Annotated in this window: 46 protein-coding genes, 1 tRNA gene and 3 pseudogenes (2 of these 50 cut by a window edge); 27 read left to right on the top strand and 23 right to left on the bottom strand. The window is 71.2% G+C overall.

What is annotated here, in order from left to right:
* Positions 1-791 carry the 3' portion of an LCP family protein gene (locus tag ACGFR7_RS14735; RefSeq protein WP_393318067.1) on the top strand. 382 nt of this gene lie to the left of the window's left edge, so only the last 791 of its 1173 coding nucleotides appear in the window; its start codon lies beyond the left edge, outside the window; the stop codon is at positions 789-791.
* Between the two features lie 87 nt (positions 792-878).
* Here ACGFR7_RS14735 and ACGFR7_RS14730 read toward each other — a convergent pair whose 3' ends face one another.
* Positions 879-1328 carry a DoxX family membrane protein gene (locus tag ACGFR7_RS14730; RefSeq protein ID WP_393318064.1) on the bottom strand — a complete coding sequence of 150 codons (450 nt, stop codon included), beginning with the start codon at positions 1326-1328 and terminating at the stop codon, positions 879-881.
* Between the two features lie 189 nt (positions 1329-1517).
* On the opposite strand from ACGFR7_RS14730, the gene ACGFR7_RS14725 reads away from it, so the two are divergent.
* On the top strand, positions 1518-2735 hold the full coding sequence (locus ACGFR7_RS14725; protein WP_393318061.1) for an amidohydrolase family protein: 1218 nt from the start codon (positions 1518-1520) through the stop codon (positions 2733-2735).
* 19 nt (positions 2736-2754) lie between these two features.
* On the opposite strand, the gene ACGFR7_RS14720 is transcribed toward ACGFR7_RS14725, so the two are convergent.
* The 5 genes from ACGFR7_RS14720 to ACGFR7_RS14700 form a co-directional block, all read right to left on the bottom strand.
* Positions 2755-3543, bottom strand: coding sequence for a GntR family transcriptional regulator (locus ACGFR7_RS14720; RefSeq protein WP_393318058.1), 789 nt, complete (start codon positions 3541-3543; stop codon positions 2755-2757).
* Between the two features lie 448 nt (positions 3544-3991).
* Positions 3992-7990, bottom strand: coding sequence for an AAA family ATPase (locus tag ACGFR7_RS14715; protein ID WP_393318055.1), 3999 nt, complete (start codon positions 7988-7990; stop codon positions 3992-3994).
* A gap of 1055 nt (positions 7991-9045) precedes the next feature.
* A tRNA-Pro gene (locus ACGFR7_RS14710) sits at positions 9046-9119 on the bottom strand.
* Between the two features lie 12 nt (positions 9120-9131).
* Complete coding sequence (locus ACGFR7_RS14705; protein ID WP_393318053.1) at positions 9132-9866, bottom strand: integral membrane regulator; 735 nt, start codon at positions 9864-9866, stop codon at positions 9132-9134.
* 106 nt (positions 9867-9972) lie between these two features.
* A complete protein-coding gene (locus ACGFR7_RS14700) occupies positions 9973-10899 on the bottom strand; it encodes a metallophosphoesterase (RefSeq protein WP_393318050.1) in 927 nt (308 codons plus the stop codon).
* 128 nt (positions 10900-11027) lie between these two features.
* On the opposite strand from ACGFR7_RS14700, the gene ACGFR7_RS14695 reads away from it, so the two are divergent.
* Positions 11028-11492: a GatB/YqeY domain-containing protein gene (locus ACGFR7_RS14695; RefSeq protein WP_393318047.1), complete on the top strand. Its 465-nt coding sequence runs from the start codon at positions 11028-11030 to the stop codon at positions 11490-11492.
* Between the two features lie 152 nt (positions 11493-11644).
* Here ACGFR7_RS14695 and ACGFR7_RS14690 read toward each other — a convergent pair whose 3' ends face one another.
* Entirely contained in the window at positions 11645-13852 is a 2208-nt protein-coding gene (locus tag ACGFR7_RS14690; protein WP_393318044.1) for a transglycosylase domain-containing protein, read from the bottom strand.
* Positions 13853-14234: 382 nt separating this feature from the next.
* Between ACGFR7_RS14690 and ACGFR7_RS14685 the strand changes: the two genes are divergently transcribed.
* Positions 14235-14576 (top strand): WhiB family transcriptional regulator, encoded by a 342-nt coding sequence (locus ACGFR7_RS14685; RefSeq protein WP_088799104.1) that lies wholly within the window; start codon positions 14235-14237, stop codon positions 14574-14576.
* Positions 14577-14949: 373 nt separating this feature from the next.
* Here the strand turns inward: ACGFR7_RS14685 and ACGFR7_RS14680 are convergent, their stop codons facing one another.
* The gene (locus tag ACGFR7_RS14680; protein WP_393318040.1) at positions 14950-16434 is read right to left on the bottom strand and encodes an ArsA family ATPase; all 1485 of its coding nucleotides are present in this window, start codon (positions 16432-16434) and stop codon (positions 14950-14952) included.
* Complete coding sequence (locus tag ACGFR7_RS14675) at positions 16431-17489, bottom strand: ArsA-related P-loop ATPase (RefSeq protein ID WP_393318037.1); 1059 nt, start codon at positions 17487-17489, stop codon at positions 16431-16433. The genes ACGFR7_RS14680 and ACGFR7_RS14675 overlap by 4 nt, the downstream gene beginning before the upstream one ends.
* Before the next feature lie 210 nt (positions 17490-17699).
* Here ACGFR7_RS14675 and ACGFR7_RS14670 point away from each other — a divergent pair, with 210 nt between their 5' ends.
* The 4 genes from ACGFR7_RS14670 to ACGFR7_RS14655 all read left to right on the top strand — a co-directional run bounded on the left by ACGFR7_RS14670 (position 17700) and on the right by ACGFR7_RS14655 (position 20383).
* Positions 17700-17858 carry a DUF4177 domain-containing protein gene (locus ACGFR7_RS14670; protein ID WP_003967454.1) on the top strand — a complete coding sequence of 53 codons (159 nt, stop codon included), beginning with the start codon at positions 17700-17702 and terminating at the stop codon, positions 17856-17858.
* Entirely contained in the window at positions 17855-18319 is a 465-nt protein-coding gene (locus tag ACGFR7_RS14665) for a RidA family protein (protein ID WP_393318034.1), read from the top strand. Before ACGFR7_RS14670 ends, ACGFR7_RS14665 begins: the two co-directional genes overlap by 4 nt.
* A gap of 169 nt (positions 18320-18488) precedes the next feature.
* Positions 18489-19550, top strand: a complete 1062-nt coding sequence (locus ACGFR7_RS14660) for an NUDIX hydrolase (protein ID WP_393318031.1) — start codon at positions 18489-18491, stop codon at positions 19548-19550.
* Positions 19547-20383 (top strand): MBL fold metallo-hydrolase, encoded by an 837-nt coding sequence (locus ACGFR7_RS14655; RefSeq protein WP_393318028.1) that lies wholly within the window; start codon positions 19547-19549, stop codon positions 20381-20383. The genes ACGFR7_RS14660 and ACGFR7_RS14655 overlap by 4 nt, the downstream gene beginning before the upstream one ends.
* Positions 20384-20551: 168 nt before the next feature.
* Here ACGFR7_RS14655 and ACGFR7_RS14650 read toward each other — a convergent pair whose 3' ends face one another.
* Together ACGFR7_RS14650 and ACGFR7_RS14645 are read right to left on the bottom strand one after the other, a co-directional pair.
* The gene (locus tag ACGFR7_RS14650) at positions 20552-21370 is read right to left on the bottom strand and encodes a nucleotidyltransferase domain-containing protein (protein WP_393318025.1); all 819 of its coding nucleotides are present in this window, start codon (positions 21368-21370) and stop codon (positions 20552-20554) included.
* 253 nt (positions 21371-21623) lie between these two features.
* Positions 21624-22298: a Crp/Fnr family transcriptional regulator gene (locus ACGFR7_RS14645; protein WP_006604164.1), complete on the bottom strand. Its 675-nt coding sequence runs from the start codon at positions 22296-22298 to the stop codon at positions 21624-21626.
* A gap of 442 nt (positions 22299-22740) precedes the next feature.
* On the opposite strand from ACGFR7_RS14645, the gene nth reads away from it, so the two are divergent.
* The 3 genes from nth to ACGFR7_RS14630 are packed head-to-tail and all read left to right on the top strand — an operon-like array spanning position 22741 to position 25858.
* A complete protein-coding gene (gene nth, locus ACGFR7_RS14640) occupies positions 22741-23817 on the top strand; it encodes an endonuclease III (RefSeq protein ID WP_393318022.1) in 1077 nt (358 codons plus the stop codon).
* Between the two features lie 51 nt (positions 23818-23868).
* Positions 23869-24645, top strand: a complete 777-nt coding sequence (locus ACGFR7_RS14635) for an NUDIX hydrolase (RefSeq protein ID WP_393318019.1) — start codon at positions 23869-23871, stop codon at positions 24643-24645.
* A 13-nt stretch (positions 24646-24658) separates the two neighbouring features.
* A complete protein-coding gene (locus tag ACGFR7_RS14630; protein ID WP_393318016.1) occupies positions 24659-25858 on the top strand; it encodes a MarP family serine protease in 1200 nt (399 codons plus the stop codon).
* 262 nt (positions 25859-26120) lie between these two features.
* Here ACGFR7_RS14630 and ACGFR7_RS14625 read toward each other — a convergent pair whose 3' ends face one another.
* From ACGFR7_RS14625 to ACGFR7_RS14595, 7 genes are all read right to left on the bottom strand, one after another.
* Positions 26121-26318, bottom strand: a complete 198-nt coding sequence (locus ACGFR7_RS14625; protein WP_393318013.1) for a hypothetical protein — start codon at positions 26316-26318, stop codon at positions 26121-26123.
* Between the two features lie 292 nt (positions 26319-26610).
* Positions 26611-27549 carry an alpha/beta fold hydrolase gene (locus ACGFR7_RS14620; protein ID WP_393318011.1) on the bottom strand — a complete coding sequence of 313 codons (939 nt, stop codon included), beginning with the start codon at positions 27547-27549 and terminating at the stop codon, positions 26611-26613.
* On the bottom strand, positions 27546-28004 hold the full coding sequence (locus ACGFR7_RS14615; RefSeq protein ID WP_393318009.1) for a phage holin family protein: 459 nt from the start codon (positions 28002-28004) through the stop codon (positions 27546-27548). Before ACGFR7_RS14615 ends, ACGFR7_RS14620 begins: the two co-directional genes overlap by 4 nt.
* A gap of 44 nt (positions 28005-28048) precedes the next feature.
* Complete coding sequence (nhaA, locus tag ACGFR7_RS14610; RefSeq protein WP_393318006.1) at positions 28049-29443, bottom strand: Na+/H+ antiporter NhaA; 1395 nt, start codon at positions 29441-29443, stop codon at positions 28049-28051.
* Between the two features lie 450 nt (positions 29444-29893).
* The gene (gene acs / locus ACGFR7_RS14605; protein WP_393318004.1) at positions 29894-31861 is read right to left on the bottom strand and encodes an acetate--CoA ligase; all 1968 of its coding nucleotides are present in this window, start codon (positions 31859-31861) and stop codon (positions 29894-29896) included.
* A 148-nt stretch (positions 31862-32009) separates the two neighbouring features.
* The gene (locus ACGFR7_RS14600) at positions 32010-34346 is read right to left on the bottom strand and encodes a SulP family inorganic anion transporter (RefSeq protein ID WP_393318001.1); all 2337 of its coding nucleotides are present in this window, start codon (positions 34344-34346) and stop codon (positions 32010-32012) included.
* Positions 34347-34805: 459 nt separating this feature from the next.
* The gene (locus tag ACGFR7_RS14595) at positions 34806-35792 is read right to left on the bottom strand and encodes an ATP-binding protein (RefSeq protein WP_393317998.1); all 987 of its coding nucleotides are present in this window, start codon (positions 35790-35792) and stop codon (positions 34806-34808) included.
* 101 nt (positions 35793-35893) lie between these two features.
* On the opposite strand from ACGFR7_RS14595, the gene ACGFR7_RS14590 reads away from it, so the two are divergent.
* Entirely contained in the window at positions 35894-36796 is a 903-nt protein-coding gene (locus ACGFR7_RS14590; protein ID WP_393317996.1) for an oxidoreductase, read from the top strand.
* 366 nt (positions 36797-37162) lie between these two features.
* Here ACGFR7_RS14590 and ACGFR7_RS14585 read toward each other — a convergent pair whose 3' ends face one another.
* On the bottom strand, positions 37163-38071 hold the full coding sequence (locus ACGFR7_RS14585) for an HAD family hydrolase (RefSeq protein ID WP_393317993.1): 909 nt from the start codon (positions 38069-38071) through the stop codon (positions 37163-37165).
* Positions 38072-38529: 458 nt separating this feature from the next.
* On the opposite strand from ACGFR7_RS14585, the pseudogene ssd reads away from it, so the two are divergent.
* The 7 genes and pseudogenes from ssd to ACGFR7_RS14550 all read left to right on the top strand — a co-directional run.
* Positions 38530-39630: pseudogene (gene ssd, locus ACGFR7_RS14580) on the top strand (septum site-determining protein Ssd); the annotation flags it as partial.
* Positions 39631-39824: 194 nt separating this feature from the next.
* Positions 39825-40991 carry a TadA family conjugal transfer-associated ATPase gene (locus ACGFR7_RS14575; protein WP_393317990.1) on the top strand — a complete coding sequence of 389 codons (1167 nt, stop codon included), beginning with the start codon at positions 39825-39827 and terminating at the stop codon, positions 40989-40991.
* A gap of 11 nt (positions 40992-41002) precedes the next feature.
* The gene (locus ACGFR7_RS14570; protein WP_393318571.1) at positions 41003-41908 is read left to right on the top strand and encodes a type II secretion system F family protein; all 906 of its coding nucleotides are present in this window, start codon (positions 41003-41005) and stop codon (positions 41906-41908) included.
* Positions 41909-42200: 292 nt separating this feature from the next.
* Entirely contained in the window at positions 42201-42761 is a 561-nt protein-coding gene (locus ACGFR7_RS14565) for a type II secretion system F family protein (RefSeq protein WP_393317988.1), read from the top strand.
* 223 nt (positions 42762-42984) lie between these two features.
* Positions 42985-43191, top strand: a complete 207-nt coding sequence (locus ACGFR7_RS14560) for a DUF4244 domain-containing protein (protein ID WP_311623959.1) — start codon at positions 42985-42987, stop codon at positions 43189-43191.
* Positions 43178-43576 carry a TadE family type IV pilus minor pilin gene (locus ACGFR7_RS14555; protein WP_393317985.1) on the top strand — a complete coding sequence of 133 codons (399 nt, stop codon included), beginning with the start codon at positions 43178-43180 and terminating at the stop codon, positions 43574-43576. Before ACGFR7_RS14560 ends, ACGFR7_RS14555 begins: the two co-directional genes overlap by 14 nt.
* A pseudogene (locus ACGFR7_RS14550) lies at positions 43551-43889 on the top strand (Rv3654c family TadE-like protein); the annotation flags it as partial. The gene ACGFR7_RS14555 and the pseudogene ACGFR7_RS14550, both read left to right, overlap by 26 nt.
* 51 nt (positions 43890-43940) lie before the next feature.
* Here ACGFR7_RS14550 and ACGFR7_RS14545 read toward each other — a convergent pair.
* Positions 43941-46304: a DEAD/DEAH box helicase gene (locus ACGFR7_RS14545; RefSeq protein WP_393317982.1), complete on the bottom strand. Its 2364-nt coding sequence runs from the start codon at positions 46302-46304 to the stop codon at positions 43941-43943.
* Positions 46305-46466: 162 nt separating this feature from the next.
* Here ACGFR7_RS14545 and bldG point away from each other — a divergent pair, with 162 nt between their 5' ends.
* The 6 genes from bldG (at position 46467) to ACGFR7_RS14515 (ending at position 53593) form a co-directional block, all read left to right on the top strand.
* A complete protein-coding gene (gene bldG, locus ACGFR7_RS14540; RefSeq protein ID WP_004571875.1) occupies positions 46467-46808 on the top strand; it encodes an anti-sigma factor antagonist BldG in 342 nt (113 codons plus the stop codon).
* A gap of 111 nt (positions 46809-46919) precedes the next feature.
* Positions 46920-47363 (top strand): ATP-binding protein, encoded by a 444-nt coding sequence (locus ACGFR7_RS14535; RefSeq protein WP_393317978.1) that lies wholly within the window; start codon positions 46920-46922, stop codon positions 47361-47363.
* A 1007-nt stretch (positions 47364-48370) separates the two neighbouring features.
* Positions 48371-50776: a sodium-translocating pyrophosphatase gene (locus ACGFR7_RS14530; RefSeq protein WP_393317975.1), complete on the top strand. Its 2406-nt coding sequence runs from the start codon at positions 48371-48373 to the stop codon at positions 50774-50776.
* Positions 50777-50994: 218 nt separating this feature from the next.
* Complete coding sequence (locus tag ACGFR7_RS14525) at positions 50995-51579, top strand: small secreted protein (protein ID WP_393317972.1); 585 nt, start codon at positions 50995-50997, stop codon at positions 51577-51579.
* A gap of 148 nt (positions 51580-51727) precedes the next feature.
* Positions 51728-53275 carry a methyltransferase gene (locus ACGFR7_RS14520; protein ID WP_393317969.1) on the top strand — a complete coding sequence of 516 codons (1548 nt, stop codon included), beginning with the start codon at positions 51728-51730 and terminating at the stop codon, positions 53273-53275.
* A gap of 114 nt (positions 53276-53389) precedes the next feature.
* Positions 53390-53593 carry a hypothetical protein gene (locus tag ACGFR7_RS14515; protein ID WP_393317966.1) on the top strand — a complete coding sequence of 68 codons (204 nt, stop codon included), beginning with the start codon at positions 53390-53392 and terminating at the stop codon, positions 53591-53593.
* 11 nt (positions 53594-53604) lie between these two features.
* On the opposite strand, the pseudogene ACGFR7_RS14510 reads toward ACGFR7_RS14515, so the two are convergent.
* Positions 53605-53703 (bottom strand): annotated as a pseudogene (locus ACGFR7_RS14510) (hypothetical protein); the annotation flags it as partial.
* 185 nt (positions 53704-53888) lie between these two features.
* On the opposite strand from ACGFR7_RS14510, the gene ACGFR7_RS14505 reads away from it, so the two are divergent.
* Positions 53889-54293, top strand: a complete 405-nt coding sequence (locus ACGFR7_RS14505; protein ID WP_393317963.1) for a hypothetical protein — start codon at positions 53889-53891, stop codon at positions 54291-54293.
* Positions 54294-54371: 78 nt separating this feature from the next.
* On the opposite strand, the gene ACGFR7_RS14500 is transcribed toward ACGFR7_RS14505, so the two are convergent.
* Both ACGFR7_RS14500 and ACGFR7_RS14495 read right to left on the bottom strand, forming a co-directional pair.
* A complete protein-coding gene (locus ACGFR7_RS14500) occupies positions 54372-54815 on the bottom strand; it encodes a DUF2752 domain-containing protein (protein WP_393317960.1) in 444 nt (147 codons plus the stop codon).
* Positions 54812-55585, bottom strand: a complete 774-nt coding sequence (locus ACGFR7_RS14495; protein WP_393317957.1) for a hypothetical protein — start codon at positions 55583-55585, stop codon at positions 54812-54814. Before ACGFR7_RS14495 ends, ACGFR7_RS14500 begins: the two co-directional genes overlap by 4 nt.
* Positions 55586-56091: 506 nt before the next feature.
* Here ACGFR7_RS14495 and topA point away from each other — a divergent pair.
* Positions 56092-56727, top strand: partial view of a type I DNA topoisomerase gene (gene topA, locus ACGFR7_RS14490; RefSeq protein ID WP_393317954.1) — the 5' portion only. 2220 nt of this gene lie beyond the right edge of the window; only the first 636 of its 2856 coding nucleotides appear in the window; the start codon lies at positions 56092-56094; its stop codon lies off the right edge, out of view.

Here is a 56727-nt window from a genome sequence, read left to right as displayed (position 1 = left end):
CCAAGAAGGACCTGCACACCGGCGGTTCGGCCGACGCGGGCCGCCGCACCGACTCGATGATCCTGCTGCACACCGGTGCCCACGGCACCACGATGGTGAGCCTGCCGCGTGACTCGTGGGTGACCATCCCGCCGTACATCCGCCCCGACACCGGCAAGCACTACCGCGCGGCGAAGAACAAGCTCAACGCGGCGTTCTCGTTCGGCGGCCCCGACCTGCTCGTCCGGACCATCGAGCGCAACACGGGCGTGCACGTCGACCACTACACGGAGATCGGGTTCGCCGGTTTCGTGGGCATCGTCAACGCCATCGGCGGCGTCCCGATCTGCCTGGACCGCGACGTCAGGGACAAGAAGTCGGGCGCGAACCTCAAGAAGGGCTGCCAGACCCTCGACGGCCGTACGGCACTGGCATTCGTCCGCCAGCGCCACCAGGAGGCCCAGGGTGACCTCGGCCGGAGCCAGAACCAGCAAAAGTTCCTGGCCGCCCTCGCCCGCAAGGCCGCCACGCCCGGCATCCTGCTCGACCCGGCCAAGGTCTACCCGACCATGAGCGCGGGCCTCGGCACGCTCATCGTCGACAAGGACACCGGCCTGACCAACCTCACCTCGCTGTTCAAGGCGATGAAGGGCGTCACGGCGGGCGACGGCAAGCGGCTCAACGTCCCCGTGTCGAACCTCAACCTCCGCACCCCCAAAGGAAGCGCCGTGCAGTGGAACGAGGCGAAGGCGAAGGAGCTCTTCACCGAGCTGAACGACGACCGCCCGGTGACGGTCGGGGAGAAGGGCTGAGCCACCGCGAACGGGCCTTCGGCCGGCCGGCCCCGCGGGCGGTCCCGCCCGGGGCGCCGGTCCGCCGGAGGCCCGTTCGCGGCGCGGCTAGCGGAACAGGCCCAGCGCGCCGTCGAGCGACCAGGACTGCCAGCTCACGGCGAACAGCCCCGCGAGGGAGACCAGAGCCATCATCAGGTTCTGTCCCTGCTCAGCCCAGTCGTGGATCATCAGCACGAGATAGATCAGGTTGAGCACCGCTCCGCAGACCAGGGCTATCGGCGTCAGGAAGCCCACGACCAGCCCGAGGCCGAGAGCCAGCTCCGCGTAGGCGACGAGGTACGCCATCGGCCGGGGGCGGGGCCTCACCCAGCGGTCGAAGCCCGTACGGACCGCGGACCACCGGTGCTTGGCCGCGACGCCGGCCGCCCAGGTGATGCCGCCGCCGGTGAACCAGGTCTTCTTGTCCTTGTGGCGCCAGCTCTCCAGCCACCACAGCCCGAGGCCGATACGCAGGACGGCGAACCACTCGGCACCGCTGAGCCAGATCGATTGCATGCTGTCCCCTCGCTGCTCATCAACTGAACTGACGATGTGTCAGTTCAACGGACGGGGCGCCGCCGCGCAAGGGGGTGGAGTTTGCGGTCCCGCCTTGTCGTCGCACGGGGGGAGCCCATAACCTCGAAACTGATGGGTCGTCAGGTATGGGTCCGGCATGGGCCACCGGCGGGCAGTTGGGGGTACAGCGTGATCAGCAACGAGAGCGGCACGGCGGAGCTTCCCAGGGTCATCAGCGTGGACGATCACGTGATCGAGCCCGCGCACCTCTTCGAGAGCTGGCTTCCGAAGAAGTACCAGGACAGGGGGCCGAAGCCGTTCACCGCCGGCATCGGCGGGCTGGCGTACGTCGGCGGGAAGTACCGGTTCACCACGGACCCCAAGGGCCAGCTCACCGACTGGTGGGAGTACGAGGGGCTGATCTTCCCGTACAAGCGCATCATCGCCGCCGTGGGCTTCTCCCGCGACGAGATGACGCTGGACGGGATCACCCGGGAGCAGATGCGGCGGGGGTGCTGGGACCCGAAGGCACGGCTGGCGGACATGGACCTCAACCATGTCGAGGCGTCGCTCTGCTTCCCGACGTTCCCGCGCTTTTGCGGGCAGACCTTCGCCGAGGCCGGGGACAAGGAGGTCGGGCTCGCGTGCGTCCGGGCGTACAACGACTGGATGGTGGAGGAGTGGTGCGGGGACAGCGGCGGGCGGCTGATTCCGCTGTGCCTCATCCCGCTGTGGGACGTCGAGCTGGCCGTCGCGGAGATCCGGCGCAATGCCGCCCGCGGGGTGCGGGCGGTGACCTTCAGCGAGATTCCCACCTACCTGGGGCTGCCGTCGATCCACTCCGGTTACTGGGACCCGTTCTTCGCCGCGTGCGAGGAGACCGGGACCGTCGTGAACATGCACATCGGCTCGTCGTCGCAGATGCCGGCCGCCTCACCGGACGCACCGCCCGCCGTGCAGGCCTCCCTGAGCTTCAACAATGCGATGGCCTCGATGATGGACTTCCTCTTCAGCGGCGTCCTCGTGAAGTTCCCCCGGCTGAAGCTGGCGTACAGCGAGGGCCAGATGGGGTGGATCCCGTACGCCCTGGAGCGCGCCGATGACGTCTGGGAGGAGCACCGGGCGTGGGGCGGGGTCAAGGACCTGATCCCCGAGCCGCCGTCGTCGTACTACTACCGGCAGATCTTCTGCTGCTTCTTCCGCGACCGGCACGGCATCGAGGCGATCGAGACGGTGGGGGTCGACAACGCGACCTTCGAGACCGACTACCCGCACGTCGACTCGACCTGGCCGCATACGAAGGAGGTGGCCGCCGAGCATGTGGCGGGGCTGCCGGCGGAGGTGACGTACAAGATCCTTCGGGGGAACGCCATCCGGATGCTGGACCTCGCGTTCGACCGGGAATAGCGGGAAGGCCGGGTGGCACTCACCACCTTTCCAGGGGCGTGACGAACAGCATTTCCGTGCGGTCACCGGGCAGGATCACGTCGGAGACACTCACGATCCGGTCGTTGACGTCGACCGAGGTCTTGCGGAGTACGAGCACCGAGGTCCCGGGCGGCAGCTCCAGCTCCGCCGCCTCTTCGGGGGCCGGCGGGCGGGCGGTGACCCGTTCCTCGATGCGGCCCAGCTCGATGCCGAGGGTGTAGAGCTGGGCCTGCGACCCGCCCGGCCAGGGCTCCTTGGCCTCGTCCAGCAGGTCGGGGTTCTTCGCGATCATGTCGCGGACGAGGTACGAGGTCATCAGGCTGAAGGGCGCGCTCTCGGCGGCGTACCGCGTTCTGTAGCGGCGTTCGAGGAGGGGCGTGCCTTCCGGCAGGTCGAAGGCCCGCGCGAGGTCTTCGTCCGCCTCGGTCTCGCGGTACGACGCGTGAAAGACCAGGTCATCGACGTGCAGACCGGTGTCCCGCTCGGTGGCGCCGGTCCGGGCCCGCTCCTCCAGCGGCTCGCGCGCCCGGCTCTTCTCCCACTGGTGGCGGAGGTTCGTGCGCACGGCAACGGTGCGCGGGCGCCGGACGACGGTGCCGCGCCCGTCCTGCTTCTCGACGAGGCCTTCGTCGCGCAGGATCCGCAGAGCGTCCTGGACCGCGGGCACGCTCCACCCGAACTCCCCGGCGAGCTCCGCCACCGGGGGCAAGCGGTCGCCAGGTTTCCACCGGCCCGTCCGGACGGCCTGCCGGAGCTGGTCCGTGATCCGCTCGTACGCCACTGCCATGCGTGCTCACCGTTCCGTGCTCGGCGCGCCGGCCCGGCGGCCGGCCGGACGGCACCAGCCTATGAGTCATCACGAGGTGCCGACGAGTGGAGGGCGTCCGTCCGGTACCCGGCTGTCCGTGTCCGGCGCCAGGGCGCTGCCCGTGTCCGGTGCGGGGCATGGAAATGCCCGATCGCTGGCGACGGGGGATGCACCAGCGATCGGGCTGACGCCAAGACTAACAAGGCTGCCTCTCCTGCGGGAGCCAACTTCCCGGCAACTTCGAGGGTTTGTGAGGGGGATCACGCAGGGTGGTGCGCCAAGGGGTGGAATTCGTGAGCAAAGGGCACTGCGGAACCGACGGGGTGCCGCTGCGCCGAAGGGGCGCAGCAGAGCCGGCCGACGGTTTCTGCCCGGCACCCGGGCGGCATGCCGCCGGCCGAGCCTCGGCCCTGTCCCCCGCTACCCGCTACCCGCCGCACGGGGGCTCGTACGAAAGGCGGGGCAGATATTCGTGCCAATTACCCGGCGTCAGAACTCCCCGAGTGGTCGAGCAAACACGGTGAATGGCCGCGTCGGCGTCGAGGTTCCACAGCCGGACGGTATCGGCGCCGCTCGATACCCCCAGGATGTGGCTTCCGGGGCGGAACGAAAGGAAATTGCCGGCCTTCGCGTTGGGGCTCATCGACTGGCCGATGGGAGTGGCCGTGGAGGGGTGCGCGACGTTCCAGAGCCGGACCATGTCGTCGTTGCCGCCGCTCGCCAGGGTGCGGCCGTCCTGGCTGAAGGTCACCGACGCGATCGCCTCGGTATGGCCGGTGAGGGTGGAGAGCGGGGTGGATTTGCGGGGGTCGGCGACGTCCCAGAGCCGGACCGTGTTGTCGTCGCTGCCGCTGGCCAGGGTACGGCCGTCCGGGCTGTAGGCGACCATGTTGACGGGGCCCCGGTGTCCCTTGAGAGGCGCACCGAGCAGGGTGGCGTGACGCGGGTCGGCCGCCTTCCAGAGGCGGACGGTGCCGTCGGCGCTGCCGCTGGCGAGAGTGCGGCCGTCCGGGCTGTAGGCGAGGAAGTTGACGTAGCCCGTGTGGCCGGTGAGCGGTTCACCGAGCGGATGAGGGCGCGACGGGTCGCGGACGTCCCACAACTGAGCGGAGCGGTCGTCGTAGGGGGTTGCCAGCGTGTGCCCGTCCGGGCTGAAGGCCAGTGCGGCCGCGTACCGGGTCCGCAGCGTGAGGGGCGGCCCGTAGGGGACGGGCCGCGCGGGGTCGGTGACGTTCCACAGCTGCAGTGCGCGGCTCCCCGACCGCACCGCGAGGGTACGGCCGTCGGGGGAGAAGGCCATCCACCGCACGTCACCCTTCCCGGGCCGGAACGGCTTGCCCAGCAATGCGGGCCGCCGGGGATCCTTCACGTTCCACAGCCGCATCCGGTCGTCGCGCGCGGCCGTGGCGAGCACCTGCCCGTCCGGGCGGAACGACCCGATGCGGCCGGTCATGTCCGATGCCGGCATCGACCACAGGCGGACCTTGTTGTCGCCACCCCCGGTGGCGAGGGTGCGGCCGTCGGGGCTGAAGCTCACGGCGTACATCTCACCGCTGCTGCCGGCGAGCGGTTCGCCGACCTGCGACGGATATGCCGGATTGCGGACGCTCCACATGCTCGCCGTGCCGTCCGCGCTGCCGGCGGCGAGCATGCTGCCGTCGGGGCTGAAGTCCACGGACCACACGGCACCGGTGTGGCCGGTCAGGGGCGCACCCAGCGCCGTCGCGTGACGCGGGGCGGCCACGTCCCAGAGCCGGATGGTGTTGTCGTCGCTGCCGCTGGCGAGGGTGCGGCCGTCGGGACTGAAGGCCACGGAGTGCACCGTGCCCTTGTGGCCCTTCAGGACCGGGCCGACCGGCTTCGGATGACGCGGATCGGCCGTGTTCCACAGCCTGATCGTGGCGTCGTCGCCGCCGGCCGCCACGGTCCGCCCGTCGGGGCTGAAGGCCACGGAGCGCACGGCGGCGGTGTGGCCGGTCAGGACACCGAGCTTCCGCGGCCGGCGGGTGTCGGCCACGTCCCACAGGCGGACGGTGTGATCTTCGTCGGCGGCGGCCAGCGTGTGTCCGTCCGGGCTGAAGGCGAGCAGGTAGGCCGTGCCGTTGTGGCCGGTCAGGGGCGCACCGATCGGGCGTGGGCGGCTGGGGTTGCGCACGTCCCACAACCGGATCGTGCCGTCGTCCGAAGCGCTGGCGAGGGTGTGTCCGTCCGGGCTGAAGACGGCGGTGCTCACCCAGCTGGTGTGTCCGGTGAGGGGCTTGCCCAGGGGCTTGGGGTGCGTCGGGTCCGCCACGTCCCACAGCCGGACGGTGCGGTCGTAGCTCGCGGTGGCCAGGATCCGCCCACTCGGGCTGAAGGCGGTGAGGTAGACGGGACCGGTGTGGCCGAGCAGCGGGGTGGCCAGTGGTGCGTTCACCGTCGAGATCAGCCGGTTGTCGGTGCCCTCGTCGTCCGGCCGCAAGCGGTGTGCCACCAGGTCGAGCTGAGCGGACAGCGAGGGATCCGTGTGCTGGACGCGGTCGGCTTCGGCGAGCACCTGCTCGAACACCGCGTCGTCCCGCTGCTGCCACGCGACCACCGCCGAACCGGCGGCCAGTATCGCCAGGACGGCCAGCGCCGATACCGCCGCACGGCTGATCCACACCGTGCGCTTGCGCAGCTTGACCGAAGCGGCCAGGAATTCCACCGCGCTCCGGGTCAGAAAGGTGTCACCGGCAGACTGCGCCCAGGTGCGGGCCTGTTCCAGACGCGAACCCCGGTAGAGCAGCGAGGCGTCACGGTGGGCGCCCTCCCAGGCTCTGCCGTCCTCCTCCAGCCGCTGGCGCAGCAGGTTGCCGGTCCGGTCCTCGTCGATCCAGTCGCGCAGGCGCGGCCAGGCGTGGAGCAGCGCTTCATGGGTGATCTCCACGGCCTCCGCGTCGAGGGTCACCAGCCGGGCGTGCACCAGCGCTTCCAGCGACTCCTCCGTCTTGTGGGGGTCCGCCGACTCGTCCGCCAGCTGGCGCCGGGTCCCCCGCCGACGGGTGGCCTGGGTGTCCTCGCCCAGCCGGACCAGCCGGAGCAGGAGCAGCCGCGCGGCCGTGCGTGCCGTCGGGTCGAGACCGGTCCAGGCCCGCTCGGCGGTCGCCGCCACCGCTCCTTGGATGCCGCCCGCCGCGCGGTAGCCGGCCAGCGTCAGCCGCCCCGCCTTCCGCCGCTGCCAGGTGGCGAGCAGGGCGTGGGAGAGGAGGGGCAGCACCCCCGCGTCGTGCGTCCCGCCGGGGCCGTCGGCGCTCACCTCCCGGACGATCAGCTCCGCCAGCCCCGGTTCGAGTTCCAGGCCCACGGCCTTGGCCGGGCCGGTCACCGCCTCGCGCAGTTCCGTGGTGGTCAGCGGCCCGAGCACCATGTGCCGGTGCTGCAGCGCGTCGGCCAGCTCGGGATACCCGAGGCACCGGTCGTAGAAGTCGGCGCGTATGCCGAGGATGACGCGCACGGGTGCCGGGGCACCGGGACCGCCGTGAGTGCAGGCGGCGTGGAGGAGCTGGAGGAAGGTGCGCCGGTCCGCCTCGTCGGAGCAGAGGGTGAACGCCTCCTCGAACTGGTCCACGATGACGACCGGCCGCGCGGTGGCGGACGCCTCCCGCCCCGCCCAGGTCCCGACCGCCTCCCGCACCGCCTGCGTGAAGTGCACGGTGCCGGGCTCCTGCGCCGCCGATTGCCCCGCCGCGGAGAGGACGGGTGCCAGCTCGGGGATCCGGGAGGCCAGCTCGGCGAGCGGATCGGCTCCCGGCACCAGCTGCAGTACCTTCCCCTGCTGGCTCTTCCCGTCGCCCGCCGGGCCGTTCCGCAGCGCGCCGTTCCGCAGTGCGGGCACCAGCCCGGCGTTCAGCAGGGAGGATTTTCCGGCCCCCGAGGCGCCAACCAGCATGACCAGGCCACCCGTCTTCTCCGCTGCGCGGAGCTGGGCGACGAGGGCATCCGTGCACCGCTCCCGGCCGAAGAACCACCGGGCGTCCTGCTGACGGTACGAAGCCAGCCCCCGGTAGGGGCACACGCCGGGGACGGCCGGCGCCTCGGCCGCGGGGCGCCCCTCCTCTTCCTCGGCTGCCGAGGCGCGGTCGCCGACCGCGCGCTCCCACAGGCGCTGCCACTCGGCCGCGTCGTACAGGCCCGGGGACACCGGAGCGGGCCGCTGGCGCCGTGCCTGGGGGATCAGGACGTGCAGCACCGCGGCGAGCGCGGTGAACTGCGCGGGCACGTTCTTGGCCCGCCGCCAGTCGCTGATCCGCTGCACGGACACCCGCACGGGCCGCCCTCGTTCGTCGACCCGCTGGAGCCGCACGACCGCCTCGGCCACCTTCTTGAGCGGAGGGTTGCCGGCCTCCTTGTACAGCAGCGCGAGACGTTCCGCGAAGGCTGTGCGTGCCCCTGAGTCGGAACTCACGGCCTCCCCCCTTCCTTCCCCCGCATCTGGACATCCGGACCGGAAAACTCACCTTAGCGGCCTGACCTGCGGCGAAGACCGCAGCCCGATACCGGAACCTCCTCAGAGGGAACCTCACCTGGCAGGATCACTTCCCAGCGGCGCATCAAGGGGTGCCCTACCCCGACAAGCCACCGGCACAGCCCCGGCAAAGCACTTCTTGATGCCTGTTCCCGGCCACCTGCTGCCGGACTCACGAGCCACATGTGACGGTCTCGGCTCATGAGCCCGGGGAATCCGTGGAGCCGGTCCCCATCGGACCGCTCGCCCGGCGACCTCGGGACCCGGCACCGTCCACGCTCCGCGCCACCCGCGCGGACCGCCCCCGCCTGCGCCATTCGGCACCGGTCCCCACGAGGGGAGGGACCGGTGACGAATGGCGCGGCGATGTTTTCGGGGCCGGCCCGGCCCGGTCGTGAAGGGTCCCCCCAGCCGCCGGATGCGGAGGTCACCGCGCCTGGACCGGCCGCCACCCCGTAAGCCCCCGCATCGCCGGGGCCGAGCAACTTCCCTGTCCGCACAGAGCCTTCGACGCGGCCATGGCGGCCTTGACGGTGCACCACCGGCACGACCTACGCCGTGGTCTGCGTGGCGGGCTCGACCTTTGCCCAACTCCCGCCGTCCGTCGTCGAACCGGCGATCGCGAGGCGGCGTACGGACCTGGAGTCCAGCAAGAGGGAACCGCCGGCGGTCCGCACCCTCGTCCCTCCAGACCACGTCGGCGGCGCCCATGAGTGCCGCGCCCGAAGGCCTACCGCCTGACCCGGGAGGAGGCCGCAGCTTCGGCTCCCGCCGGTTTCACGACCTGACGCGAAGTTACACCTGCTTCGTACCGCAGCGGCTCGGCAGGCAGGGGCGGTACCGGCATGCCGGTCGGCACCGGCGCGACAGTGGAGTGTGCCCGACATCACAGGTTCCGGACTCGACGGCTTCCAGGCGTACACACAGCGGCGGCCGCACAACACATCAGGCCCGGTGCTGATCTCTCAGCACCGGGCCTGATGTTGTTTCTTCAGTCGGGGTGGCGGGATTTGAACCCACGACCTCTTCGTCCCGAACGAAGCGCGCTGCCAAGCTGCGCTACACCCCGAAGCAACGAGCTCTACTTTAGCGGACTGATCCCCGTAGGCGAAATCCGGTTGTTGTGGAGCCGGGGAGCGGGCCTGACCTGGTCGATCCCGATGGTGATCAAGGGGAGGGCGCAGATGGCCAGGCCGAGGGTGAGGGCGGAGGTGACGGTGGGGGAGGGGGCGCCGGTGGTGGTGGGGAGGGCAAGGGTGAAGGCGAGGTAGAGCAGGGGGTAGGCCGGCCACTGCCAGGCGTAGGAGGGGCGGAGACCGCGGGGCGTGGTGAGCAGCAGCCAGTCGGCGAGGGTGGCGAGCGGGGTGAAGACGTAGAGGAGCTGAGGGGAGAGGGCTTGGGCGGCGCCGGGGTTGCCGGTGGACGGCAAGGCGAAGGCGAAGGCGGTGGCGTCGGCGGCCGGGAGGACGTGGTGGAGGAGGGCGGGGAGGGCGAGGAAGGGGACGAGCGCGCCGGCGATGCGGGGGCTTACGGGGTGGCGGCCGGTCCAGGCGCGGTGCGCGGAGCAGGCGGAGACCAGCGCTGCGGCGATGTTGGCCTGCACGGTGAAGCGGGTGAGGAGCTGGGCCGGGTCGGCGGTGCCGAGGGCCGCCAGGACGAGTCCCGTCAGGGCCGCCGCGGTGATGAGGAGACGGAAGGCGGCTGCCAGGGGGTGGCGGCTGGTGGGGGCAACGGCCGCTGCCGGGGTGCGGGCGGCGGCGCCGGCCGGGCCGGTGGCGTGGCGCGTGGACTGCGAGGTCCGGGTGGGATCGGACATCCCTCCACGGTAGAGGGATGATCAACGGGTGCGGGAGACCCCGTCGGGCAAAACGCCCGCCGAAGGGTCAGCCGCCCGCCGAAGGGTCAGTCCCCCGCCGTAAGGGTCAGTCCCGCGCCGTAAGGGTCAGCAGCGTCGCCTCCGGGGGGCAGGCGAAGCGGACCGGGGTGTAGCGGTTGGTGCCGCAGCCGGCGGAGACGTGGAGGTACGAGGTGTGCCCGGCGGCGGTGTGGGTGGACAGGCCCTTCACGCGGTCGGTGTCGATGTCGCAGTTGGTGACCAGGGCACCGTAGAAGGGGATGCAGAGCTGGCCGCCGTGGGTGTGGCCGGCCAGGATCAGCGGATAGCCGTCGGCGGTGAAGGCGTCCAGGGAGCGCAGGTAGGGGGCGTGTACGACGGCCAGCGAGAGATCGGCGCCGGATTCCGGGCCGCCGGCGACCTCGGCGTAGCGGTCACGCTTGATGTGCGGGTCGTCCAGGCCGGTCAGGGCGATCTCGATGCCCTCCAGCTTGAGGCGGCCGCGGGAATTGGACAGGCCGACCCAGCCGGCCGCGTCGAAGGCGTCGCGCAGCTCTTCCCACGGGTTGTGGACGACGCCCACGGCGGGTGCGTTGCCGTTGAGGCCGTGGCGGCCCTGGGTCCGCTCGATGAGGTAGCGGGCGGGATTGCGCAGCTTGGGGCCGTAGTAGTCGTTGGAGCCGAAGACGTAGGCGCCGGGGAATTCCATCAGCGGGCCGAGCGCGTCCAGCGCCTCGGGAACGCCCTCGGTGTCGGAGAGGTTGTCGCCCGTGTTGATGACGAAGTCGGGTCGCAGCCCGGCGAGCGACTGCAGCCAGCGCTGCTTCTTGCGCTGTCCGCTGACCATGTGGATGTCGGAGACCTGCAGAACGCGCAACGGCCGCATGCCGCGGGGCAGTACGGGCACGGTGACGCGCCGGAGGCGGAAGGAGCGGACTTCGAATCCCGCGGCGTAGGCCAGGCCGGCCGCGCCGACTGCGGTCAGGGTCAGGGGTACTCCGTATCGCGCGCGCATGGTCCCCATCGTCGCAGAGTGCGAGGGGTAAGTGCAGCGGGAGGGAGCCGCCCCGCCGGGAGGTGGGCGTGGTGGGCCGGGAGGAAAAGGCGCGGTGGTTGTCGGCGGGTGAGGGCATACTCAACGGCATGACCACGCTCAAGTCCAAGCTGCAGGACGACCTCACCACCGCGATCAAGGCGCGCGACGAACTGCGTTCCTCCACCCTCCGTCTCACGCTGACCGCGATCCAGAAGGAAGAGGTCGCGGGCACCGAGGCGCGCGAGCTGTCCGACGACGAGGTCGAGAAGATCATCGCGCGGGAGGCGAAGAAGCGCCGGGAGGCCGCGGACGCCTTCGAGAAGGGCGGCCGGGGCGATTCGGCCGAGCGGGAGCGCGCCGAGGGCGAGGTGCTCGCCGACTATCTGCCCAAGCAGCTGACCGACGAGGAGCTGGAGCAGCTGGTCGCGGCGGCCGTGGCGGAGGCCAAGGGCGCAGGTGCCGAGGGGCCGCGGGCGATGGGCGCCGTGATGAAGATCGTCAACCCGCAGGTGGCGGGCCGCGCCGAGGGCGGCCGGGTGGCCGCGGTGGTGAAGAAGCTGCTCGCCGGCTGAACGGCCGGACGGAGTTTTTCAGGGAAGAAGGAGGGGCGCCCCCATGGTGTGGGGCGCCCCTCCTCTTTCGTCATACTGGCCGGCGACTTTCGCCGTACGGGCCGGTATCCGTCGCCGCCGTACGGGCCGATCGGCGGTTCAGCAGCGGCCGTTCACCAGCCGCCGTTGCCGCCGCCCAGGATGTCGGGGAAGCCGGGGATGTGCCAGCCGCCGCCCGGCTTGTTGTCGCCGCCGCGGCCGCCCCGGCCGGGCTTGTGCTTGCCGCGGCCCTTGTCGCCCTCGTCGCCCTGGTTCTTGTCCTTCGCGGGATCGTCGATCGCGACGGTGGGCAGGGTGGGCGCGGGCCGGTCGGCCAGCGCGCCGGACATGGCGTCGCGCCAGATGGGGCCGGGGGTGTCGGCGCCGTAGACCTTGTCGTGGGGCACGCCGCCGATGGTGATGTTGTACATCTTGCGCTTGTGCTGCGGGTCGCCGACCCAGACCGCGCCGGCCGCGTTGGGGGTGTACCCGACGAACCAGGCGGCGTAGCGGCTGTCGGTGGTGCCGGTCTTGCCGGCGCTGTCGCGGCCCTTGAGCCCGGCCTCCTTGCCGGTGCCGTCCTCGACCACGCCCTTGAGCAGCGTGTTGATCGTGTCCGCGGTCTTCTTCGACATGGCGGTGCGGCAGCTGGTCTGCGGGACCTTCAGTGCGCGGCCGCGCGCGTCGGTGATCGACTCGATGGCCACCGGTGAGCAGTACCGGCCGCCGCCGGCGAACGCGGCGTAGCCGGCCGCCATCGTGAGCGGCGACATCTCCTGGGTGCCGAGTGTCATCGACGGAACCTGCTGCAGCGGCTTGCCGTCCGCCCGCTCGATGCCCATCTTCTGCGCCATGCCGACCACGGGGCAGACGCCGATGTCACTGATCAGCTGCACGAAGTAGGTGTTGACCGACTTCGCGGTCGCCTCCTTCATGGCGTACGGGCCGACCTCTTCCTTGTTCTCGTTCTCGACGTTCTCGGAGCCGTTGCCCTGCCATTCGCCGTCACAGGTCTGGACGGGACTGGGGTACGGCATCCGGTACGGCGACGGGTACTCCTGCTCCGGATTCGTCCCCTGCTCCAGGGCGGCCGCCGCGACCACCGGCTTGAAGGTCGAGCCGGGCAGATATCCGGCGCCGCCGCCCTTGTCGTGGTTGACCGAGAGGTTGATCACGGTCTCGTTCGCACCGAACCCGTACGGGCGCGACTGGCCCATGCCGAGGATCTTGCCGGTGCCCGGTTCGACGATGGTGGCGGCCGAGGCGACCGGGTCGTCCTCGTAGACGTGGTCCTTGAGTGACGCCTGCACCGACTTCTGGGTCTGCGGGTCGAGGGTGGTGCGGATGGTCATGCCGCCCTCGTTCCACCGCTTCAGGCGGACCTTCCGGGTCTTGCCGAACGACTTGTCGTGCAGGAAGACCGTGCGGATGTAGTCGCAGAAGAAGCCGGCGCCGTTGGTGGCGGTGATGCAGCCGTTCTTGGGGCGGCTGACCGCCAGCTTGATCGGCTTCTGGGCGGCCGCGTCGGCCTCCGCCTGGGTGACGTCCTTCATATCGGCCATCCGCTGCAGCACGGTGTTGCGCCGCCGGGTGGCCTCCTGCGGGTCATTGACCGGGTCATAGCGGCTGGGCGACTGGACGATGCCCGCCAGCAGCGCCGACTCCCCGAGGTTCAGGTCCTTGGCGTGCTTGCTGAAGTAGCGCTGGGCGGCCGCCTCGATGCCGTAGGCCTGCTGCCCGAAGAACGTGATGTTGAGGTAGTTCTGCAGGATCTTGCGCTTGCCGAGCTCTTTCTCGACCTGGATCGCGTACTTGAGCTCCTTGACCTTGCGGCCGAGGGTCTGCTGGGTGGCCTGCGCGACCTTGTCCGGATTGTCGCCGGCCTCCTCGATGAAGACGTTCTTCACATACTGCTGGGTCAGCGTCGAGGCGCCCTGGGAGACCGCGCCGGACTGGGCGTTCTTGTTGAGCGCCCGCAGGATGCCCTTCACGTCCACGGCACCGTGCTGGTAGAAGCGCGCGTCCTCGATCGCGACGATCGCCTTCTGGATGTACGGCGACATGTCCTTGAGGTCGACGACCGTACGGTCACGGGAGTAGACCTTGGCGATCTCGCCGCCCTTGGCGTCCAGAATCCGGGTCCGCTGGCTGAGCGGCGGCGTCTTGAGGTTCGCCGGAATGTCGTCGAAGCCCTCGACCGATCCCTTGGCGGTCAGGCCCAGCGCCCCGGCCGCCGGGAGCGCAAGCCCGGCGAGCACCGCTCCGGCCAGGACGCTGACACCGAGGAACTTGGCGGCCTGCTGAGTCTTGGGCAGACCCCCGCCATCACGCTTCTTAGGCATGAGGGCACCCTACGTTCTCAATCGCCGGACAGGGGCGCACCTGTTCGTTTAGCCTGTTCTCAGCTACCACAGCTGAACGGTTACGCATCGGTTCGTCAACCCCCTCCTCCCGTGGGCCGCGCCCCCACGTGCCCGTGTGTGTCGAGAGAAACCCCGTGTCAGGACGGTGAACTGTCCTGTCTTGTGCGTAACGTGACGTATGCCGTTCGGTCACTCCGTTGGGTGATCTGCCGCGTACGCATAGTCCGTTCGGGCCATTCAAGATTGGGCCCGAAGGGGGTGTTGCGCCCTGCCTGCCTTCCGTAACGTCCTCAACTGGCAACGGTGAATATGCCGATTGCCGCCGTGGGGGAGCCTCGATTCGGGAGAGGACGGCGCCAGCATGAGCTGGGTAACCGACTGGAGTGCACAGGCAGCCTGCCGCACTACCGATCCGGATGAACTGTTCGTACAAGGGGCAGCGCAGAACCGCGCCAAGGCAGTGTGCACCGGGTGTCCGGTACGCACGGAATGCCTGGCCGATGCCCTGGACAACCGGGTGGAGTTCGGCGTGTGGGGCGGGATGACCGAGCGCGAGCGGAGGGCGCTGCTGCGTCGCCGCCCGACCGTGACGTCATGGCGCCGGCTGTTGGAGACAGCGCGCACGGAGTACGAGCGCAGCACGGGCATCCTGCCGTTGGACTGCGAGGACGAGATCTTCGACGAGTTCGCCGCGGTCGGGTAGGCGGGCTACTGCGGGCTGTGGCCCGTAGCCCGCAGACGGCGGCCGGGAGATGTGGCCGAGAAGTTTTGGCTGGTGGCGCGTTCTGCGTGCTGTGTGGTGGCGTGCCATCAGTGTCGTGACGGCGTACGGGAGTTAGGTACGCCGGGAGTGGGGCGTCCGGTAGCTGGGCTGCCAGGTGTGGGGCGCCCGGGGCGCGTGCAGGTGGTGCGGTGTGACACTTGGCTGTGTGTGACATGCGCCTGCCTGTGGATGGGCCGGTGCGCGTGTGCCTACCTGTTGTGCGCGCTGGTGAGAGGCCTTTTGTGAGGGGTGTCGGGCGCTGTGGGGTGAGTGGCGCTGTGGGGTGAGTGACTGAGTCGGCCGTGCGTACGGCTCAACTGTGGGTGTCCATGGGGCCGTCGGTGTCCGTGGGGTTCAGCGCCAGGCGGTCGCCGATGGCGCGCAGCCCTGCGAGGTCATGAACATCGCCGGGCAGCGCGGCGACCTCGGTCACCGGAACCTCGGGATGCAGCGCGGTGAAGCGGTCCCGCGTGCGACGTTCGCGCGCGAGGACCTGCATACGCTCCGCGTGCAGCCGTAGCAGCCCGGCGGCCAGTTGCGCCGCCGAGACCGACGTGGGTGCTACATGATCCGCCGCGGCAGCGGGGGAGAGGCCGCCGGCGGTACGTGATCCAGCCTTCCCGCCGTCGAGATCCACAATGCCGATGGTTTCAAGATTATTTTCTGCGCGGCCGGGAGCGGGGTCGGCGTCCATGGCGGAGCCGTGGCCGGGGCCGGCCGTTGCGACCGGGGCCGCCCCGGCGTCCGTGGCGGTGTTCAAAGGCGTTTGCGTGTCCGTGTCCGGCATCGTGTCCGAGACCGCTTCCGGCGTGGTGTCCGCGTGGGTGTCCTCCGCCATACGGTCGGTCAGGGCCTCCGCGGCGGCCAGGGCGCGCTCGGCGCTCAGTTGGGCGGCGCCGCTGCCGTGCACCCGGTTCAGCACGAGACCGGCCAGCGGCATCTGCTCGGCGGCCAGCCGCTCGACGAAGTACGCCGCCTCGCGCAGCGCGTCCCGCTCCGGCGCGGCCACCACGAGGAACGCCGTGCCGGGAGCCTGCAGCAGGCGGTAGGTGGCGTCCGCGCGGGTGCGGAAGCCGCCGAACATGGTGTCCATGGCGGCCACGAACGTCTGCACATCGCGCAGCAGTTGGCCGCCCATGAGCTTGCTGAGGGTGCCGGTCATCATCGACATGCCGACGTTGAGGAACTTCATGCCGGCCCGGCCGCCGACCTTCGCCGGCGCCATCAGCACCCGGATGAACTTGCCGTCCAGGAAGGAGCCGAGGCGCTTGGGCGCGTCGAGGAAGTCCAGTGCGGAGCGGCTCGGCGGGGTATCGACGATGATCAGGTCCCACTCGTCGTTCGCGCGGAGCTGGCCGAGCTTCTCCATGGCCATGTACTCCTGTGTGCCCGCGAAGCCGGCCGACAGGGACTGGTAGAAGGGGTTCTCCAGGATGGCGCGGGCCCGGTCGGCATCCGCATGGCCCTCGACGATCTCGTCGAAGGTGCGCTTCATGTCCAGCATCATCGCGTGCAGTTCGCCGCCCGCGCTCTCGTCGACGTCCTTGACCTGGCGCGGGACGTTGTCGAGCTCGGAGATACCCATGGACTGGGCCAGCCGTCTGGCCGGGTCGATGGTCAGCACGACGACCCTGCGGCCGCGCTCGGCGGCACGTACGCCCAGGGCCGCGGCGGTCGTGGTCTTGCCTACGCCGCCCGAGCCGCAGCACACCACGATGCGGGTGTGCGGGTCGTCGATCAGCGCATCGACCTCGAGCCGCGGGGCCGAGGCGTCCAGCGTCGTGGTGTCCGAGGTCATATGGGCCCCTGTTTCCGCAGGTCTCTCGCCAGACGGTAGAGCCCGGCGAGGTCCACTCCCTCGGGGAGCAGCTCCAACTCATAGGTGGGCAGGCCGATTGCGGTCAGTTCGGCGTGTTCGGCGCGCTCCAGCTCCACCCGCTCGGCGTGTTCGCGCGCCTGCTCCAGCAGGGGGTCGATCAGCCGGTCCGCCAGGCCGCCGCGGCGGGCGCCGCCCAGACCGGCCTCGGAGAGCGCCTTGGCGACGCCCGTACGCGCCCCGCGGGCGGCGCTGTCGAGGGCGCCGTTGTCCAGCAGCGCCGGGCGGGTCATGTTGATGACGACGCCGCCCACGGGGATGCCGGCGGCGCGCAGCTCGGCGACGCCGTCCGCGGTCTCCTGGACCGGCATCTCCTCCAGGAGCGTCACCAGATGCACCGCGGTCTCGGGCGACTTGAGGACCCGCATCACGGCCTGTGCCTGATTGTGGATCGGGCCGATCTTCGCGAGGCCGGCGACCTCGTCGTTGACGTTCAGGAAGCGGGTGATCCGGCCGGTCGGCGGGGCGTCCATCACGACCGCGTCGTAGACGAACTTTCCGCTCTTGTCCTTGCGGCGCACCGCTTCGCACGCCTTTCCTGTCAGCAGGACGTCCCGCAGGCCCGGCGCGATGGTCGTGGCGAAGTCGATCGCGCCGAGCTTCTTCAGCGCCCGGCCCGCGCTGCCGAGCTTGTAGAACATCTGGAGGTAGTCCAGAAGGGCGCGTTCGGCGTCGATGGCCAGGGCGTGGACCTCCCCGCCCGACCGTCTTCCACCGCCGCCCCGGGAGGGCTCTGCCGCGGACTCCGTCCGGGGGGAGCCCCACGGCGACGCACCGTCCGATGCCGGACCCACCGCGATCTTGCGTTCCTCGTAAGGAAGCGCTTCTGTCTCGAACAACTGGGCAATGCCCTGCCGGCCCTCGACCTCGACCAGGAGGGTTCGCCGTCCCTCGGTGGCCAGGGCGAGGGCGAGGGCAGCGGCGACCGTGGTCTTGCCGGTACCGCCCTTGCCGCTGACGACATGGAGCCTGCTCACGCAAAGGAGCCTAACCAGTCCGCGTCCCGGCTACGCACGGGATACACCTGGGAAGCCCCGGAGAATCTTCCCGCGGCTTCTCCGGGAAGGGTCCGGAATGCTCCGTAGGGGTGCGGCGGCCGCGCCGCCGGAGCGCCGCACGGCAGGGGTGCGGGCGGCCCGCGGCGGACGGCGTCCACCGCGTTCCTGGACAGGCATTACGCTCGGCCCATGACCAAGTGGGAATACGCGACCGTGCCGCTGCTGGTGCACGCGACGAAGCAGATTCTGGACACCTGGGGCGAGGACGGCTGGGAGCTCGTCCAGGTCGTGCCCGGCCCGAACAACCCCGAGCAGTTGGTGGCCTACCTGAAGCGGGAGAAGGCGTGAGCGCGGCGGAGGACAAGATCGCGGCGCTCGGGCACAAGCTGCCCCAGGTCGTGCCGCCGCTGGCCACCTACCAGCCCGCCGTGCGCTCCGGCGCCTATGTGTACACCTCGGGCCAGCTGCCGATGGTGGACGGCGCGCTGCCGGTCACCGGCAAGGTCGGTGCCGAGGTCAGCGCCGAGCAGGCCAAGGAACTTGCCGCGACCTGCGCACTCAACGCGCTGGCCGCCGTGAAGTCCGTCATCGGTGACCTCGACAAGATCCAGCGGGTCGTGAAGGTCGTCGGTTTTGTGGCCTCCGCGCCGGACTTCACCGGCCAGCCGGGTGTCCTCAACGGCGCCAGCGAGCTGCTGGGCGAGATCCTCGGCGACAAGGGCGTGCACGCCCGGTCCGCGGTGGGTGTGGCGGTGCTGCCGCTGGACGCCCCGGTCGAGGTCGAGATCCAGGTCGAGATCGCCGAGTAGACACCCTGTAACGGCGCCGGGAAGACACCCCGTAAGGGCGCCGGGCAAGACCCGTAAGGGCTCTGGGCCCGAGGCGTGCGCCGTCTGCCGGAGGGCCCCTCGTCAGCAGGGGCCCTCCGGCGCGAAAGACGCCCTCGAACATCCGCGCGCGAGCGCATAGCATCCGGCCATGTCGTCCACGACCAACGGCCAGTGGTACCCACCGGAGTGGCCGGACCGCATCCGGGCACTCGCGAACGGCGAGCTGACCCCCGCCGAGCCCCGGCGGGCCGCCACCGTCCTGCTGCTGCGGGACTCCGCCTCCGGCGGCCCCACCGTCCACATGCTGCGCAGACGTACCTCCATGGCCTTCGCGGGAGGCGCGTATGCCTATCCGGGCGGCTCCGTCGATCCACGTGACGAGCGACCGGTGGCCTGGGCAGGACCGTCGCGCGCCCAGTGGGCGGTCCGTATGGGCGTCGACCCGGCGACCGCGCAGGCCATCGTCTGCGCCGCGGTCCGTGAGACGTTCGAGGAGGCGGGCGTGCTGCTCGCGGGCGCCTCGGCCGACACGGTCGTCGCGGACACCACCGGCGAGGACTGGGAGGCCGACCGCGCCGCCCTCGTCGCCCATGAGCTGTCCTTCGCCGACTTCCTGGGCCGCCGCGGCCTGGTCCTGCGCTCCGATCTGCTCGGTGCCTGGGCCCGCTGGATCACCCCCGAGTTCGAGCCGCGGCGCTACGACACCTGGTTCTTCGTCGCGGCGCTCCCCGAGGGCCAGCGGACCTGGAACGCCTCCACGGAGGCGGACCGTACGGTGTGGACCCCGCCGCGGGAGGCGGCGGCCGGCTACGACCGCGGTGAGCTGCTGATGATGCCGCCGACCATCGCGACCCTGCGCTCGCTCCAGCCGTACGCCACCTCAGCGGAGGTGCTGGCCGCGGCGGAGGCGCAGAACCTGACGCCGGTGCTGGCGCGGGCCCGTCTCGTGGGCGGCGAGATCGAGTTGAGCTGGCCTGGGTACGACGAGTTCACCAAGCACATCGCACAGACCGATGCCCGGGCCGGCGCCGGTGTCGATGCCGGTGCTGATTCCGGTACGCCTGCCGGCACCCGTGCCCCCGGGGACGACGACGGCCCTTCGGACGGCCCCGGCCCTTCGGACGGCCCCGGCCCCTCGGACGGCCCCGGCCCCTCGGACAGCCCCGGCCCCTCGGACAGCCGCAGCCCCTCGGGAGGGACCCCCGCATGACCGAAGCATCCGCCCTCCCCGGTCAGCCCCGTGGCGGTGTGATCGCCGGGCAGGCGACCGCGCGGGCCCGGTGCGTACTGGCCCCGAACCCGTCGCCGATGACGCTGGACGGCACCAACACCTGGATCGTCGCCGAGCCGGACTCCGATCTCGCCGTCGTCATCGACCCCGGCCCGCTCGACGAGAGCCATCTGCGGGCCGTCATCGACACCGCCGAGCGGGCCGGCAAGCGCATCGCGCTGACCCTGCTGACCCACGGTCACCCCGACCACTCCGACGGCGCCGCCCGTTTCGCCGAGCTGACCGGTTCGGCCGTACGGGCGCTGGACCCGGCGCTGCGCCTGGGCGACGAGGGGCTGGACGCGGGCGATGTCATCACCACCGGAGGCCTGGAACTGCGCGTGGTGCCCACACCCGGCCACACCGCGGACTCGCTCTCCTTCCACCTCCCGGCCGACCGCGCGGTCCTCACCGGCGACACGATCCTGGGGCGCGGCACCACCGTGGTCGCACACCCCGACGGGCGGCTGGGCGACTACCTGGACTCGCTGCGCCGGCTGCGCTCCCTGACGGTCGACGACGGGGTGGCGACGGTCCTCCCGGGGCACGGGCCGGTGCTGAATGATGCCCAAGGGGCGGTGGAGTTCTATCTGGCGCACCGCGCGCACCGGCTCGCCCAGGTGGAGACCGCGGTCGAGGCCGGCCACCGCTCACCCGCCGAGGTCGTCGCGAACGTCTATGCCGATGTCGACCGCTCGCTGTGGCCGGCCGCCGAGCTGTCCGTCCGGGCACAGCTGGACTACCTGGGCGAACACGGGCTGATCGAGAGCTGACGGCGGCCGGCGGCCGGCGGGGACGAGTGCCGACGGCCCGGCCGGGGAACTCCGGGCCGGGCCGTCGGCCGAGCGGGGCCGACGGCGAGGACTGGCCCTGGTCCTGGCCCTGGCCCCGGCCCTGTCCCTGGCCCCGGTCCTGGCCCCGGCCCCGGCTGAGAGGCGCCGTCAGCCCGCCCGGGGCGGCGGCGTCTTCGCCCCGTGGACGGCCAGGTATTCCGTGGCCAGCCAGGGGGCGAGGCCGGTGAGCAGTTCATCCAGCAGCTCCGGGTATGCGGCGGGCGCCCGGGCGGCGCGTGCCGCGGCGTGCATCTGCTCGGCGTGCGCCGGGTAGTAGCGGCCGAACACCTCGGCGGACTCGGTGAGATCGCTCGTCCAGCCGCCCCAGCGCGGCATGACCAGGGTGAATCCGGTGCGCACCAGCCGGCGCGCCACACCCCGGGTCAGCCGGGTGCGCTCGGCTTCCGTCGTGGCCGCCGCGGCCTTCTCGCGCAGACCGGGCAGGCTGCGGAAGAGGTCGCCGTTGGTTTCGCGGGCGAGGAGCGAGGTGGGACGGTAGCGGGGCAGCTCGGCGGCGAGATCAGGGCCGCTGACCGGGGTGCACAGGCAGGCCACGAACCACGCGAGGTCGTACCGCTCCCGCTCGCTGCGCAGCCGGTGCACGCCGAACAGCAGGATTCCCGCGCCGTTGATCTGCGGAAACGCGGCATCCAGGCTGCTCTCGACGGCGCGGACGGCAGCACGGTCGGCATCGGTCGGCTCGTCCCGCAGGGCGATCAGCGCGTCGAGGTCGGAGACCCCGGGGACGGCGGTGCCGCGCGGGACGCTGCCGAAAAGATAGCTGCTGTGCAGGCGGCCGGGGCCGAAGTTCGCGCCGATCCCGGCACCGAGCTCCGCCACGACGGGCGCGAACGGCGCGGAGACGCGGTCCAGGGAGCCTTCCCGCAGAAAGTAGCCGTCCCGGTCCAGCCCCGCGCCGTTGGTCATGGCGCCACTATGGCCAGAAGGGCGGAGGTGCGGCGACCTGATTACCGGGGGCGCACCAGGGGGACGACGGGCGGTGGGTCCGGCGGGCCACGGGGACGACGGTTCGGTGGGTCCGGCGGGCCACGAGGACGACGGCCGGAGGAAGCGGCGGCCCGTGTGTCCTCATGACGCCCGTGTGTCCTCATGACGCCTGTGTGACCTCATGACGAAGGGCCCCGCCGGAGCGGGGCCCTTCCAGGATGCCTGCGAGGGGTCAGCGCGAGCGCTTGGCCAGCCGCTCGACGTCCAGCAGGATCACGGCGCGCGCCTCCAGACGCAGCCAGCCGCGGCCCGCGAAGTCCGCTAGGGCCTTGTTGACCGTCTCGCGGGAGGCGCCGACCAGCTGGGCCAGCTCCTCCTGCGTGAGGTCGTGGACGACGTGGATGCCCTCCTCGGACTGCACGCCGAAGCGGCGCGACAGGTCGAGCAGGGCGCGGGCCACCCGGCCCGGTACGTCCGAGAAGACCAGATCGGACATCTGGTCGTTGGTCTTGCGCAGTCGGCGGGCAACCGCACGCAGTAGGGCCGTGGCCACCTCGGGCCGGGCGTTCAGCCAGGGCTGAAGGTCGCCGTGGCCCAGGCCGAGGAGCTTGACCTCGGTGAGGGCGGAAGCCGTGGCCGTGCGCGGGCCGGGGTCGAAGAGCGACAGCTCCCCGATCAGCTCTCCGGGGCCGAGAACGGCGAGCATGTTCTCCCGGCCGTCCGGGGAAGTGCGGTGCAGCTTCACCTTGCCCTCGGTGACCACGTACAGGCGGTCGCCGGGGTCCCCTTCGTGGAACAGGGCGTCGCCGCGGGCGAGCGTGACCTCTCCCATTGAGGCGCGCAGCTCGGCCGCCTGCTCGTCATCGAGCGCCGCGAAGAGCGGTGCGCGCCGCAGAACGTCGTCCACGAGATCTCTCCTTGTCGACATGCTCCGGGGGACTGTGGTCCCCATCATGCCGGAATGCAAAACAGTGCGATCAATCACAAGTTTGCCGGACCGGTGCCCCGAGCCATAAGGCAGGGGGCCGATTGGGGTCAGGAATCACAGCGATCAAGCCGGATGTCAGTGGCTGGCCTTAGTCTGGCCGAGTGTCCAATACGCCGGTGAGAGCAGAGGAGTGGGGGCCGGAAGAGTGAGCGCAGGGCGTGATTCCGCTGTGGGCGAACAGCCGTCCGGCCGCACATCGAATTCCGATAAAAGTAACAAACCGCCCTCCGGGGTGACGTCCGGCAGGGCGCCGGGCACCCACAAGCCTGGCGCGTCGCGACCGGCGGCGCAGGACACCACCGTGCAGACCTCCGTGAAGAAGACCTCGGTAGGCAGGACCTCGGCAGGGAAGAAGGCCGCCGTGAACGAAACTCCAGAGCAGCCGGCGGCGGCCTCGAAGGCCGCGGCGAAGAAGGCCGTCACGAAGAAGGCCACAGCCAAGAAGGCCACCGCCAAGAAGGCCGTCGCCAAGAAGGCCGTCACGAAGAAGGCGGCTGCCACGGAGACAGCCCCGGCAAAGCGGACGGCGGCGTCAAAGAAGACGACGACGCCGAAGACGGCCGCCGCAAAGAAGACAATCGCCGCAAAGACGGCGGCCAAGAAGACCACGGCCGAGAAGACCGCCCCGAAGACCGCCGCCAAGAAGGCCCCCGCGCGCAAGCCCGAGTCGCGGGCCGCCATGGTGCGGCGGGCCCGCCGGATCAACCGCGAGCTGGCCGAGCTGTATCCGTACGCCCACCCCGAGCTGGATTTCACCAACCCCTTCGAGCTGCTGGTCGCCACGGTCCTGTCCGCGCAGACCACAGACCTGAGGGTCAACCAGACCACCCCGCGCCTCTTCGCGGTCTGCCCGACGCCCGAGGACATGGCCGCCATGGACCCGGAGCGGCTGGAGGAGCTGATCCGGCCGACCGGCTTCTTCCGGGCCAAGACGAAGTCGCTGCTCGGTCTGTCGGCCGCGCTGCGCGACCGCTTCGACGGTGAGGTGCCGGGCCGCCTGGAAGACCTCGTCACCCTCCCCGGGGTCGGCCGCAAGACCGCCAACGTGGTGCTGGGCAACGCCTTCGGCGTCCCGGGCATCACCGTCGACACCCACTTCGGCCGACTCGCCCGCCGTTTCGGCTGGACCACCGCCGAGGACGCCGAGAAGGTCGAGGCGGATGTCGCCGAGATTTTCCCCAGGAGCGAGTGGACGATGCTCTCGCACCGGGTGGTCTTCCACGGCCGCCGCGTCTGCCACTCCCGCAAGCCCGCCTGCGGCGCCTGCCCCATCGCCCCCCTGTGCCCCGCGTACGGCGAGGGCGAGACGGACCCGGAGAAGGCGAAGAAGCTGCTGAAGTATGAGCTCGGCGGTCAGCCGGGTCAGCGGCTGAAGCCGCCGGCCGGCTATCCGGGGAAGCCCGCGCCCCCGATGGCGCCCCCTGTGGCCGCCTCATGAGGCGGCCGCCAAAGGTGACCGACGATCGACGCCAGGCCTGAGGGGGCGCGTATGAGGAGCGCACGGGAGCAGCGGTACGGCGAGGAGGCGGACGTCCGCGCGGCGTCGTCCGGCGAGGCGTCCGAGACGGCGCCCGACGTGGCGCCCGACCTGGCGTCCGGCCGGGACGCCACGGTCACCGCCGACGGCCTGCCCGAGTGGCTGACCCCGGTGGCCCGCGCGGCCGCCACGATCGAGCCACGCCAGCTGAGCCGTTTCCTGCCGCCCAGGAGCGGAGGCCGGCAGTCCGCGGTGCTCATCCTCTTCGGCCACGGTGCCCGCGGCCCCGAACTGCTCCTGATGGAGCGCGCCGGGACCCTGCGTTCGCATGCCGGCCAGCCCTCCTTCCCCGGTGGCGCCCTCGATCCGGAGGACGGCGACCCCGACGGCCCCGGCCCCGTGCGGGCGGCGCTGCGCGAGGCCCAGGAGGAGACCGGCCTCGATCCGTCCGGCGTGCAGGTCTTCGGCGTGCTGCCGCGGCTCTACATCCCCGTCAGCGGCTTCGTGGTGACACCGGTCCTGGGGTGGTGGCGCCGGCCGAGCCCGGTCGGCGCGGTCGACCAGGCGGAGACCGCCCGGGTCTTCACGGTTCCCGTGGCGGATCTCACGGACCCGGCCCATCGGGTGACAACCCGCCATCCCAGTGGCCACACCGGAGCTGCCTTCCTTGTCGAGAATGCCCTGGTCTGGGGTTTTACGGCCGGAGTGATCGACCGGATCCTGCACTACGCCGGCTGGGAGATTCCGTGGGACCGTGACAAGGCGGTCCCACTGGACTGGCGCTCATGAGACGGTGTCCGGCGTGAACGTCCTGGACATCTTGCTACTGGTCGCGGCCGTGTGGTTCGCGATCATCGGCTATCGGCAAGGCTTTGTCGTCGGCATCCTGTCCGTGATCGGCTTCCTCGGAGGCGGTCTGATCGCGGTCTATCTGCTGCCCGTGATCTGGAACGAGATCACCGGAGACGCGACACCCGGCAGCTTCGCGGCCATCGCGGCGGTTGCCATCGTGATCGTGTGCGCATCCGTGGGACAGGCGCTCACCACCCATTGGGGCAACAAGCTGCGCCGGTACATCACCTGGTCACCGGCGAGAGCCCTGGACGCGACCGGCGGCGCGCTGGTCAACGTCCTGGCGATGCTGCTGGTCGCCTGGCTGATCGGCTCGGCGCTGGCCGGTACGTCCCTGCCGACGCTCGGCAAGGAGGTCCGCAACTCCAAGGTGCTGCTCGGTGTGTCCCAGGTGATGCCCCCGCAGGCCGGCACCTGGTTCGCGGACTTCTCCTCGGTCCTCGCGCAGAACGGCTTCCCGCAGGTCTTCACGCCGTTCTCCAACGAGCCGATCCACAACGTGCCGGCGCCCGACCCCCGGCTGGCCTCCAGCCCGGTGGCGGCGCAAGCGAGGCGCAGCATCGTCAAGGTCGTCGGCACGGCCCCCGGCTGCGGCAAGGTCCTCGAAGGCAGCGGCTTCGTCTTCGGCCGGCACCGTGTGATGACCAACGCCCATGTGGTCGGCGGTGTGCGCGAGCCGACCGTCCAGGTGGGCGGCGAGGGCCGTACGTACGACGCCAAGGTCGTGATCTACGACTGGCGGCGCGATATCGCGGTCCTGGAAGTGCCCTCCCTGGAGGCGCCGGCGCTGCAGTTCACCGACGGGGACGCGAGCAGCGGCAACAGCGCCATCGTCGCCGGCTTCCCGGAGAACGGCGGCTACGACGTCCGCTCCGCCCGTATCCGCGGCCGCATCCAGGCCAACGGCCCGGACATCTACCACCGCGGCACGGTCGGCCGCGATGTCTACTCCCTCTTCGCCACGGTCCGGCAGGGCAACTCCGGCGGCCCGCTGCTCACCCCGCAGGGCAAGGTCTACGGCGTCGTCTTCGCGAAGTCGCTGGACGACTCGCACACCGGCTATGCGCTGACCGCCGACGAGATCCGCCAGGACGTCCTCAAGGGACGTACGGCCAGGCAACAGGTCGACAGCCAGGGCTGCGCCATCTGACCGGCAGCCGGGATGGCGCCACCCGGCCGACAGCCAGGGTGGCGCCCTCCAAGCGGTGTCTCCCCGCCGACGCATCCACGCGGTGTCCGTACGGCGCTCACAGGCGTCCGGCGCACGGTCAGGTGTTGCCCCCCGGCCCTGCCGGTCGGTCGCGGCGCCGGACACGCGCCGTGGGGCGCGTCAGGGGCGGGGAGACGTGCTTCCTGCGCCCTGCCGGCGGTGCGGCCGATTGAGGTACGCCTGGATTCAGGTGCGCCGTCGTTCAGGCACGGGGATGGCGTAGTCGCGCGCTCATCCAGCGCGCTCTGCGGCGCAGGATGCGTGGGATGCCCATGGGGTGCGCCGGATCGGGGGATTGGCCGGACCCGAGGTCCGGGGTTCCCCTGTCCTGAGTACCCACTACAGCGGCACTGCTGCGGCGGTTGCGTGCCACGTCACGGTAGTCGTGCGTCCAGCCCATACCCTCGACTCTGCCCGTGCCCCAAGGTCCGTAACCGCCTCGGGGGCCGCCAATTGGCCTATGCGCCAGGCAAGTGGCTGTTCGTCATACGAGCGTTCGAGCTTCGGGTGGCGGGCCCCGCCGAGCGGTTCGCGCCGCCCGCTCAGCGGGAAGCGGACCCACGACGGAACCGTGCGCACGGCAGGTATGCACGGCAGGCGCCCACGGCGGATACGCACGGCAGGTGGGCACAACCCTCAACGGTCGGGCCCAAAGCCCCGGTTGCCGTCGGCCCGCTGCCGCGCCCGGCCGTTCAGCGATCCGGTTCCGGGTCCTTGAGCCAGTTGATCAGCTCAGTGGAGAACGCCACCGGGTCCTCCTCGTGCGGGAAGTGGCCCAGGCCGTCGAACAGCCGCCAGCGGTACGGCGCCTCGACGTACTGGCCGGAGCCGGCCGCGCTGCGGGTGCGCATCACGGGGTCGAGCGAGCCGTGCAGGTGCAGCGTGGGGACCCGTACGGGCATCTTCATCCGGCGGTTGAACTGCAGTCCGTCGGGGCGCGCCATCGACCGCACCATCCAGCGGTACGGCTCGATCGAGCAGTGCGCCGTCGACGGGATGCTCATCGCCCGCCGGTAGACCGCGATCGCCTCGTCCTCCGGCTGCCGGGGCCCGGACCAGTCGCGGATCATTTGGCCCACCAGCGCCGCGCCGTCCGCCGTCAGCGCCCGTTCGGGCAGCCAGGGCCGCTGGAAGTTCCAGATGTGCGAACTCCGGGCGCTCTGCCGGACGTCGGCGAGCATCGCCGAGCGCCAGCGCCGCGGGTGCGGCATCGAGGACACGGCCAGCCGGCGCACCAGCTTGGGCCGCATCACCGCCGCCGTCCAGGCAAGGTAGCCGCCCAGGTCGTGCCCGACGAGCGCGGCGTCCGGCTCGCCCAGGGACCGTATGACGCCCGTGACGTCCAGCGCGAGATTCGCCGGGTCGTAGCCGCGGGGGGTGCGGTCGCTGCCGCCGACGCCCCGCAGGTCCATCGCCACCGCGCGGAAGCCCGCCTCGGCCAGGGCGCTGAGCTGGTGCCGCCAGGTCCACCAGAATTGCGGAAAGCCGTGCAGCAGCAGCACCAGCGGGCCCTCGCCCAGCTCCGCGATGTGGAAGCGGGCGCCATTGGCCGCGACGTCGCGGTGTGACACCTCTTTCCCGCCGGGGATGCCGAGCCGTACGACCGAGGCGGTGCTGTCAGGGGCTGTCATACCGATGAGCGTGTCACAGACTCCAGCGCCGGGTGTTCCACCGGGGTCAGGCGCGGGTGCGGCTTGGCCTTCTGGAGCACGGCCGCGGTCTCCTTGGCCGAGTTGATGGACTTCTCCGGCTTCTTGATCTTCTTCATCTTGGCCATCGCGATGAGGGCCAGCAGACCGGCGAGGACCAGGAAGGCGCCGCCGACGATCAGGAAGGACCAGGCGAGCCCGAGCCCGAGGTTGTGGATGCCGTAGGCCGCGGCGAAACTCAGTACCGGCAGCGCGAACAGCGCCAGCGCGCCCGCGACCATGAACGCGGCACTGCCGATGCCCGCCCGCTTGGCGTCCTGGCGGAACTCCGCCTTGGCCAGCGCGATCTCGTCGTGCACCAGCGCGGACATCTCGGCCGTGGCCGTGGCCACCAGCTGTCCGAGGCTGCGGTCCGTGCCGTCGTCGGCTGCGCTCATCGCCGTCTCCCTCTTTTCTTCACCCGGATGCAAAGCCTCTCAGATCATGCCGGACCATCGTCTCCGGCATGCCTGCTGGAGGCCACTTCGGCAAGCCGCCGGTGTTCCGCGGCCTTGGCTTCGTGGATTGCCGCCATCCGCAGGTGGTATTCCGGCTTGTCGAGTTCGTAGATGTCGGGGATGCCGTCCTGGTCCTCGTCCCGCTCCTCTTCCTCGCACAGTTTCTTGTACTTGGTGTTACGGAGCTTGAGGAGGATGCCGGCGAAGAGGGCCGCCAGCAGCGAGCCGGTCAGCACCGATGCCTTGATCTCGTCGGTCAGTACCGGGTTCCCGGAGAAGGCGAGTTCACCGATGAGCAGCGAAACGGTGAAGCCGATACCGGCCAGGGAGGCGAGGGCGAAGACATCCGGCCACTTGAGGTCGGGGTTGAGCGTGGCCTTGGTGAAGCGGGCGGTGAGCCAGGTGCCGCCGAATATGCCGAGCGTCTTGCCCACCACCAGGCCGAGTACGACGCCCAGCGTCTCCGGCCGGGTGAAGACGTCGTGGACCGCGCCGCCGGATATGGAGACGCCCGCGGAGAAGAGGGCGAACAGCGGCACGGCGAGGCCGGCCGAGAGCGGGCGGACCAGATGCTCGATGTGCTCGCCCGGGGACCGTGTTTCGCCGTCGCGCCGGGTGCAGCGCAGCATCAGGCCCATGGCGACGCCGGCGATGGTGGCGTGCACCCCGCTGTTCTCCATCAGGCCCCAGATGACCAGGGCGAGCGGGACGTAGACGTACCAGCCCCGGACACCCTTGCGCAGCAGCAGATAGAAGATCACCAGGCCGACGGCGGCCAGACCGAGCGCCAGAAAGTTGAGCGTCGAGGTGAAGAAGACCGCGATGATCAGGATCGCGAAGAGGTCGTCAACGACGGCGAGGGTGAGCAGGAAGGCGCGCAGTGAGGAGGGCAGGGACGTGCCGATGACGGCGAGTACGGCGAGGGCGAAGGCGATATCGGTGGCGGTGGGGACCGCCCAGCCCTGTAGTGAGCCGTCGCCGATGCTGTTGACGGCGAAGTAGACCACCGCCGGCACCGCCATGCCGCAGAGCGCGGCGATCACGGGCAGTGCGGCGGCCTTCGGGTCGCGCAGCTCGCCGGCCACCAGTTCGCGCTTGAGCTCGATGCCGGCGACGAAGAAGAAGACCGCGAGCAGCCCGTTGGCGGCCCAGTGCTGAATGGACAGGTCCAGGCCCAGTGTGGCCGGTCCCAGGTGGAAGCCGCGGACCGCTTCATAGCTGCCGCCAAGGGTGTTTGCCCAGATCAGAGCCGCAACGGCGGCGGCGAGCAGAAGGATGCCACCGACGGTTTCGGCGCGCAGCGCGTCCGCGACGAAGTTCCGCTCGGGCAGCGGCATCCGCCCCAGGAAGGGGGAGCGGCGGTGGGTGGGGGTGCTCACGCGGTGACCTCCGGGCTTTTCGGTAGCTGCGTACGGCTGTTGCAGTTGCCGACCAGACTTCCCGGCGCACCCTGAGTTCTTAGCGCGTCATTGACGCGGTTCCCACTGTACCGGGGAGGGGCAAGCGGCTATCCGGTGGCCTCACTTTACGGGCAATTCGGGCCTCGGGCCGCTGGGAGCGGGCCGGGCTGCCGGGCCGGGTTCCGGGCGGACCGGAGGGGTCGGGCGGACCGGAGGGGCCCGGCTGCCGGAGGTGACGGGATGGCCGTGTCGGGGAGGCCGGGGCGCCAGGGAGGCCGGGCAGACCGGCGGAGGCGACGGATCGCCGGAGAGTCCGGAGTGCCGGAGAGGCCGGGCGCCGGTGACCGACGGAGGGGCTGGGGCGCCGGAGACGACGGAAGGGGCACCCGGCCGCGCAGCCAGGTGCCCCTTACCGCCATCCGTTCCCGCTCAGTCCTCGGAGGCCGCGCTCGGCAGCTTCGCCTGGATCAGGTCCATGACGGAGGAATCGGTGAGGGTCGTGACATCGCCGAGGTCACGGTTCTCGGCCACATCGCGCAGCAGCCTCCGCATGATCTTGCCGGAGCGGGTCTTGGGCAGCTCCGCGACCGGCAGGATCCGCCGGGGCTTGGCGATCGGGCCGAGCTGCTGGGCGACATGGGCGCGCAGCTCCTCGACCAGGCCCTCGTCCTCGGCGGTGGCGCCGCCGCGCAGGATGACAAAGGCGCAGATGGCCTGGGTGGTCTGCGGGTCGGCGGCGCCGACGACCGCGGCCTCGGCCACCTTCGGGTGCGAGACCAGCGCCGACTCGACCTCGGTCGTGGAGATGTTGTGGCCGGACACCAGCATCACGTCGTCCACCCGGCCGAGCAGCCAGATGTCGCCGTCGTCGTCCTTCTTGGCGCCGTCACCGGCGAAGTACTTGCCCTCGAAGCGCGACCAGTACGTTTCGAGATAGCGCTGGTCGTCGCCCCAGATCGTGCGGAGCATGGACGGCCAGGGCTCGGTCAGCACGAGGTAGCCGCCCGCGCCGTCGGGAACCTCGCGGGCCTCGTCGTCCACGACGGTCGCGGCGATACCGGGCAGTGCCACCTGGGCCGAGCCGGGCTTGGTGGCCGTGACGCCCGGCAGCGGGCTGAGCATCATCGCGCCGGTCTCGGTCTGCCACCAGGTGTCGACGATCGGCGTCGCGTCAGCCCCGATGTGCTTGCGGTACCACATCCATGCCTCGGGGTTGATCGGTTCGCCCACCGACCCGAGGACCCGCAGCGACGACAGGTCGAACTTCGCCGGGATGTCATCGCCCCACTTCATGCAGGCGCGGATCGCGGTCGGCGCGGTGTAGAGGACCGTCACGCCGTACTTCTGCACGATCTCCCACCAACGGCCCTGGTGCGGGCTGTCCGGCGTGCCTTCGTAGAGCACCTGGGTCGCGCCGTTGGAGAGCGGGCCGTAGGTGATGTACGAGTGGCCGGTCACCCAGCCGACGTCGGCGGTGCACCAGAAGACGTCGGTCTCCGGCTTGAGGTCGAAGACCGCGTGGTGGGTGTACGAGACCTGGGTGAGGTAGCCGCCGGTGGTGTGCAGGATGCCCTTGGGCTTACCCGTCGTGCCGGAGGTGTAGAGGATGAACAGCGGGTGCTCGGCCTCGAAGGCCTCGGGCGTGTGCCGGTCGCTCTGCCGCTCGACGATCTCGTGCCACCACACGTCCCGGCCCTCGTGCCAGGCGACGTCCTCCTGGCCGGTGCGGCGGACGACCAGGACGCTGCGGACGTTCTCCGTGCCGGGCTTGGTCAGTGCCTCGTCGACGGCGGGCTTGAGGGCGGACGGCTTGCCGCGGCGGTAGCCGCCGTCGGCGGTGATCACCACCCGGGCGTCCGCGTCGTTGATGCGGGTGGCCAGCGCGTCCGCGGAGAAGCCGCCGAAGACGACGGAGTGCGGGGCGCCCAGGCGCGCGCAGGCCAGCATGGCGATGACCGCTTCCGGGATCATCGGCATGTAGACGGCGACCCGGTCGCCACTGCGCACCCCCAGCTCGGTCAGTGCGTTGGCGGCCTTGGAGACCTCGCGCTGCAGCTCGGCGTAGGTGATCGCGCGGGTGTCACCCGGCTCGCCCTCGAAGTGGATGGCGACCCGGTCGCCCAGGCCGTTCTCCACATGACGGTCCACGCAGTTGTACGCGACGTTGAGCTTGCCGTCGGCGAACCACTTCGCGAAGGGCGCGTTGGACCAGTCGAGGGTCTGGGTGGGAGCGGTCTCCCAGGACAGACGTTCGGCCTGCTCGGCCCAGAAGCCCAGCCGGTCCGCCGCGGCCTGTTCGTACGCGGCGGCCGTGACGTTGGCGTTCGCGGCCAGATCGGCGGGCGGCGCGAACCGCCGCTCCTCCTTGAGCAGGTTGGCCAGGCTTTCGTTGCTCACAACTTCTCCCAATCCCAGGGCGTCCGATGTGTCCCCAGGTCATAGCTCATCAGTCCGCGCCTGGCCCTGACAAGGCCTGTGGACAAATATTGGTGTAGACCTGTCGGTCGGGCGCTGTTCCAAGGGCGTTGTGAGGCCGCCGCGCAGGTCAGACGGTTACCGGTGCCGGCTCACCGCGGACCGGGCAGAACCGCCCGGTCGCCTCGTCGAGCACGTAGGTCTGGGCCTCGCCGACATGGAAGTACATGCCGTGCAACGTGAGCGTGCCCTCGGCCACCCGGCGGGCCACACAGGCGTGTTCCCTGAGGTGGTCGAGCTGCTGCATGACGTTGACGAGCGCCAGCCGCTCGTGGTCGTCGCTCACCGGCCGTCCGCTCAGCGAGACTTCGCCCCGCCCCAGCCGTCCGATGCGCTCCATACGGGCCAGGCTCGGCCGGCCGTGCCGCAGCCAGCGGGTGAGCGAGGTCGGCTCGGCCTCTTCCGGCACGGCGGCGCCCAGCAGCGCCCCCATGGCACCGCACCCCGAATGGCCGCACACGGTGATCGAGCCGACCCGCAGCACCTCCACTGCGTACTCGATGGCCGCCCCCACGGAGTCGCAGGAAGCATCCGAGCCGGGCGGCGGCATCAGGTTGCCCACGTTGCGCACGGTGAACAGATCACCCGGCCCGCTTGATGTGATCATGCTCGTGACCAGCCGGGAGTCCGCACAGGTCAGAAACAGCTGACGGGGCCGCTGGCCCTCGCGCGCCAGCCGGGCCAGCTCCTCGCGCACGAGCGGAGCCGTATGGCGCTGGAATGCGCTGACCCCGCCCAGCAGTTGGCTGCCGCTGCTCTCCGGGGCCGCTGCCGGGTCCGCGGCGGGCCGGGTGCAGTGATGGTTGCGCCACGGTGTCCACGGACGGCAGGAGTGCGCACTGGCCGGCTCGGCGATCGGCCGGCCGGAGCGGCCGCCCAGGGTCACCCAGCCGCCGTGCGCCCGATGGGCGGCGGACCAGGACTGCAGTGCCTCGTAGGCGGCATGATCCATGAACGAGCCGCCCAGCTCGACGACGACATCGGTGTGCGCAGGCACCTGCCCCAGCGCCCGGGTCAGCCGTGGCACCGCCAGGAACGTCAACTGTCCGCTGACGCGTACCCGGTAGCCGTCGGCCTCCGCCGTCACGGTGATACGGGTGTGCGTCAGCCGGCGCAGGGCCAGGAAGAGCGCGACCGCGATGCCCGTCACCACGCCCTGGAGCACGCCGAGGAGCACCACGCCGCCCAGCGTGGCGGCGTACACCGGGAATTCGCGGTGGCGCTGGACGTGCCGGATGTGCGCGAAGCTCACCATCCGCACGCCGACGACCATCACCAGCGCGGCGAGTGCGGCCAACGGGATCATCTCCAGTGCCCCGGCCAGCAGGCCCGCGCACACCAGCACCCATACGCCGTGCAGCACGGTGGCGCGACGGGTGGCCGCACCGGCCCGCACATTGGCCGAGCCGCGCATCGCGCCTCCGGAGACCGGCAGCCCGCCCAGCAGCCCGGAGACGGTATTGGCCACGCCCTGGCCGGCCAGCTCGCGGTTGAGCCGCGTCCGCCCGGTGGGAGCGCCCGGCCGCTCGGCCGCCAGCCGGTCCACGGCCACCGCCGACAGCAGCGACTCCATACTGGCGACGAGGGTGACGGTCAGCACCGCGGCGGCGAGCGCCGGAAGGGATGCGTCCGGCAGCGTGGGCGGCTCGGGGAGCCGCCAGGACGGCAGCTCCACGCGCGATACCGCAGCCCCTGCGCTGACGGCCGTCGCGGCGAGCACGGCGGCCAACGGGGCGGGGAGTACTCGCGCCCACCGTCCGGCGCGGCCCGGCAGCCGCCCCCATCCGATGAGGACGGTGACGGTGACGGCGCCGATCAGCAGCGCGGTGGCGTGCGGATGCGCCAACTGGCCGGGCAGCGCGGTCGCGTTGTCGAGCGCCGAGCCGTCGGGGCTGCCGCCGAGCACCACATGGAGCTGGCCGAGGGCGATGGTGACCCCGATGCCGGCCAGCATGCCGTGCACGATCGCCGGGCTGACGGCCAGCGTCGCCCGTGCCACGCGCAGTGCGCCCAGGGCGAGTTGGGCGAGGCCGGCAAGGGCCGTGATGGCGCAGGTGGCGCGCCAGCCGTAGCGCTGGACCAGGTCGGCGGTGACCACCAGGAGGCCGGTTGCCGCGCCGCTCACCTGGAGCGGGGCGCCGCCCAGCAGACCGGCGACGATGCCGCCGACGACCGCGGCGACCAGGCCGGCCTGCAGTGGGGCGCCGGTGGCCAGGGCGATGCCCAGCGACAGCGGGACGGCGAGCAGGAAGACGACGGCCGAGGCGGAGAGGTCCCCTCGGAAGGCGGCCCGCCGACCCTTCTTGGTGCGAGGGCCGGCCCCGGGTGCCACAGGGAGCTCGGGAGGGGGTTCGGTGGGGTGCGCGGTGCGCGGCGGCTGCGGCGGTGACTTCTCGATCTGCGGCATTCCCGTCTCCTCCGGGGCGACGCGGTCGCGCGGGGCGCGATCGTGGGGCGGCGGTGTACTGCGGCGGGACGTGAGCCGGCCGGCGGTCATCGCTGTGGGGCGATGGTCCGGCGACTCCCAAGCATCGGTAAATGAACCGTAATGACAGGTAAAGGAAGGGAGAAGCTTTTACCGGCATATGCCGTCATCCTTCCCCCTATCGAATGAATCCGGTGGTTTTTGGCTTGCTCTTTTCCTGCCTCTCCTTCGCGCATGAAGCGGGTGCGCCGTTATTTCGGTGCATCACCCGGAAGGCGCGCACCGGTTCCCGGAGCGGGAAATGTGCCGTCCGAACCGGCGCCTGCGATCCCGGCGCTCTCCATGTCGGCGCCCTCCGTGTCGGCGCCCTCGGGGCCGGCACCCTCCGGGCCGGCGGGCAACCGGCCTGGCCGGCCGCGCCGACCGGCTGCCCCCTGCAGGTCAGGCGGGCTGTGGGGCGGCCGTTCCCTCGAAGAGCACGAAGGACGGGTCGACCTGGGCCGCGAGGTCGACGCCGGTCTTCGCATTGCCCCAGCTCTCCGCGTTCTTCAGGTGGAAGTGCACCATCTGGCGTGTGTAGCGCTCCCAGTCACGGTGCCCGTAGGCGGCGTCAGCCGTGTGGTGCAGCGTCTGCAGGGCGTGGCGGTTGCCCTCCTCCAGGCGGCTGAAGGGGGCCGGGCGGCCCTTCTCCATGGCCCGCACCCAGTCGGAGTGGCCGACGGTCACCAGCAGGTCGCCGCCCACCTCGTCGCGCAGGAACGCCAGGTCCTCGGGACCCTGCACCTTGTTGCCCACGACCTTCAGGGGTACGCCGAAGTCTCGTGCGTACTCCTTGTACTGGCGGTAGACGGCGATGCCCTTACGGGTCGGCTCGGCGACCAGGTAGGTCATGTCGAAGCGGGTGAACATCCCGGACGCGAAGGAGTCGGAGCCGGCCGTCATATCGACGACGACGTACTCCTCGCGGCCGTCCACGAGGTGGTTCAGGCACAGTTCCACCGCGCCGACCTTGGAGTGGTAGCAGGCCACGCCCAGGTCGGACTCGGTGAACGGCCCGGTCGCCATCAGCCGCACGGCGGAGTCATCGAGCTTCACCGTCCTGGCGCAGGCCTGGTAAACGGCGTTGTCCTCGCCGACCCGCAGCAGCCGGGACCCCTCGCCGGGCGGGGTGGTCTTGATCATCGATTCGGCGGACGGGATCCGCGGGTTGCTGCCGCGCAAGTAGTCCTTGATCAGTGGGAGATGGGCGCCCATCGCGGGGAGCGCCGCGCCCTCCGTCTCGTCGAGGCCGAGGGCGGCGCCCAGGTGTTGGTTGATGTCCGCGTCCACGGCGATCACGGGGAGCCGGGCCGCGGCGAGATGCCGGATGAACAGGGAGGACAGGGTGGTCTTGCCGCTGCCGCCCTTGCCTACGAAAGCGATCTTCATGTTCACCAAGGGTAAGCGGAATATTGCTCTGAGTGAGAGCTCCGCGTGAGGAAGACCACTCCTTCGAGGGGTCGGGCCCCGTGGTGCGTAGGGTCGTACCCATGGCTGGAAACACCCGGGGGACGTCCCCCGCACCCCCGAAAGCGAGCGACGACCCGCTCGCGACCCTGGCCTCGCTCCCGGGGGTCGCCGACTCCGTGGACTCCGTACGCAAGGGCGTCGACCGGGTATACGGGCACCGGATCATGCGACGCCGCAGCAACGAGGTGACATCCGAGGCGGCGCTGCGCGGAGCGCGCGGTTCCGCGGCCCTTTCGGGGGCCGACTGGGCGCTCGAAGAGGTGCGGCGCCGCACCGACTTCGGTGTCGAGGGCGAACCGCGGACGGTCGGCGCGGCCTTGCGGCTGACGGCCGAGGCCGGACAGCTGCTCAGCGTGTGGCGGCAGTCGCCGCTGCGGGTGCTGGCGCGGCTCCATCTGGTGGCGGCATCGGGTGGCGGGCGGAGCTCCGACGGGGTCGACGGGGCGCGAGAGCCGGGCGAGGTGGCGGACGAGACGGTGGGGCGGCCCCGGCTGGCCGCCGAGCCGGTGGACGAACCGCTCATCGAGCTGCCGCTGCCGGATGCCGACGAGGTCGCCGGGCGGCTGGACGGGCTGTCGCGGCTGCTGCTCGCCGGCACCGAGGCCCCGGCCCTGGTGACCGCGGCGGTGGTGCACGGCGAGCTGCTTGCCCTGCGGCCGTTCGCCACCTGCAACGGACTGGTCGCGCGGGCCGCCGAGCGGATTGTGCTGATCGGCAGCGGGCTGGACCCGAAGTCGATCTGTCCGGCCGAGGTCGGGCACGCCGAACTGGGGCGCGCGGCCTATGTCGCGGCCCTGGACGGCTACGTGTCCGGCACCCCGGAGGGCGTCGCGGCATGGATCGCACACTGCGGACGCGCGGTGGAACTGGGCGTACGGGAGAGCACCGCAGTCTGTGAGGCGCTGCAGCGCGGCGCGGCATAACGGGAGCCGGGGCGAGAGCTTCGGGCGGTGCTCACGAATTCCGGAAGCAATGCTTCATTCGCCCCTGAACAGGGTTGCGGCGGTACCAATGGGTGGTACCGCCGCTGGCATGTCCGCCTAGTTACCATGCGTGCTCACATATATGCCCATCAGGTCGGAATCTTCGTCCGGTTACCTGGTGCGGCTGGCCCGTAATCGACGGGTCGGCGTCGCGTGGGTGCTCGGCATTCATGCATCGGTCCGTGGGCCACTTCCTGCGTTAAAGGTGTTCCTCTCGGATGTCCTTGGTCTCGCGGGCCGTTAAGTCCTTTGTACTACTCGGGCAGGACAAGCGGAACCCCCACCTGCAGATCTTTACGTTTGACTTCAAACGCGGGCATTGGGGGCGGTGCGACCGGTCCGGCCGATAAGGCGGAGCTGTGGCTTTGTGGATTTCCGCCGGCTCGTGTACCAGACCAGCGTCGCGGTTGCCATGGCCGCGCCCACCGCCGCCATGGCGGCGAGCGCCGGCCGGGAGGGCATCGTCAGCACCGGGAGCCGCTGCTTGAGCGGGACCGGACGGCTGAAGGAGAGAACCGGCCAACCGCGCGCGATCGCCTCACGGCGCAGCGCCCGGTCCGGATTGACCGCGTACGGATGACCGACCGCCGAGAGCATCGGCACATCGGTCGCCGAATCGCTGTACGCATAGCAGCGTTCGAGGTCGTAGCCCTCGGATGCGGCGAGTTCCCGGACGGCTTCCGCCTTGGTCGGGCCGTACGCGTAATACTCCACCTCACCGGTGAAGCGGCCGTCCTCGCCGACGACCATACGGGTGGCCACCACCCGGTCCGCGCCCAGGAGTTCACCGACCGGTTCGACGACTTCGGCGCCCGAGGTGGAGACGATCACGACGTCCCGTCCGGCGGCGTGATGTTCCTCGATGAGCGAGGCCGCCTCGTCGTAAATGATGGGGTCGATCAGATCGTGCAGCGTCTCGGCAACGATCTCCCGTACCTGCGCGACGTCCCAGCCGCGGCACAGTGAGGAGAGGTATTCCCGCATACGCTCCATCTGATCGTGGTCGGCGCCGCCCGCCAGGAACACGAACTGGGCGTACGCAGTGCGCAGTACGGCCCGCCGATTGATCAGACCGCCTTGGTAGAAGGACTTGCTGAAGGTCAGCGTGCTGGACTTTGCAATGACGGTCTTGTCCAAGTCGAAGAACGCGGCAGTACGGGGAGTCGAGTGAGGCACGGAGTGGTTTTCCACGGGGCGAGCATAGGCGCCCACCATTCGGCGTAAGGTGTGGCGCGTGGGTTTGCCTGAGAAGGCTCTCGGGTACACCATGGAAGTCACGGATCGTTCGCGACCGTGCTAACCCGGTCCGACTCCTCCCCCCCCCGAGTCGGCCGTGGGGACGACCCCCGCTCTCCCCCCCGGCGGGGGTCGTCGCATGTCCGGACGCATTTTCCGCCGCCGGACGCCGCTCCGCTCCAGCCCCTGCCTGTGGGCCGTCGTCACCCGCGACGCAGACATTCCATTACGCACCGTAGTCGGCGTGCTGCTCTGAGGGAGAGTCCCGTGAGTCCCAGAAGTAGCCGTTCGTCGCTGGAATAGGTGACAGGGATATTCACAGCCCGGGGGTTGTCCACAATTTTGGCTCAAGATCCACAATATTTTCCTGATCGCTGCATCGTAAAAAGCCGCGAGTTCGCGGATGTGCGAGTTGCGTAGCGACAGGGGGACGGAACGTGGCCGAAACCACGCCATCGAAAGGATCGGTCCGAACCGGCGAAGAGCGGGGCGGACCGCTGATCATCACCGAGGACGAACGGCTCCTCGACGATCTTCTGCGGCTGTGTGCCGCGGCCGGTGCGCTGCCCGAAGTGGCACATGGCCTGCCGGCCCGCAAGGCGGACTGGGAAGCGCCGCCGCTGGTGATCGTCGGCGGTGACTGCGCGCCCCGGTTGCTCGGCTGCGGACGGCGCGCTGGGGTCATCCTCACGGGCGGGGACGCGGATGACCCGGATCTCTGGCGCCAAGCCGTCGCCCTCGGCGCCGAGCGGGTCCTTGCTCTCCCCGACGGTGAGCGCTGGCTGGCCGACCGGATCGCCGACGCCGTCGAAGGCGTGGGGCCCCCGGCCCTGACGGTCGGAGTCATCGGCGGCTGCGGCGGCGCCGGAGCCAGCACCCTGGCCGGCGCGCTGGCCGTCACCGCGGCCCGGACGGGGCGGCGCACCCTGCTCGTCGACGGAGATCCCCTGGGCGGCGGGCTGGACGTCCTGCTGGGTGGAGAGAAGGAAAGGGGCCTGCGCTGGCCCGCCTTCGCCGAATCGCGCGGCCGGGTGGCCTGCGGCGCGCTGGCGGAGTCGCTGCCGCGGCTGCACGCCTTGCGGGTCCTCAGCTGGGACCGGGGAGCCGATGTCACGATCCCGCCCCCGGCCATGCGCGCGGTCATGGCCGCGGCCCGGCGGCGTGGTGGCGTCGTGGTGGTGGACCTGCCGCGCAAGGTCGACGAGGCAGCCGCCGAAGCCCTCGGGCAGGTGGACATGGGCCTGCTGCTCATCCCTACGGAACTGCGCGCGGTGGCGGCGGCCCAACGGGTGGTGTCGGGGGTGCAGAAGGTTCTCGGCGATCTGCGAGTGGTGGCGCGCGGGACTCCCGGACGCCATGGGCACGGTCTGCCGCCGGACGAGATCGCCCGCCTCATGGAGCTGCCGCTCGCGGGTGAAGTGCCCTGGGAGGCAAGCCTGGTGGCGGATCTCGCACGCGGTGTGCCACCGGGGGCGCAGGTGCGCGGACCGCTGGCGCGATTCTGCGCGGGGTTCTGGGGGCGCGTGGCGGAGAGCGGCAGCGAAGGCGGCAGCGAAGGCGGCGGGGCGGGAGTGGCCGAGCCGCCGGGTGTCTGGCCCGGCAGTGGTCCGGGGGCGGAGCCGGAGCCTGGTGGTGGGCCGGGGCCCAGGGCGGGATCGAGGGCCGGCGCGATGCCGTGGCCGGTGGCCGGCCCCGTGGGCTCCCGTGCCGCCGGCCGGGACGGCGGATGGTCATGAGCCAGGGACAGGACTTGCTGGAGGTGGTGCGCAGACGGCTCGCCGAGGCCGGTGCGGAGCCCACGCCCGCCCGGGTGGCGGTGGCGCTGCGCGAGCAGGGGCGGCTCCTGGGGGATGCCGAAGTGCTGGGCGTGGTGGCCGCGTTGCGGTCCGAAATGGTGGGCAGCGGGCCGTTGGAACCCCTGCTGGCCGCGCCCGATGTCACGGACGTCCTGGTCACCGCGCCGGACGAGGTATGGGTGGACCGCGGCGGCGGGCTGGAGCGTACCGGCGTCCGTTTCCGGGACGCGGCAGAGGTGCGCAGGCTCGCCCAGCGGCTGGCGGCGGTGGCCGGGCGGCGGCTGGACGATGCCCGGCCATGGGTGGACGCCCGGCTGCCGGACGGCACCCGGCTGCATGCGGTGCTGCCCCCGGTGGCGGTCGCCGGGACCTGCCTGTCGTTACGGGTGCTGCGGCCGCGGGCCTTCTCCCTCGCGGAGCTGGTGTCGGCGGGCACCGTCCCGCCGGGCGGCGACCGGCTGCTCGCGGCGATGCTGGCGGCCCGGCTGTCATTTCTCATCAGCGGCGGTACGGGCTCAGGTAAGACCACGTTGCTCAGCACACTGCTCGGGCTGGTCGGGCCGGCCGAGCGGATCGTCCTGGCCGAGGACTCGGCGGAGCTGCGGCCGGACCACCCCCACGTGGTGCGGCTGGAGACCCGGCCGGCCAACCAGGAAGGCGTCGGGCGGGTGACGCTGCGCGACCTCGTACGGCAGGCGCTGCGGATGCGTCCGGACCGGCTGGTGGTGGGGGAGGTGCGCGGCGCCGAGGTCACGGACCTGCTGGCGGCGCTCAATACGGGTCACGAGGGCGGCTGCGGCACGGTCCATGCCAATGCGGCATGCGACGTCCCCGCGCGCCTGGAAGCCCTCGGTTCGACGGCGGGCCTGGATCGTGCCGCGCTGCACAGCCAGCTGGCGGCCGCGCTCTCGGTCGTCCTGCATCTGGTGCGCGACCGCAGCGGCCGCCGCCGGATCGCCGAGCTTCATGTCCTGGAGCGGGACCGCGACGGATTCGTGGTGACCGTGCCGGCTGCCGTCCGGGGCCCGGAGGGTTTCGAAGAGGCGCGGGGCTGGGGGCGGTTGATGCGGCTGTGTGAGCGAAGCGGGGGCGGAGCCCGGTGAGCGCGGCCGGTATGGCGCTGGGGGCCGCGGCGCTCTGCGCGGTGGTCGCGAGCCGGCTGGGCGCTGGCCGTCGGGACGACGAACGGCAGCGGGCCCGGGCGCTGTTCGGGGGCGTGGGAGAGGCGGCCCCAGCAGTGGGGTGGCGGGCCTGGTTGTGGGGCGAGGGGGTGCGGAAGTGGTGCGCGGGCCGGATGGTCGAGGGGGAAGCGGGGCGGCGCTGGAGTTTCGGCCGCTGGGGGGACTGCGGGCGGGAGATCTGGTGCCTGCCGGTGGGGCTGGTGCCGGCAGTGGTGGGCAGATCCGTACTCCCGGTACTCGCTTCCGTGGTGGCTTTCTTCCTCGTCCGCCGGTGGCTGGCCGCCCGCGGAGTGGTGCATGCCCGCGAGGGGCGCTCCGCCGCGGTGATCGGGCTGTGTGCGGCGGTGGCGGGCGAGCTACGGGCCGGACGGCAGCCCGCCCAGGCCCTGCTCGCCGCGGGGGCCACGGGACTCGGAGCGGTCGGCTCGGCGGTGATGGCGGCCGCGCGATACGGCGGGGACGTGCCCCGGGAGCTGCGGGCGGCGGCCCGACTGCCGGGGGCCGCGGGACTGACAGGGATGGCCGCGTGCTGGCAGGTGGCGGTGGAGGGCGGCGCGGGACTGGCCTCGGGCCTGGAGCGGATCGCGGCAGGACTCAGAGCTCAGAAGGACCAACGTGACGAACTGCGCGCGCAGTTGGCGGGCCCGCGGGCCACCGCGCTGATGCTCGCCCTGTTGCCCGTGGGCGGCCTCCTGATGGGCAGCGCACTCGGCGCCGACCCGCTGCGGGTGCTGCTGCACACCCCGGCCGGGTGGGGCTGCCTGGCGGTCGGCGGGCTCCTGGAGTGGTGCGGAGTGGCCTGGACGGCCCGGATCGTCGCGACCGCGGAAGACGCGTAGGGAGGGGATCGGAGTGAGCGCGGAAGTTATCCACAGGATGGGGATGGCGGTTGCCGCCATGTCGGCGGTGCTGTGCGCCGTGGCTTGGGTGGGGGAGGCGCGTCGTGGGTGTGCCGTACAGAGGCGGGTGTCGGAGATGTGGGCCGCGGGGCCCGGTCGATACGGCGGCCCACACAGACACCTCACCCCGCTCCGGCTCCGGCGCCGCGGTCGAACGTCGGGCACGGAAGACGGCACCGGACGAAACGGCCTGCTGAAGGAGTGGGCCGGGCCTCTCGGAGCGGCCGCATTCATGGTCATTGTCATCGGCGGCGTCATGGGCGTCCTGGCGGGACTCGCCGTGGGATTCGGGGCGCATCGCAGGCTGGTGCGCCAACGGGGCGCGGAGGCGGCGCGGTCGGCGGACGCGGAGGTACGAGCGGAGCTGGCACCGGCGGGCGACCTGCTGGCGGCTTGCCTCGCGGCGGGGGCCGGGCCGCGGGAGTCGGCCGAGGCGGTGGGCCGGTCGCTCGACGGGCCGGTCGCCGAGCGGCTGCGCCAGGTGGCGGCGGAACTGCGCCTGGGCGGTGAACCCGCCGTCGTATGGCCTCGGCTGGCGGCTCTCCCCGGTGCCGAAGGGCTGGCGCGCTGTATGGAGCGCGCCGGGATATCCGGGGTGCCGGCCGTCGAGTCGGCATCCCGGGTCGCCGCCGAACTCCGTGCGGATCAGGCCCGAGCCGCGACCGCGCGGGCCCGGCGGGCCGGTGTGCTGGTCACGCTGCCGCTGTCGGCGTGCTTCCTGCCCGCGTTTTTGGCACTCGGAGTTGTGCCGGTGCTGATCGGGCTGGCAGGCGGCCTGCTGGGACGTAACTGAGCTGCAGCAAAAGCAAGTTCGAGACCCGGCGAGAGGAGCGGGACGAGGGCGGCGGCCGCAGGGCTGCCGAGACCGGATCACCGGTAGCCGGAACCGCCCCACCGGCCATGCCAGAAGCGACACATCAGGAGCGACACATCAGAGGTCGCACATCAGAAGCCGCGTATCAAAGGCCATTCATTCAGAGGCCGTGCACATCAGAGACCGCGCAAAGGGGGATGGAATGTTCCGGGGTGGAAGCTTTCGACGGTGGTGGGCGGAGCTGCGTGCGCTCGGGGCCGACGACCGGGGGATGACCACGGCGGAGTACGCCGTGGGGACGCTCGCGGCGTGTGCCTTGGCGGCGGTGCTCTACAAGGTCGTGACGAGCGGGCCGGTGAAGGCGCTGCTCCAGTCGGTGCTGGAGCGGGCGATCAATGTCCAGTTCTGACAGCCGGGCCCCGGGCCCGCGGGCCCGGGGAGCCCCGTACGGCGCTCGTGACGCCGGATTTGTGACGGCGGAGACCGCAGTGGTCATGCCCGTGCTGGTGGCGGTGGTGGCCGCGCTCATCTGGGGGCTGATGGCGGTCTGTGCCCGTATCGAGTGTGTGGACGCCGCGCGGGCCGGGGCGCGGGCCGCTGCGCGGTCGGAACCGCGGGCGGCGGTGCTCTCGGCGGCGCGGGGCGCGGCTCCGAAGGGCGCGCGGGTCGCGCTGGCGCGGGAGGGCGACCTGGTGCGCGTACGGGTCGAGGCCGAGCTGCCCGGCGTGGGGCAAATGACGGTGCGGGTCGGCGGGGAGGCGGTGGCTCTTGCGGAGGAGACGGTGCGGCGATGAGGGCTCGGCGACGGTCTGGACGGTGTTCGCGGCGGCGGCGCTGTGCGCGGTGTTCGCGGCCCTGATCGGGGTGGGCCAGGCGGTCACGGCGCGGCACCGAGCGGGTGGCGGCGCGGACCTGGCGGCGCTGGCCGCCGCGGATCACGCCCGGCTGGGGCCGGCCGGGGCCTGCGCTGCGGCTCGCCGGGTGGCGGCCGCGCAGCACACCCGCCTGGTGCGCTGTGCGCTGGCCGGGCCGGTCGCCGATGTCTTTGCCGAGGCGGGCCGCAGCCCGTTCACCTCCCGCGTACGGGCCCGAGCCGGCCCGCCGGGGCGCAGTGACCCGGCGCGGGGCCGAGCCGGAGCTGCTGTCCGCGCCCGCCCGCTAGGTCTGCTCCGGCACGCCACGCAACAGCTCGTCCAGCAACCGGATGGCTCCCCGTTTGTGGAGCGGGTCGTTGCCGTTGCCGCACTTGGGGGACTGGATGCAGGAAGGGCAGCCGGCCTCGCATTCGCAGGAGGCGATGGCGTCGCGGGTGGCGGTGAGCCAGTCGGCGGCAGTGTGGAAGGCACGCTCGGCGAATCCGGCGCCGCCGGGATGGCCGTCGTAGACGAAAACGGTCGGCAGCAGGGTGTCCGGGTGAAGCGGCACGGAGACGCCGCCGATGTCCCAGCGGTCACAGGTGGCGAAGAGCGGCAGCATGCCGATGGAGGCGTGTTCCGCGGCGTGCAGAGCGCCGCCCAACTGCTCGGGATTGACGCGGGCGGCGTCGAGCTGGTCCTCGGTGACCGTCCACCACACCGCACGGGTGCGCAGCGTACGGGGCGGCAGATCGAGCTTGGTCTCGCCCAGGACCTCGCCGGTGATCAGTTTGCGGCGCAGGAAGGAGACGACCTGGTTGGTGACCTCCACGGATCCGAAGCACAGCCGGCCGTCCCCCCACGGGATCTCGGTGTCGGTCTCGAGGACGGCGATGGCGGTGGTGTCGCGGGCGGTCGTGGAATAGGGCGGGTGGGCCTCTTCGACGAGCGCCACGTTGTCGGCCAGGTCGAGGTGCCGGACGAGATAGGTACGGCCCTGGTGAAGGTGGACCGCGCCGTCGTGGACGGCGGTGTGCGCGGCGGCGGCGTCCACGGTGCCCAGCAGCCGTCCGGTGCCCTCTTCCACGACCTGCACCGGCGCGCCGCCCTGGCCGCGGATGTCGGTGAGGTCGACGGCCCGCTCACGGCGCGTCCAGTGCCACGCCCTGGCACGCCGCCGCAGCAGGTTCGCGGCCTCCAACTGCGGCATCAGTCCGGCGGTCGCGGGTCCGAAGAGCGCGAAGTCGGCTTCGGTGAGGGGGAGTTCGGAGGCGGCCGCGCACAGATGCGGGGCGAGCACGTACGGGTTGTCGGGGTCGAGGACGGTGGACTCGACGGGCTGGTCGAAGAGTGCCTCGGGGTGGTGCACGAGGTAGGTGTCCAGCGGGTCGTCGCGGGCCACGAGCACGGCGAGGGCGCCCTGCCCGGAGCGGCCCGCCCGGCCCGCCTGCTGCCACAGGGACGCCCGGGTGCCCGGATAGCCGGCGATGACCACGGCATCCAGCCCGGAGACGTCCACGCCCAGTTCGAGCGCGGTGGTGGCGGCCAGACCGAGGAGGTCACCGCTGTGCAGCGCGCGTTCCAGGGCGCGGCGCTCCTCGGGCAGATATCCGCCCCGGTACGCGGCGACCCGCCCGGGCAGCGAGCGGTCCACCTCCGCGAGCCGCTCCTGGGCGATCAGCGCGATCAGCTCGGCGCCGCGCCGGGAGCGGACGAAGGCGACGGTGCGTACGCCCTGGACGGCGAGGTCGGTGAGCAGGTCCGCGGTCTCGGCGGTGGCGGTCCGGCGGACCGGGGCGCCCTGCTCGCCGTGGAGTTCGGTGAGCGGCGGCTCCCACAGCGCGAAGACCAACTCGCCGCGCGGCGAGGTGTCCTCGGTGATTTCCACCACGGGCAGACCGGTGAGCCGGGTCGCGGCCTGGGCTGGCCTCGCGGCCGTGGCGGAGGCGAGCAGAAAGACCGGCTCGGAGCCGTACCGGGCGCAGACACGCCGCAGCCGGCGGATGACCTGCGCGACATGGGACCCGAAGACGCCGCGGTAGCTGTGGCATTCATCGATGACGACATAGCGCAGCGCGCGCAGGAAGGAGGACCAGCGCGGGTGGGCCGGCAGGATGCCGCGGTGCAGCATGTCGGGATTGGTCAGGACGTAGTTGCCGTACTGGCGGACCCATTCGCGCTCCTCGACGGGAGTGTCGCCGTCGTAGACCGCGGGGCGCACGGCCGTGCCCAGGGGAGCGGCCAGCTCGCGTACGGCACGCCGCTGATCGGCCGCCAGCGCCTTCGTGGGGGCCAGATACAGGGCCGTGGCGCCCCTTCCGTTCGGCGCCTCGGAGCCGTCCAGGAGCGTGGAGAGGACCGGCGCGAGATACGCCAGGGACTTCCCCGAGGCGGTGCCGGTGGCGACGACGACCGACTCGCCGCGCAGTGCGTGTTCGGATGTCCTTGCCTGGTGGGCCCAGGGACGCTCGATTCCGGCCGAACGGATGGCATCGATCACTTCCGGTCGGATCTGTTCCGGCCAGTCGGCATGGCTGCCGATGCGCGGGGGCAAGTGCTCCGTATGAGTGATGCGCGCAGCGCGGGTCGCGCCCCGGGCGAGACGTTCGAGAATCATGCCTGGGGAAGGGCGTGCGCCCGCATCCGGCGGGACTGGATTGGAGGCCATCGGCACCGAGTGTGTCACCGGAGTGACGGACAATGCTCAAAGGGCGTCGTGCACGCCTGCCGGTAAGTGATTGAATGCCATCGCGGCTGCCAGATCCGCCCCTACCGTCGGTGGGGAGGCCCCAGGGGGGCGACCGCTCGATAGCAAGGTGCTGGAGGATCCGTGGACCTGTCCCTGTCGACCCGGACCGTTGGCGACCGTACGGTCGTCGAGGTCGGTGGCGAGATTGATGTATACACCGCGCCCAAGCTGCGGGAGCAGCTGGTCGAGCTTGTGAACGACGGAAGCTACCACCTCGTGGTGGACATGGAACGTGTCGACTTCCTCGACTCCACTGGGCTCGGCGTGCTGGTCGGCGGACTCAAGCGGGTGCGTGCCCATGAGGGCTCGCTGCGCCTGGTCTGCAACCAGGAGCGCATTCTCAAGATCTTCCGGATCACCGGACTGACCAAGGTGTTTCCCATTCACACCTCGGTCGACGAAGCCGTCGCAGCCACTGACTGACGGTTTTGCCGGTCCCCCGCGTCATCAGACGCGGGGGGAGGAAGCAGTGGGGGGTTCCGGACACGGTGTCCGGCCCCCTACGACGCACGCCCGCAAAACGAGGGGGATGGCATGGCCACCGTCGAACTTCGCTTCAGCGCCCTTCCCGAGCACGTCCGCACCGCGCGTCTGGTCGCGGCTGCCGTGGCACGGCGCGCCGGGGTGGACGAGGCCGTGCTGGACGAGGTGCGGCTCGCCGTCGGTGAGGCCTGCAGCCGGGCAGTCGGGCTGCACGAGAGCCATGACATCGAGGAGCCCGTCCGCGTCCTGCTGATCGAGGACGAGAAGAAGTTCTCGATCGAGGTCGGCGACGGTGTCTCCGGCGACTCCGGTACGGCCGGGGCGCGAGGCGGCGACGAGACCGAGGGCGCCGTGGAGAGCGACGCCGAGGGCGAGGACGAAATGGGCCTCGCGGTGATCAGCGGGCTGGTCGACGATGTCGAGGTGACCGCCGGCAAGGACGGCGGGCTGATCCGGATGACCTGGCCCACCACGGCGGCCGTGGTGGTGCCGTAGCGCCCGGGCCCAGCGCCCGGCGAATGCCCTGACCCCTGACCCTGGACCTCGTCCGTAGCCGGTGGGGGCACCCGTCGTTGCCTGCTGCCTGCTGCCTGCTGCCTGCTGCCTGCTGCCTGCTGCCTGTGCTCGCCCTGTCGCCGTGTGCGCCCCCTGTTTGCTGCGGACCCCCCTGCCGCCTTGTGCTCTCCCTGGCGCCAGCGCCTTCTCCTTCGGCCCTCTGTGGCCGGTCGTGCGCCGACCGGCGTGCCTGAGCGGGCTCCGTCTCCCTCGTCCGGCATTCGGTCCCGCCGCATTTCTTGATCTTGTTCCTCGGCTTTCCCGCGTGGGCCTGACCGGATGGACCTGACGGGTCGGACCCGCGGCATCCGGCCGCCCCGGCCGCTCGCCCGGTTCCCCCTCCGGTTCCCCCTCCGGCTCGCCACGCCGGCTCGCCACGCCGGCTCGCCCCTCTGGCTCGCCACGCCGGTCCCCCTCTGGCTCGCCATGCCGGCTCGCCACGCCGGTTCCCCCTCCGGCCCCCTACAGCAGCAGCGCCTCGCTCCAGCCCGCCGGCCCGGCCCCTCGCCGTGACCTCTCGATCAAGCCTGATGCGTTGCGATCCGGACTCGATCTGACGCGGCCTCATCGGGCGCCAGGACGCGTCCCGCGCGCCGCGGGTCACCCGTTCGGCCGTAGCCGGGCGGATCAATTCTCACCGGGGTCACGCGGGTCTCCGTCGTCTCGGGTTCCGGGGTGGCGTCCGTGAGCAGCGACGATCAGTTTGCCGCCCATGGACGATCAATACGACAGAGAGATCATCAGGCGATGGTCAGTGAATTTGCTTCTTTCCTTCGTCCGGGCGAATTCCGTGTGGCGTCAGCCTTTTGATCTTCGCTGCTATCGGCGAATTCCCTTTGACGCGTACTGTTTTGATCAACCGTGGCTCCCTACAATCCGTCCACATCTTGCTCAGGACGCCTGAGCGTGCTTCCGCGCGCCCATGTGCCAAACGTCAAGGAGGACGAATGGCGGGGCCTTACACCCCTCAGTTGCTTGACACCCCCACTTTTCTGGCCGGGCCCTCGCTCACGGCGGGTAACCGCGGCATCGTGCTGGTGATCGCCGTGGTCGCCCTGGCGGCGCTGGCTGTCGCGGCGGTGCTGGTCCGCCAAGTGCTCGCGGCCGGTGAGGGAACCGACAGTATGAAGAAGATCGCGGCGGCCGTGCAGGAAGGCGCAAATGCCTACCTGGCACGGCAGTTGCGGACCCTCGGCGTATTTGCCGTCGTGGTGTTCTTCCTGCTCATGCTGCTGCCCGCGGACAATTGGACGCAACGCGCCGGACGCAGCGCCTTCTTCTTGATCGGCGCCGGATTCTCGGCGGCCACCGGCTATATCGGGATGTGGCTCGCCGTACGCAGCAACGTGCGCGTCGCCGCGGCCGCACGGGAAGCCACTCCGGCCGAGGGCGATACCAAGAAAAAGGATCTTACGGCGGTCTCCCACAAGGCGATGAAGATCGCGTTCCGCACCGGTGGCGTCGTCGGCATGTTCACCGTGGGGCTGGGCCTGCTCGGCGCGTCCTGCGTGGTGCTCGTGTACGCGGTCGACGCGCCCAAGGTGCTGGAGGGCTTCGGTCTCGGCGCCGCGCTGATCGCGATGTTCATGAGGGTCGGCGGCGGCATCTTCACCAAGGCCGCGGACGTCGGCGCCGACCTCGTCGGCAAGGTCGAGCAGGGCATCCCCGAGGACGACCCGCGCAACGCCGCGACCATCGCGGACAACGTGGGCGACAACGTCGGTGACTGCGCGGGTATGGCCGCCGACCTCTTCGAGTCGTACGCGGTGACCCTGGTCGCCGCCCTCATCCTGGGGATGGCCGCCTTCGGTGACGCCGGGCTGGCCTTCCCGCTGCTGGTCCCGGCCATCGGGGTGCTCACCGCGATGATCGGCATCTTCGTCGTCGCGCCCCGGCGCAGCGACCGCAGCGGTATGACGGCGATCAACCGCGGCTTCTTCATCTCCGCGGGCATCTCGCTGGTGCTGGTGGCCGTCGCGGTGTTCATCTACCTGCCGTCCAGCTACCAGGACCTGACCGGTGTCACCGACACCGAGGTGCTGGGCCGCAGCGGCGATCCGCGGATGCTGGCGCTGGTGGCCGTCGCCATCGGCATCGTGCTCGCGGGGCTGATCCAGCAGCTGACGGGCTACTTCACCGAGACCAGCCGGCGGCCCGTCCGGGACATCGGCAAGACCTCGCTGACCGGCCCGGCCACGGTCGTGCTCTCCGGCATCTCGATCGGCCTGGAGTCGGCGGTCTACTCGGCGGTGCTGATCGGCCTGGCCGTCTACGGGGCGTACCTGCTGGGCGGCGCCTCCATCATCCTGGCGCTGTTCGCGGTGGCGCTGGCCGGCACCGGTCTGCTGACCACCGTCGGCGTGATCGTGGCGATGGACACCTTCGGACCGGTCTCCGACAACGCGCAGGGCATCGCCGAGATGTCCGGCGATGTCACCGGTGACGGCGCGCAGGTGCTGACCGACCTGGACGCGGTCGGCAACACCACCAAGGCCATCACCAAGGGCATCGCCATCGCGACCGCCGTACTGGCCGCGGCCGCGCTCTTCGGCTCGTACCGGGACGCGATCGCCACCGCCGTACGGGACATCGGCAACGCCGCGAGCGGGATGGGGCTCAGCCTGGACATCTCGCAGCCCAACAACCTGGTCGGGCTGATCCTGGGCGCCTCGGTCGTCTTCCTGTTCTCCGGGCTGGCGATCAACGCGGTGTCGCGGTCGGCGGGAGCGGTGGTCTTCGAGGTGCGGCGGCAGTTCCGCGAGCGCCCCGGGATCATGGACTACACCGAGCAGCCCGAGTACGGGCGGGTCGTCGACATCTGCACCAAGGACGCGCTCCGTGAGCTGGCCACCCCCGGGCTGCTGGCCGTGCTCACCCCGATCGCGGTCGGCTTCTCGCTCGGCGTCGGCGCGCTCGGCTCGTTCCTGGCGGGTGCGATCGGCACCGGCACGCTGATGGCGGTCTTCCTCGCCAACTCCGGTGGCGCGTGGGACAACGCCAAGAAGCTCGTCGAGGACGGCCACCACGGCGGCAAGGGCAGTGAGGCACATGCCGCGACGGTCATCGGCGACACCGTGGGTGACCCGTTCAAGGACACCGCGGGCCCGGCGATCAACCCGCTGCTGAAGGTCATGAACCTGGTGGCGCTGCTGATCGCGCCCGCTGTGGTGAAGTTCTCATACGGCCAGGACAAGAGCGTCGGCGTTCGCCTCGTCGTCTCCGTACTGGCGATCGCTGTCATCGTCGGTGCGGTGTACATCTCCAAGCGGCGCGGAATCGCCGTGGGTGACGAAGACAACTCCGAAGACCCGGAAAGCATCGCCAAATCGGCCGAGACGGCGGTGGCGTCCTAGCCGGAAAGCACCTGCGGAAGGGCCCGCGGACCGCTCAACTGGGCGGGTGGACGGCGTGTTTCGCGAACGCCGGCCACCCGCCTTCCGCGTGCTCGGGTGGCCCTGCGGTCCTTGGTGCAAATGGCTGCAATGAGGGCAGGGCGGGATGCCCGACCGGTGGCCCAGGCCGTTTGGACGTGTATGTTCCGGGGCCGAGAGCCATGGAAGGGACCAATCCGGTGAACAAGAAGCTTGTGGCTGCACTGTCCGGCGGTGCGGCACTGGTGCTCGCGCTGACCGGCTGCAGCGACGACAGCAGCAAGAAGCTCAATGACTGGGCGAAGAGTTTCTGCGACCCCGCGCAGGCTCAGTTCAAGCAGATCCAGGACGCCAACGGCGCCATGCAGACGGCCGACAACGGCAGCACCGACTCCAAGAAGGTCCAGCAGACCGACTCGGCGGCCTTCCAGAAGATTTCCCAGGCCTACTCCTCGCTGGCCAAGTCCCTGGAGAAGGCCGGGCCGCCGCCCACCGATCAGGGCAAGCAGGCACAGCAGAACGCCGTCAAGGAGCTCAACTCGCTCTCCAAGGGCTATGCGGACCTTCAGAAGCAGGTCAACAAACTCGACACCTCGGACAAGCTGAAGTTCGCGGACGGTCTGCGCAACCTCTCCAGCGGTATCAACAAGCTGAACAAGCAGAGCGAGGCGGCCTTCAAGAACCTGGAGTCCGGCGAGGTCGGCACGGCGATGGCCGCCCAGAAGGGCTGCCAGAACCCGGCCGCGTCCGGCTCCCCGGCACCCACGGGATCCAAGAAGTCCTAGGGGACGCCTTCCCCTCCGGTCCAGCGCCGGACACGAGCGGGGAAGCCCGCGGGGCAACGTGCACGGCAACGGTTCCGTACGGCCCGGCGACGCGCCCGAGAAGGGTGTGGCGCCGGGCCGTCGCCGATTGTCAGTGGCAGGGCCGACAATGGTGGGTGTGAGTACGCACCTCCCCACCGCCGATGCCCAGGACCCCGAGAGCAACGCCCGCACCGCCCGGCTGCGCGAGGCGTTGCTGGCCGCCGCCTTCACCGCCGACGGGCTGCTGGAGCTGCTCGGCGCGCCGGCCTATGCCGCGCTGGCGCGCAGCGAGACCGTCCCCGCCCTGCGGGCGACGCGCGGTGACAGTCCGTTGGAGACCCTGGTGCGGCTGTTCCTGCTGCAGCGTCCGGTGGAGCTGCGGCGGGCGCAGGCCGCGCTGCCGGTCGCGGACTGCCTCGCCGACGGCTGGCTGGTGCAGGACGGCGACGAGCTGCGCGCCAGTGTGGACGTGCGCCCCTATGGCGGCCCCGAGGGGCAGGACTGGTGGATCGTCTCCGACCTGGGCTGTGCGGTCGGTGGCGCCGGCGGCATCCGGGGCGCCGGGGAAGTGGACCGCTCGCAGCTGGTGCTCGGTGTCGGCGGTGCCTCCACGACCCTCGCGGGGATCACGGTGCGCAGGCCGGTCGCCAAGGCCCTCGATCTCGGTACGGGCTCCGGCATCCAGGCGCTGCACGCCGCTCAGCACGCCACCCGTGTCACGGGCACCGACCTCAACCCCCGGGCGCTGCGGATCGCCGCGCTGACCCTGGCGCTCTCCGGGGCGCGGCCGGCGGATCTGCGGGAGGGCTCGCTGTTCGAACCCGTGGGCGACGAGACGTACGACCTGATCGTGTCCAACCCGCCGTTCGTGATCTCGCCGGGCGCCCGGCTCACCTACCGTGACGGCGGCATGGGCGGCGACGACCTGTGCCGGACGCTCGTCCAGCAGTCCGCCGCGTACCTCAACGACGGCGGGTACTGCCAGCTGCTGGCCAATTGGCAGCAGGCGGCGGGCGAGGAGTGGCACGACCGGCTGCGCTCCTGGGTGCCGCCCGGCTGCGACGCCTGGATCGTCCAGCGCGAGGTGCAGGACATCACCCAGTACGCCGAACTGTGGCTGCGTGACGCGGGCGACCACCGCGCCGGGGACGAGGCGTACGCCGCGCGGTACGACGCCTGGCTCGACGAGTTCGAGGCACGCAAGACCAAGGCCATCGGCTTCGGCTGGATCACGCTGCGCAAGTCCGGGTCGGCTTCTCCGTCCATCACGGTCGAGGAATGGCCGCATCCGGTGGAACAGCCGCTGGGGGAGTCGGTCGTACGGCACTTCGACCGCCAGGACTATCTGCGGGCCACGGACGATGCGGCGCTGCTCGCCGGCCACTTCCGGCTCGCCGACGAGGTGGTGCAGGAGCAGGTCGGGCTGCCCGGGGCGGAGGACCCCGAGCATGTGGTGCTGCGTCAGAGCCGCGGTATGCGGCGGGCGACGAAGGTGGACACGGTCGGCGCGGGCTTCGCCGGGGTGTGTGACGGCTCGCTCCCGGCCGGGCGGATCCTGGACGCCATTGCCCAACTCGTCGGCGAAGATCCGGTTCTGCTGCGGGACCGTACGCCGGCCTCGATCCGGATGCTGGTCGAGCAGGGGTTCCTGGATCCGGTGGCCGCGGGCGGCTGACAGGGGAGGGGAAGGAGAAGGGGCAGGGGCCTGGGCCGGGGAAGGTCAGGACGCGGCGGATGTCGTTCATCCGGCGTTCGCCGGAATGCCGCCCTGAGGTGCCAAGCTGCCCGCATGGAGAGTGGACCCGAGGCATTCGCCGGGGCGGCGTTCGCGCTGTTCGGCGCCGGACTGCTGGTGTGGACGGGTGTCTGCCTACGGACCGGTGCGCCGGTCGCCGATGGCGTCAGTCGTCCGGTCGCCACCGTGACGGCGCTGCTGTCCGGGGTGGTGTTCCTGGCCACGGGCTGTTGGCTGCTGGCAGCGTTGTCGCCGTGAGCGGCGAGTGGCGAGACACCTGCCGTGAGCCGTGAGACACCTGCCGTGAGCTGTGAGATACCTGCCGTGAGCCGTGAGACACCTGCCGTGAGCTGTGAGATACCTGCCGTGAGCTGTGAAGACGGCGAGTCCGCTCCAACTTCCCTTGCGTGGCGCTACGTTCACTTCACGCCAGTTCTGTGACAGATGGCCGATGTGCGCTGGTACGCGGGAACTTTTCCGGGCCGTTGGCCATGTTCCTCAGTGAAGGTCGGCAACGACCGGCAGGCTCACGACCCTTCAGTGAGGAACCCAAATGAACCGTGCATTCCGCTACGCCGCCGTCGGCACCATCGCCGTCTCCCTGCTCGCCGGTGGCTCGGCCGCGGCCTTCGCCGCGCCGCAGGACCTTCACTCGCCCCAGCCCGTCGTGGCCACCGCCCCGGCCGCCGCGGCACTGACCGCCAAGGCCAGCGTGTCCACCGTCAACGCCTGGCAGGAGTTCCGGATCTCCGGTACCGCCAAGGGCATCAAGGCCGGCACCAAGGTCACCGTCCAGCAGAAGCAGGGCACGAAGTGGGTCTCGCTGCCCGCACAGACGCCGGTGAACGCCAGCGGCACGTACTCGGTACGGGTCAAGCTCGGCATCAAGGGCGTCAACCAGCTCCGTATGGGAGCCGGCAGCACCGTCTCCCCGGTGGTCAAGGTCACTGTCCGCTGACGCCGGACGGTCCGCCGGCGTGACGCCGGACGGTCCGGACCGCGCCCGGATCATCGGTGACGTCCCCGGGCGAAACCCCTAACCGACAAGGTTGCGGGCGACCATCCACACCGCGGCAATGCCGAGCACCACGGCGTTGCCGCGGGCCGGGAGGCGTGGCCGGTACACCCGACCGCCGATTCCGGCGACCAGCCAGCGCCCGGCGGCGTACGCCACGGCGGGGCCGGCCAGCGTGAGCAGCACGGCGTTGTCATGGAAGGCCCTCACGACATCGCCGTGCATCAGGTCGTACGCCATCCGCGTCCCGCCGCACAGCGGGCACAGCAGCCCGGTGGCCCATTTGAACGGGCAGGGGAGCAGCAGCTGCCCCGGTTGGTGCGGATCGGTGTGCCAGAGATAGACGGCGGCCGCCGCCCCGGCGCCGAGGGCGATCGACGCCTGGCGGACGGTACGCGCCCGGACCGACTTCCCGCTGCCGGGGCCCGGGGGCTCGGCAGGGCCCCACGACGTGCCGGGGCTCACACGCTCAGCGACCTGGCGTAGTTGACCTGGTTGAGGACGAACATCACCTGCTCGCGGGACTGCACCGGGATCATCGTGGAGTGGTGCCGGCCTCCGCTGTTCACCGTGACCTGCACGAACCCGGTGGTCACCCGCTCCTTCATCAGCAAGAAGAGCAGGCCGAGCAGGCAGAAGAAGAAGAAAACGACGGCGAGCACGACCGCGTGCGTCGGCATCTTCTCCTCCGTGCGCGACATATCCGTCGCCGTCCACACCGCGCCCCTGAGCGGCATCGGCCCGGCCGGCGTCATGATCGTGTCGCCGGTCACCGCGATATCGCCGAGCGACAGCACCATCCCGCCGGGCTGGGCCCCGGCCTGGAACCCCCCGGGGCCGGACGGGAACCCCCCGGGGCCGGCCTGGAACCCCCCGGGGCCGGATGGGAACCCGTCCGGCCCGGACGGGAACCCGCCGGGCGCCGGCTGCGGCGGAGTGCCCGGCGGGAATCCGGGTGCGGGCGGCGCCGGGGCGTCGTTCGGGTAGCCGTATCCGGGCTGGGCCTGGGGCTGGGCCTGGGGCTGTGGCGGCTGCGGGGCGGCCTGCGGATATCCGTATCCGGGCTCCCCGGGGCGGCCGCCCTGCGGGTTGCCGTAACCGGCGTCGGCGGGCTCAGGGCCGTCCGGCTTGGCGTAAGGGTTCTGACCGGGCTGACCGGGCTGACCGGGCCGGCCGGATTGACCGGATTGACCGGGCGGCTGGTCCGGCGGCGGCCCGGGGTACTGGTTCGCCATGGGTGAGGTCCCCCCGAGAGTGCGTGATGACGGCAGTACTCGACTCGAACGGCGAGCCGTGCCGTTTCCATCCTGCCAGCCCGCTTACGTGCTGTATCAAGGCAATGACGGCAACCGGCGCCGCCCTGTGACAGTCGTCGGTCCGCGGACGGTGCTGCGTGCGCCTGCGGGCCGGTGGCGGATCGCCGGGATCCCGTCACTGTGTGACATCACCGAGGGTGCCGTAACTGCGCCGCGCGGGGAACGTCCGAGGTGGGCGCCGGGGAACCGTACGGCGCCGCCGTGATCCACAAGGGGCGCCCCGGGCCCGTGGCGAGCGCCTGACGCGGTCCGGGCGGCATGAAGGCATGTAGTCGGGTTACCGTTCGAGTGGCGTTGCGGGGTTTTTCCGTTTGACACGGGGCCGGGAGGTACCGTCACACTCCGCAGCGTCAAGCGTCACCGCATTGCGTCCCCGGCGTCCGGCCGGGGGGCATTTCCAGCGTCGACCGGAGAGAAGAGCGAAGTTGTCCCCGACCAGCGAGACCACAGACGGCGGCGGCCGCCGACTCGTCATCGTCGAGTCGCCTGCCAAGGCGAAGACGATCAAGGGCTACCTCGGCCCTGGCTACGTGGTCGAGGCGAGCGTCGGACACATCCGCGACCTGCCCAACGGCGCCGCAGAGGTCCCGGCGAAGTACAAGGGCGAGCCCTGGGCCCGCCTCGGCGTGAACGTCGACGCCGACTTCCAGCCGATCTACGTCGTCAACAGTGACAAGAAGGACCAGGTCAAGAAGCTCAAGGAGCTGCTGGCCGAGTCCGACGAGCTCTACCTCGCCACAGATGAGGACCGCGAGGGCGAGGCCATCGCCTGGCACCTCCAGGAGATCCTCAAGCCCAAGGTCCCCGTCCACCGGATGGTCTTCCACGAGATCACCAAGGACGCGATCCGCGAGGCCGTCGCCAACCCGCGCGACCTGAACCAGAAGCTGGTCGACGCCCAGGAGACCCGCCGGATCCTCGACCGCCTCTACGGCTACGAGGTCTCGCCGGTCCTGTGGAAGAAGGTCATGCCCCGGCTGTCGGCCGGCCGGGTGCAGTCCGTCGCGACCCGGCTCGTCGTCGAGCGGGAGCGCGAGCGCATCGCCTTCCGTTCCGCCGAG

This window comes from Streptomyces sp. NPDC048516 (assembly GCF_043199875.1).
Taxonomy (GTDB): Bacteria; Actinomycetota; Actinomycetes; order Streptomycetales; family Streptomycetaceae; genus Streptomyces.
Note: the sequence above shows the minus strand (reverse complement) of the source record. Positions and strands in the feature narration are given on the sequence as shown.

Excerpts from the sequence above, each read along its gene's own strand:
- ACGFR7_RS14730 (WP_393318064.1), bottom strand. The coding sequence starts at position 1,328 with ATGCAATCGATCTGGCTCAGCGGTGCCGAGTGGTTCGCCGTCCTGCGT.
- ACGFR7_RS14720 (WP_393318058.1), bottom strand. The coding sequence starts at position 3,543 with ATGGCAGTGGCGTACGAGCGGATCACGGACCAGCTCCGGCAGGCCGTC.
- ACGFR7_RS14705 (WP_393318053.1), bottom strand. The coding sequence starts at position 9,866 with ATGTCCGATCCCACCCGGACCTCGCAGTCCACGCGCCACGCCACCGGC.
- ACGFR7_RS14700 (WP_393318050.1), bottom strand. The coding sequence starts at position 10,899 with ATGCGCGCGCGATACGGAGTACCCCTGACCCTGACCGCAGTCGGCGCG.
- ACGFR7_RS14695 (WP_393318047.1), top strand. The coding sequence starts at position 11,028 with ATGACCACGCTCAAGTCCAAGCTGCAGGACGACCTCACCACCGCGATC.
- ACGFR7_RS14690 (WP_393318044.1), bottom strand. The coding sequence starts at position 13,852 with ATGCCTAAGAAGCGTGATGGCGGGGGTCTGCCCAAGACTCAGCAGGCC.
- ACGFR7_RS14685 (WP_088799104.1), top strand. The coding sequence starts at position 14,235 with ATGAGCTGGGTAACCGACTGGAGTGCACAGGCAGCCTGCCGCACTACC.
- ACGFR7_RS14680 (WP_393318040.1), bottom strand. The coding sequence starts at position 16,434 with ATGACCTCGGACACCACGACGCTGGACGCCTCGGCCCCGCGGCTCGAG.
- ACGFR7_RS14670 (WP_003967454.1), top strand. The coding sequence starts at position 17,700 with ATGACCAAGTGGGAATACGCGACCGTGCCGCTGCTGGTGCACGCGACG.
- ACGFR7_RS14660 (WP_393318031.1), top strand. The coding sequence starts at position 18,489 with ATGTCGTCCACGACCAACGGCCAGTGGTACCCACCGGAGTGGCCGGAC.
- ACGFR7_RS14655 (WP_393318028.1), top strand. The coding sequence starts at position 19,547 with ATGACCGAAGCATCCGCCCTCCCCGGTCAGCCCCGTGGCGGTGTGATC.
- ACGFR7_RS14650 (WP_393318025.1), bottom strand. The coding sequence starts at position 21,370 with ATGACCAACGGCGCGGGGCTGGACCGGGACGGCTACTTTCTGCGGGAA.
- ACGFR7_RS14635 (WP_393318019.1), top strand. The coding sequence starts at position 23,869 with ATGAGGAGCGCACGGGAGCAGCGGTACGGCGAGGAGGCGGACGTCCGC.
- ACGFR7_RS14625 (WP_393318013.1), bottom strand. The coding sequence starts at position 26,318 with ATGGGCTGGACGCACGACTACCGTGACGTGGCACGCAACCGCCGCAGC.
- ACGFR7_RS14620 (WP_393318011.1), bottom strand. The coding sequence starts at position 27,549 with ATGACAGCCCCTGACAGCACCGCCTCGGTCGTACGGCTCGGCATCCCC.
- ACGFR7_RS14615 (WP_393318009.1), bottom strand. The coding sequence starts at position 28,004 with ATGAGCGCAGCCGACGACGGCACGGACCGCAGCCTCGGACAGCTGGTG.
- ACGFR7_RS14600 (WP_393318001.1), bottom strand. The coding sequence starts at position 34,346 with ATGCCGCAGATCGAGAAGTCACCGCCGCAGCCGCCGCGCACCGCGCAC.
- ACGFR7_RS14595 (WP_393317998.1), bottom strand. The coding sequence starts at position 35,792 with ATGAAGATCGCTTTCGTAGGCAAGGGCGGCAGCGGCAAGACCACCCTG.
- ACGFR7_RS14590 (WP_393317996.1), top strand. The coding sequence starts at position 35,894 with ATGGCTGGAAACACCCGGGGGACGTCCCCCGCACCCCCGAAAGCGAGC.
- ACGFR7_RS14585 (WP_393317993.1), bottom strand. The coding sequence starts at position 38,071 with ATGGTGGGCGCCTATGCTCGCCCCGTGGAAAACCACTCCGTGCCTCAC.
- ACGFR7_RS14575 (WP_393317990.1), top strand. The coding sequence starts at position 39,825 with ATGAGCCAGGGACAGGACTTGCTGGAGGTGGTGCGCAGACGGCTCGCC.
- ACGFR7_RS14570 (WP_393318571.1), top strand. The coding sequence starts at position 41,003 with ATGGCGCTGGGGGCCGCGGCGCTCTGCGCGGTGGTCGCGAGCCGGCTG.
- ACGFR7_RS14565 (WP_393317988.1), top strand. The coding sequence starts at position 42,201 with ATGGTCATTGTCATCGGCGGCGTCATGGGCGTCCTGGCGGGACTCGCC.
- ACGFR7_RS14560 (WP_311623959.1), top strand. The coding sequence starts at position 42,985 with ATGTTCCGGGGTGGAAGCTTTCGACGGTGGTGGGCGGAGCTGCGTGCG.
- ACGFR7_RS14555 (WP_393317985.1), top strand. The coding sequence starts at position 43,178 with ATGTCCAGTTCTGACAGCCGGGCCCCGGGCCCGCGGGCCCGGGGAGCC.
- ACGFR7_RS14545 (WP_393317982.1), bottom strand. The coding sequence starts at position 46,304 with ATGGCCTCCAATCCAGTCCCGCCGGATGCGGGCGCACGCCCTTCCCCA.
- ACGFR7_RS14535 (WP_393317978.1), top strand. The coding sequence starts at position 46,920 with ATGGCCACCGTCGAACTTCGCTTCAGCGCCCTTCCCGAGCACGTCCGC.
- ACGFR7_RS14530 (WP_393317975.1), top strand. The coding sequence starts at position 48,371 with ATGGCGGGGCCTTACACCCCTCAGTTGCTTGACACCCCCACTTTTCTG.
- ACGFR7_RS14520 (WP_393317969.1), top strand. The coding sequence starts at position 51,728 with ATGGTGGGTGTGAGTACGCACCTCCCCACCGCCGATGCCCAGGACCCC.
- ACGFR7_RS14515 (WP_393317966.1), top strand. The coding sequence starts at position 53,390 with ATGGAGAGTGGACCCGAGGCATTCGCCGGGGCGGCGTTCGCGCTGTTC.
- ACGFR7_RS14505 (WP_393317963.1), top strand. The coding sequence starts at position 53,889 with ATGAACCGTGCATTCCGCTACGCCGCCGTCGGCACCATCGCCGTCTCC.
- ACGFR7_RS14495 (WP_393317957.1), bottom strand. The coding sequence starts at position 55,585 with ATGGCGAACCAGTACCCCGGGCCGCCGCCGGACCAGCCGCCCGGTCAA.